The organism is Hymenobacter sp. APR13 (assembly GCF_000737515.1).
Lineage (GTDB): Bacteria > Bacteroidota > Bacteroidia > Cytophagales > Hymenobacteraceae > Hymenobacter.
Window position 1 is genome coordinate 2393138 of record NZ_CP006587.1, and the last position, 57671, is coordinate 2450808.

General features: G+C 61.5%; 45 protein-coding genes and 2 tRNA genes (1 of these 47 cut by a window edge). 25 read left to right on the forward strand and 22 right to left on the reverse strand.

Annotated elements, in window-relative coordinates; translation table 11 throughout:
* On the forward strand, positions 1–284 hold the 3' portion of the coding sequence (locus N008_RS09990) for a type 1 glutamine amidotransferase domain-containing protein (RefSeq protein ID WP_044015682.1). It extends 274 nt beyond the left edge of the window; 284 of the gene's 558 nt are visible here — the last part of the coding sequence; the start codon falls outside the window, past its left edge; it ends in the stop codon at positions 282–284.
* An 89-nt stretch (positions 285–373) separates the two neighbouring features.
* Here the strand turns inward: N008_RS09990 and N008_RS09995 are convergent, their stop codons facing one another.
* Positions 374–889, reverse strand: a complete 516-nt coding sequence (locus N008_RS09995; RefSeq protein ID WP_052381405.1) for a DUF6992 family protein — start codon at positions 887–889, stop codon at positions 374–376.
* An 84-nt stretch (positions 890–973) separates the two neighbouring features.
* Entirely contained in the window at positions 974–1666 is a 693-nt protein-coding gene (locus N008_RS21565; RefSeq protein WP_052381406.1) for a porin family protein, read from the reverse strand.
* A gap of 200 nt (positions 1667–1866) precedes the next feature.
* Between N008_RS21565 and N008_RS10005 the strand changes: the two genes are divergently transcribed.
* Both N008_RS10005 and N008_RS10010 read left to right on the forward strand, forming a co-directional pair.
* A tRNA-Val gene (locus tag N008_RS10005) sits at positions 1867–1941 on the forward strand.
* A gap of 121 nt (positions 1942–2062) precedes the next feature.
* Positions 2063–2971 carry a histone deacetylase gene (locus tag N008_RS10010; RefSeq protein ID WP_044015684.1) on the forward strand — a complete coding sequence of 303 codons (909 nt, stop codon included), beginning with the start codon at positions 2063–2065 and terminating at the stop codon, positions 2969–2971.
* Positions 2972–3190: 219 nt separating this feature from the next.
* Here the strand turns inward: N008_RS10010 and N008_RS10015 are convergent, their stop codons facing one another.
* The 3 genes from N008_RS10015 to N008_RS10025 all read right to left on the reverse strand — a co-directional run bounded on the left by N008_RS10015 (position 3191) and on the right by N008_RS10025 (position 6491).
* On the reverse strand, positions 3191–3967 hold the full coding sequence (locus N008_RS10015; protein ID WP_231569810.1) for a methyltransferase domain-containing protein: 777 nt from the start codon (positions 3965–3967) through the stop codon (positions 3191–3193).
* Positions 3968–4147: 180 nt separating this feature from the next.
* Entirely contained in the window at positions 4148–5257 is a 1110-nt protein-coding gene (locus N008_RS10020; protein ID WP_044015687.1) for a type III polyketide synthase, read from the reverse strand.
* A 115-nt stretch (positions 5258–5372) separates the two neighbouring features.
* Entirely contained in the window at positions 5373–6491 is a 1119-nt protein-coding gene (locus N008_RS10025; RefSeq protein ID WP_044015689.1) for an NAD(P)/FAD-dependent oxidoreductase, read from the reverse strand.
* A 176-nt stretch (positions 6492–6667) separates the two neighbouring features.
* Between N008_RS10025 and N008_RS10030 the strand changes: the two genes are divergently transcribed.
* A complete protein-coding gene (locus tag N008_RS10030; RefSeq protein ID WP_052381407.1) occupies positions 6668–7024 on the forward strand; it encodes a T9SS type A sorting domain-containing protein in 357 nt (118 codons plus the stop codon).
* Between the two features lie 407 nt (positions 7025–7431).
* Here the strand turns inward: N008_RS10030 and N008_RS10035 are convergent, their stop codons facing one another.
* The 3 genes from N008_RS10035 to N008_RS10045 form a co-directional block, all read right to left on the reverse strand.
* Positions 7432–8487, reverse strand: a complete 1056-nt coding sequence (locus N008_RS10035; RefSeq protein ID WP_044015691.1) for a flavin-containing monooxygenase — start codon at positions 8485–8487, stop codon at positions 7432–7434.
* An 87-nt stretch (positions 8488–8574) separates the two neighbouring features.
* Positions 8575–12144: a PAS domain S-box protein gene (locus N008_RS10040; RefSeq protein ID WP_044015694.1), complete on the reverse strand. Its 3570-nt coding sequence runs from the start codon at positions 12142–12144 to the stop codon at positions 8575–8577.
* A 63-nt stretch (positions 12145–12207) separates the two neighbouring features.
* A complete protein-coding gene (locus N008_RS10045) occupies positions 12208–13572 on the reverse strand; it encodes a sigma-54-dependent transcriptional regulator (protein WP_044015696.1) in 1365 nt (454 codons plus the stop codon).
* A 357-nt stretch (positions 13573–13929) separates the two neighbouring features.
* On the opposite strand from N008_RS10045, the gene N008_RS21570 reads away from it, so the two are divergent.
* The 3 genes from N008_RS21570 to N008_RS10060 all read left to right on the forward strand — a co-directional run bounded on the left by N008_RS21570 (position 13930) and on the right by N008_RS10060 (position 19401).
* Entirely contained in the window at positions 13930–16089 is a 2160-nt protein-coding gene (locus tag N008_RS21570; protein WP_081910723.1) for a T9SS type A sorting domain-containing protein, read from the forward strand.
* Between the two features lie 323 nt (positions 16090–16412).
* Positions 16413–17300 carry a DNA/RNA non-specific endonuclease gene (locus N008_RS10055; RefSeq protein ID WP_071884512.1) on the forward strand — a complete coding sequence of 296 codons (888 nt, stop codon included), beginning with the start codon at positions 16413–16415 and terminating at the stop codon, positions 17298–17300.
* A 361-nt stretch (positions 17301–17661) separates the two neighbouring features.
* Positions 17662–19401, forward strand: a complete 1740-nt coding sequence (locus N008_RS10060; protein ID WP_044015698.1) for a lysophospholipid acyltransferase family protein — start codon at positions 17662–17664, stop codon at positions 19399–19401.
* A 227-nt stretch (positions 19402–19628) separates the two neighbouring features.
* On the opposite strand, the gene N008_RS10065 is transcribed toward N008_RS10060, so the two are convergent.
* A complete protein-coding gene (locus N008_RS10065) occupies positions 19629–20171 on the reverse strand; it encodes a DUF4468 domain-containing protein (protein ID WP_081910724.1) in 543 nt (180 codons plus the stop codon).
* 1153 nt (positions 20172–21324) lie between these two features.
* Between N008_RS10065 and N008_RS10070 the strand changes: the two genes are divergently transcribed.
* The 12 genes from N008_RS10070 to N008_RS10120 all read left to right on the forward strand — a co-directional run bounded on the left by N008_RS10070 (position 21325) and on the right by N008_RS10120 (position 34488).
* Positions 21325–22170: a dihydroorotate dehydrogenase gene (locus N008_RS10070; protein WP_197062984.1), complete on the forward strand. Its 846-nt coding sequence runs from the start codon at positions 21325–21327 to the stop codon at positions 22168–22170.
* Between the two features lie 110 nt (positions 22171–22280).
* Entirely contained in the window at positions 22281–23042 is a 762-nt protein-coding gene (gene pyrF, locus N008_RS10075) for an orotidine-5'-phosphate decarboxylase (RefSeq protein ID WP_044015704.1), read from the forward strand.
* Positions 23043–23054: 12 nt separating this feature from the next.
* On the forward strand, positions 23055–23375 hold the full coding sequence (locus N008_RS23125; protein ID WP_156109196.1) for a hypothetical protein: 321 nt from the start codon (positions 23055–23057) through the stop codon (positions 23373–23375).
* Positions 23376–23382: 7 nt separating this feature from the next.
* On the forward strand, positions 23383–24000 hold the full coding sequence (gene pyrE / locus N008_RS10080) for an orotate phosphoribosyltransferase (protein ID WP_044015706.1): 618 nt from the start codon (positions 23383–23385) through the stop codon (positions 23998–24000).
* A 126-nt stretch (positions 24001–24126) separates the two neighbouring features.
* Positions 24127–27153 (forward strand): phosphoribosylformylglycinamidine synthase subunit PurL, encoded by a 3027-nt coding sequence (locus N008_RS10085; protein ID WP_044015714.1) that lies wholly within the window; start codon positions 24127–24129, stop codon positions 27151–27153.
* Positions 27154–27155: 2 nt separating this feature from the next.
* Positions 27156–28214: a phosphoribosylformylglycinamidine synthase subunit PurQ gene (locus N008_RS10090; protein ID WP_081910726.1), complete on the forward strand. Its 1059-nt coding sequence runs from the start codon at positions 27156–27158 to the stop codon at positions 28212–28214.
* A 45-nt stretch (positions 28215–28259) separates the two neighbouring features.
* Positions 28260–29183 carry a phosphoribosylaminoimidazolesuccinocarboxamide synthase gene (locus N008_RS10095; RefSeq protein ID WP_044015716.1) on the forward strand — a complete coding sequence of 308 codons (924 nt, stop codon included), beginning with the start codon at positions 28260–28262 and terminating at the stop codon, positions 29181–29183.
* Between the two features lies 1 nt (position 29184).
* Positions 29185–29568 carry a nuclear transport factor 2 family protein gene (locus tag N008_RS10100; RefSeq protein ID WP_044015718.1) on the forward strand — a complete coding sequence of 128 codons (384 nt, stop codon included), beginning with the start codon at positions 29185–29187 and terminating at the stop codon, positions 29566–29568.
* 66 nt (positions 29569–29634) lie between these two features.
* On the forward strand, positions 29635–30918 hold the full coding sequence (gene purD / locus N008_RS10105) for a phosphoribosylamine--glycine ligase (RefSeq protein ID WP_044015720.1): 1284 nt from the start codon (positions 29635–29637) through the stop codon (positions 30916–30918).
* Positions 30902–31615, forward strand: coding sequence for a phosphoribosylglycinamide formyltransferase (gene purN / locus N008_RS10110; RefSeq protein WP_231569811.1), 714 nt, complete (start codon positions 30902–30904; stop codon positions 31613–31615). Before purD ends, purN begins: the two co-directional genes overlap by 17 nt.
* A gap of 61 nt (positions 31616–31676) precedes the next feature.
* Positions 31677–33182, forward strand: coding sequence for an amidophosphoribosyltransferase (gene purF / locus N008_RS10115; RefSeq protein WP_044015722.1), 1506 nt, complete (start codon positions 31677–31679; stop codon positions 33180–33182).
* Positions 33183–33315: 133 nt separating this feature from the next.
* Positions 33316–34488, forward strand: a complete 1173-nt coding sequence (locus tag N008_RS10120) for an AIR synthase-related protein (protein WP_044015725.1) — start codon at positions 33316–33318, stop codon at positions 34486–34488.
* Positions 34489–34872: 384 nt separating this feature from the next.
* On the opposite strand, the gene N008_RS10130 is transcribed toward N008_RS10120, so the two are convergent.
* Positions 34873–35082, reverse strand: a complete 210-nt coding sequence (locus N008_RS10130) for a heavy-metal-associated domain-containing protein (protein ID WP_044015727.1) — start codon at positions 35080–35082, stop codon at positions 34873–34875.
* Between the two features lie 186 nt (positions 35083–35268).
* On the opposite strand from N008_RS10130, the gene N008_RS10135 reads away from it, so the two are divergent.
* A complete protein-coding gene (locus tag N008_RS10135) occupies positions 35269–35802 on the forward strand; it encodes a DUF4240 domain-containing protein (RefSeq protein WP_052381412.1) in 534 nt (177 codons plus the stop codon).
* Between the two features lie 192 nt (positions 35803–35994).
* Here N008_RS10135 and N008_RS10140 read toward each other — a convergent pair whose 3' ends face one another.
* Positions 35995–37482, reverse strand: coding sequence for a nicotinate phosphoribosyltransferase (locus tag N008_RS10140; protein ID WP_044015729.1), 1488 nt, complete (start codon positions 37480–37482; stop codon positions 35995–35997).
* 56 nt (positions 37483–37538) lie between these two features.
* Between N008_RS10140 and N008_RS10145 the strand changes: the two genes are divergently transcribed.
* Positions 37539–38225 (forward strand): DUF1345 domain-containing protein, encoded by a 687-nt coding sequence (locus N008_RS10145; RefSeq protein WP_052381413.1) that lies wholly within the window; start codon positions 37539–37541, stop codon positions 38223–38225.
* On the opposite strand, the gene N008_RS10150 is transcribed toward N008_RS10145, so the two are convergent.
* Positions 38200–38553: an STAS domain-containing protein gene (locus N008_RS10150; RefSeq protein ID WP_197062985.1), complete on the reverse strand. Its 354-nt coding sequence runs from the start codon at positions 38551–38553 to the stop codon at positions 38200–38202. The genes N008_RS10145 and N008_RS10150 overlap by 26 nt on opposite strands.
* 432 nt (positions 38554–38985) lie before the next feature.
* On the opposite strand from N008_RS10150, the gene N008_RS10155 reads away from it, so the two are divergent.
* Entirely contained in the window at positions 38986–39639 is a 654-nt protein-coding gene (locus tag N008_RS10155) for a response regulator (RefSeq protein WP_044015733.1), read from the forward strand.
* Here the strand turns inward: N008_RS10155 and N008_RS10160 are convergent, their stop codons facing one another.
* The 3 genes from N008_RS10160 to N008_RS10170 all read right to left on the reverse strand — a co-directional run bounded on the left by N008_RS10160 (position 39640) and on the right by N008_RS10170 (position 41631).
* Positions 39640–39993 (reverse strand): hypothetical protein, encoded by a 354-nt coding sequence (locus tag N008_RS10160; RefSeq protein WP_156109198.1) that lies wholly within the window; start codon positions 39991–39993, stop codon positions 39640–39642.
* 210 nt (positions 39994–40203) lie between these two features.
* Positions 40204–40275, reverse strand: a tRNA-Arg gene (locus N008_RS10165).
* Positions 40276–40383: 108 nt separating this feature from the next.
* A complete protein-coding gene (locus N008_RS10170) occupies positions 40384–41631 on the reverse strand; it encodes a Pycsar system effector family protein (protein WP_044015737.1) in 1248 nt (415 codons plus the stop codon).
* 253 nt (positions 41632–41884) lie between these two features.
* On the opposite strand from N008_RS10170, the gene N008_RS10175 reads away from it, so the two are divergent.
* Entirely contained in the window at positions 41885–45778 is a 3894-nt protein-coding gene (locus N008_RS10175; RefSeq protein ID WP_044015739.1) for a metallophosphoesterase, read from the forward strand.
* Positions 45779–45870: 92 nt separating this feature from the next.
* On the forward strand, positions 45871–46983 hold the full coding sequence (locus N008_RS10180) for a DUF6268 family outer membrane beta-barrel protein (RefSeq protein ID WP_044015741.1): 1113 nt from the start codon (positions 45871–45873) through the stop codon (positions 46981–46983).
* Between the two features lie 135 nt (positions 46984–47118).
* Here the strand turns inward: N008_RS10180 and N008_RS10185 are convergent, their stop codons facing one another.
* The gene (locus tag N008_RS10185; RefSeq protein WP_044015742.1) at positions 47119–47541 is read right to left on the reverse strand and encodes a hypothetical protein; all 423 of its coding nucleotides are present in this window, start codon (positions 47539–47541) and stop codon (positions 47119–47121) included.
* A gap of 256 nt (positions 47542–47797) precedes the next feature.
* Between N008_RS10185 and N008_RS10190 the strand changes: the two genes are divergently transcribed.
* Positions 47798–48280, forward strand: a complete 483-nt coding sequence (locus N008_RS10190) for a hypothetical protein (RefSeq protein WP_052381414.1) — start codon at positions 47798–47800, stop codon at positions 48278–48280.
* Between the two features lie 381 nt (positions 48281–48661).
* Here the strand turns inward: N008_RS10190 and N008_RS23130 are convergent, their stop codons facing one another.
* From N008_RS23130 to N008_RS22355, 6 genes are all read right to left on the reverse strand, one after another.
* Entirely contained in the window at positions 48662–49096 is a 435-nt protein-coding gene (locus N008_RS23130; RefSeq protein WP_044015744.1) for a hypothetical protein, read from the reverse strand.
* Positions 49097–49114: 18 nt separating this feature from the next.
* Complete coding sequence (locus N008_RS23785) at positions 49115–51868, reverse strand: class I SAM-dependent DNA methyltransferase (RefSeq protein WP_044015746.1); 2754 nt, start codon at positions 51866–51868, stop codon at positions 49115–49117.
* 301 nt (positions 51869–52169) lie between these two features.
* The gene (locus N008_RS23550; RefSeq protein WP_071884610.1) at positions 52170–52502 is read right to left on the reverse strand and encodes an ASCH/PUA domain-containing protein; all 333 of its coding nucleotides are present in this window, start codon (positions 52500–52502) and stop codon (positions 52170–52172) included.
* A 350-nt stretch (positions 52503–52852) separates the two neighbouring features.
* Positions 52853–54973 (reverse strand): polyphosphate kinase 1, encoded by a 2121-nt coding sequence (gene ppk1 / locus N008_RS10210; protein ID WP_052381416.1) that lies wholly within the window; start codon positions 54971–54973, stop codon positions 52853–52855.
* A 138-nt stretch (positions 54974–55111) separates the two neighbouring features.
* Positions 55112–55609, reverse strand: coding sequence for a SixA phosphatase family protein (locus N008_RS10215; protein ID WP_044015748.1), 498 nt, complete (start codon positions 55607–55609; stop codon positions 55112–55114).
* Positions 55610–55834: 225 nt separating this feature from the next.
* Complete coding sequence (locus tag N008_RS22355; protein ID WP_071884514.1) at positions 55835–57553, reverse strand: GEVED domain-containing protein; 1719 nt, start codon at positions 57551–57553, stop codon at positions 55835–55837.
* Positions 57554–57671 lie beyond the last annotated feature (118 nt).

Sequence of the window (57671 nt, forward strand, 5' to 3'; positions counted from 1 at the left end):
TGCGCACCGAGCCCGCCGTTATCAGCTTCATCGGCGAGTTTGTGCGCTCCGGCAAGCCGGTAGCCGCCATCTGCCACGGCCCGTGGCTGCTTATTGAGGCCGATACCGTACGCGGCAAAAAGCTCACCAGCTGGCCCAGCCTGAAAACCGACATCAAAAATGCCGGCGGTCATTGGGTTGACGAAACCGTAGTAGTCGACGGCAACATCATCACCAGCCGCAACCCGCAGGACATTCCTAACTTCAACGAGAAGATCAAGGAGGCCCTGGTAGGCAAGCAATAAGTCCTCGGCGGCCCCAGGCCGCCACTGGCAAAAACGCCCCGTTGACCTTAGTTGTCAGCGGGCGTTTTTTTGTGCGGAGTACCCGCCCGTTACGAAACCAGCGCCAGCAGCTCGTCGGCGTAGCGGTGGTAGAGCAGGTAGAAGCCCACATCAAACAGCAGCAGAAACCCGCCCTGCAGCCACAGCGAGCGGCCGTAGCCCAGCAGCTTCTCGGGCGGCACCGTTGTGGCGGCCCGGGCGCGCAGCCAGCTGCCGCACACCACGTAGGCCACATCGAGGCCCGCGTTGAAGAGCAGGATCCTCTCCATCGTGAACTGCGCGGCCAGGCTGTCGGCCAGGGGCAGGCCGGCCACGTGGTTGGGGTTGGCGTGGAGCAGGCCCCACACCGCAATTCCGGTATTCACAAAGGCCCAGCCCACGTTCATCAGATGGAAGTAGCGGGCTTCGGCGCGCGGGTCGGAGTGCATCACGCGGTAGCCGCTCACCAGCAGGTTCAGCAGGGCCCACGCGCCGAGCACGCCCATGCCGCGCTCGGCCAGCAGCTCACGGGCGTGGTTGAGAGCATCTAGGCTGCTGGCGGTAGTCAAGAGGCTGGCAGAATTCATAGTGCAGAATGAAAGCGTGGACACGAAAAAAGGAAGCCAGAGGCTTCCTTTTCAAGTTCAGGGCAAATAACCGAAAACGGGTACTTAGTTGTTGATGCCGACTCCTACGTACACCTGGAAGACACCGTTTTTCACGTTGTCGTAAGCGGCGGAGCCGGCGTCTTTAGGATCGTTGTAGATGTCCGACAAACCCAGGTCGTAGCGGGCTCCTACGCGGGCCGGGCCTACGCGGGCCTCCAGGCCACCCACTACGCCGTACTCCAGGCTATTGAGGCCAACGCTGGAAATCTGGCGCTCTTCGCCGGCATACTTGGCTTTCACCAGCAGCGAGGCCTGTGGGCCTACGTGCAGGCTCACGTTGTCGAGGAAGTTATACACGAACAGCACGGGCACCTGCAGGTAGTCGAGGCGGGTTTCGCGCACTTGGCCGTTAGCCTGGCCTACGTTGGAGCCGGAAATAGCGAACTGCTCAGCGTCGAAGCCTTTGCGGGTGAACAGGAATTCCGGCTGAATCGATACTTTATCGTTGAGGCCGAACTGGGCATACACGCCAGCGTGGTACGATTTGAGGCTTTCCAGCTGCTTGTAGGCGCCTTTGTCGCCGCCGCGCAGGTCAGAAAGATTGAAGCCGGCTTTCACGCCAAAACCGTTGTTGCGCGAGTCGCTGGTACCGGGCGAGTAGCTGGTCGACGACATCGAGCCGCCGGGCGTTTGCTGAGCCTGAGCGGCCGTGAACGAAGCGCAGCCAAGTGCGAGGAGTACAGGTAGTTTCTTCATGAGGATAGTTAGAAATCGGAGGACTGGAGGAACAGAATGGCCGGCTGGGGCCGGTGCTTTCTGCTACCATTTTAGCGGCAGCAGCAGGCAAGGATACGCGGCCACCGCACCGAGGTTGTAAATTTTTATAGGATGCAAAGCTGCAAGTGTAAAAACGGCTGCTATCTTTGGCGCTTTCCGGCCGCCGCCAGGAGGATTGCGGGGCGTTAGCTCAGTTGGTTCAGAGCATTACCTCGACAAGGTAGGGGTCACTGGTTCGAGCCCAGTACGCCCCACGCATTCCTTCCCGAATCCGAAATAACCGCCCTACCGGCGGTTATTTTCGTTTTTGGTGGGGGAGAAGAACATCGTGCAGGGGCGTAGCCGAAGCATGACGCTCTGTTATTTCCTGTCTCTATGCTCTCCATTGCCTGGGCCCCGCTGTACGCGCATCCGCTGCCGGAAAACCACCGCTTCCCCATGCTCAAGTATGAGCTGCTGCCGGAGCAGCTGCTGCGCGAGGGCACGGTGCCGGAAAGCGCCTTTTTCGTGCCCCAGCCGCCCCCGGAAGCCGATATTCTGCGCACCCACTCCGCCGACTACTACCAGCGCCTGCGCGACGGCCAGCTCACGCGCCATGAGGAGCGCGCCACCGGCTTTCCGTGGAGTGGGCAGCTGTTTGAGCGCGAAGTGACCATTCTGGGCGGCACGCTGGAGTGCGCGCGCCGGGCCCTGCACGGCGGTGTGGCCCTCAACATTGCGGGCGGCACCCACCACGCCTTCCACGACCGGGGTGAAGGTTTCTGCCTGCTCAACGACCAGGCCGCCGCCGCCGACTACCTGCTGGCCCACCCCGAATTCAACGTACGTAAGGTGCTGATTGTAGACCTCGACGTGCACCAGGGTAACGGCACGGCCGCCATCTTCCGGCACGAGCCGCGGGTGTTCACCTTCAGTATGCACGGCGCCCGCAACTACCCGCACCGCAAGGAGCAGTCGGACCTAGACCTGCCGCTGCCCGACGGCACCGACGACGCCACCTACCTGGCCATGTTACACGATGCGCTGCCGCGCCTGCTGGAAGAGCAGCAGCCCGATTTCGTGTTCTACCTCAGCGGCGTGGATGTGCTGGAAACCGACAAGCTGGGCCACCTGGCCCTGAGCCGCGCCGGCTGCCGCCTCCGCGACGAGTTTGTGCTGGAGTTGTGCCACCGCCACGGCCTGCCGGTGGTGGTGTGCATGGGCGGCGGCTACTCCCCGCGCATCATCGACATTGTGGAAGCCCACGCCAACACCTTCCGCGTGGCGGCGGATTTGTGGGGGTAAGATGGTGGGTTGGTGGATTGGTAGGGTGATGGAACGCGCCACCCAAGCATCTCGCATGAACCTCACCCCCCGGCCCCCTCTCCTGTAGAGAGGGGGAGCCAGACGAGTTTTTCGGGCGAGTTTTTGGGTAAGCCCACTTCTTGGGAATTACTACGCTGGCGAGATTCCTCGCGCTGCTCGGAATGACGTTCTTTCTTTGCCTGTCACCTCATCACCCCATCACCCAAAAATCACCAACTGCCAACGGAAGGCCCAGCGCCAGCGCAGGCGGTAGTGCCGGATGCCGGCGCGCTGCAGCAGGTGCTCCCAGTCGGGGCGGGTGAAGGCGCGGGCCACGGACAGGGGCGCGTCGTTCTGTACGAGGTAGGAGCCGCGGAAGAGGCGCGTGAGCCACTTGATGCTGTAGTAGGCCAGCGGGTGGCGGTGCAGGTCGTTGATGATGACGGCCAGCCCGGCCTGTTTTTGCCAACTCGCCAGCATTTCGGTTAGCGCTTCATCAGAGAAGTGGTGGCAGAACAGGCTGCACGTCAGCACGTCGAAGGGTTGCTGCCGGAACTGCTCGGAGAAGATGTCCTGCTGCTGAAAGCTGATTTCCGGGTAGTCGCGGGCCTTGTCGGCGGCGTAGCGCAGCATAAACGGGTTGGCATCGATGCCGACCAGCTCCACCGGAATCCGGCGGCGGCGGGCCCAGCGGGCAATGTGGCGCAGGGTGTCGCCGCCGCCGCTGCCCAGGTCGGCGAGGCGCAGGGGGCGGCCCGGCGGCAGCTGCGGGCGCAGCTGCTCCAGCGCGTGCAGCACCGGCGCATAGCCCCCCAGCCGGGTGTTGATGGTTTCCAGCTCGTCGAGGTTGCGCCGCAGCGCGTCGGAAGCCAACGACAGGTCGTCCATCAGCTCCTCCTCAGTAGCGCGGCGCGAGAAATCAGGCATGACGGTGGGGTGGAGGATGGGTGGGTTGGTGGATTTGTGGGGTGGGGAGAAACGAAGGAAGAACGTCATTCCGAGCTTGCGAGGAATCTCGCCAGCGTAGTAATTTCCAAGGAGCGGGCTTACCCAAAAAACTCGTCTGGCTCCCCCTCTCCACGGGAGAGGGGGCCGGGGGGTGAGGCGCACGCCAGATGCTTCGGCTGCGCCGCTGCATGACGTTCCAATCCGCCAGCCCACCACCCCATCACTCCACTATACCACCACCCGTAGCAACATGGCTTCCAGCGTGAGGCCGGGGCCGAAGGCGAAGCTCAGGATGGGCGCCCCAGCGTCGGCAGCCGTGAAGCCACCCAGCAGCTCGCGCAGCACAAACAGCACCGTCGCCGACGACATATTGCCGTATTCGCGCAGCACGTGGTAGGCGGGGGCGTTGTCCTGCTTGCTGAGGCCCAGCTCCTGCTCGATGGTTTCGAGGATGCGCCGCCCGCCCGGGTGAATGGCAAAGTGGCGGATGTCGGCCAGCTGCACCGGCAGGTTGCGCAGCAAGTCGTCGGTGAGCTTGCGGATGCCGCGCTGAATGAGCTTGGGTACGTACGACGACAGCGTCATCTCAAACCCGAAGTCGTTGACGTGCCAAGCCATGTCGGCGTGGCCGTCGGGCTCCAAGCCGCAGTGGAAGGCTTCCATGGCCAGATGCGGCCGGCTGCCCGTGGGCGTGCCCACCACCAGCGCCGCCGCCGCGCCGTCGCCGAACAGGGCGTTGGAAATCAGGTGGTCTTCCTCGTGGTGCTTCTGGAAATGAATGGTGCACAGCTCGGTGCACACCACCAGCACGCGGGCCCCGGCATTGGCGCGGCAGATGGCGTCGGCCAGCTTCAGGGCGTTGAAGGCCGCGTAGCAGCCCATGAAGTTCACGCAGGTGCGCTGAATATCGGGCCGCAGGCCCAGCCGGTTCACCAGCTCAATATCGAGACCCGGCGCATACATGCCGGTGCAGCTCACCGAAATCAGGTGCGTGATGGTGTCGGCGGCCACTTCCGGGGCCTGCTGCAGGCAGCTTTCGGCGGCGGCGGCGGCCAGCGGCAGCGCCTCCTGCCGGTATACCCGCATGCGCGCCCCCACCGACGGAAACGGCTCCAGGTCGGGCGTGTTCGGGAAGAAGGTGAAGTCGCCGTTGGCGCGGCCGTAGTCGGGCAGCACGGTGTAGCGGTGCCCGATGCCCGACACCCGGTAGAGGGCCCGGAGCTTGCGGGTGTCAGCATCATCGAACTGCAGGGCGCGGGCCATGAAATCCCCGATCTGGGCTTGTAGAAGACGGTGGGGCGGGTTGGCAGTGCCGATGGCACTCAAATAGCTGATCATTGACTGCAGTATACGAAATTAGGTAGCGTGTGGAAGAGGCAGGGAGCGGAAAGCGGAAATACTACACGGCGCTGCGGCGCCGGCGGAGCCATATACGGGCCGCGGGCCGGAAGGCCTAGAACGGCTGCCCGTGGGTGCGGCGCATGAGGGCGCGCACGGCGGCCGGCAGGTATCGCAGGCCGCCCACCACGGCCTCGCTGAGCACTGGCTGGCCAAACAGTCCCTGCACCAGCCGTCCTACCCGCAGCCGCTGCCCGAAGTGGCGCTGCCAGTCGTGGCGGTAGTGCGTTTCCAGCGTGGCGCGGGTGGTGCGGCCCTGCAGGAAGTCGTGGAGGTGGGTGGCGGCCAGCTGCGCGCCGTGCAGGGCCATAGCCATGCCGTTGCCGCAGAGCGGTGTAATCAGGCCCGCCGCGTCGCCGCACAGCAGCATGTGCTCTTCCACGCACGACTTGGGCGCGAAGGATATTTCGTTGATGACCTCAGGCTGGGCGTACAGGTACTCGGCCTCCGTGAGGATGCGCCGCAGGTGCGGGTTGCAACCCAGCACGTTGGCTTCCAGCTGCGCGATGGTGCCCTGGCTTTTCAGGTTCTGGCGCGTGGTGAGGTAGCAGAAGCACAGCCGGTCGTCCTCTACCGCCGATATGCCCGCGTAGCCGTCGGCGAAGTTGTGCAGCGCAATCAGGTCGGTGGGGTAGCCGGGCAGGCGCAGGTGATGCTTGACGCCGATATAGGGCGAGCGTTGCTGAAAAAACGGCCGCTGTAGCTGCCTATCAAAGGCACTGCGCTTGCCGAAGGCGCCCAGCACCGTGCGCGCCGTCAGCTGCCGCCCATCGGCCAGCATGACAGTGTGGCTGTCGGTGGCCGCCTCGAAGGCCACGGCTGTGACGGTGGCCTGCTGCAGCACCGTGACGCCGCGGGCTTCCGCCAGCCGGCACAGGTGCAGATCGAGCGTGTAGCGGCTCACCCCAAACCCGCCCAGATCCAGCGGCAACGACAGTAGACGGCCGGCCGGCGAACTGAGGGCGAACCGGGTGAGCTGGGCTGGCTGCAGCACCGCCGGGTCGGCCTCAAGGCGCCGCAGATACGGCAGCACCTCGTTGGAAATGTACTCGCCGCACACCCGATGAAACGGATACTGCTGCCGCTCCACCACAGTCACGGCGTAGCCGCGCATACGCAGGTCCAAGGCCGCCACCAGCCCCCCCAATCCACCACCGATAATGAGAACGTCCAACTTGATTTATCCGGTAAGAGGCTGAAAAAGAGGCTGAAAAAGGGCGGTTTGTCGAAGAGGAGTTATATTTTATCGGTCTATTCGGAAATAGCGCAATATCTTTGCAAACCTAATTAAGCGCCGAACGTTTCACCAAGTATTCTGCTCGCGCCCATTCCTCTGCCTTACAGCCCACTATGATGCAACTCCTACGCTATTTTCTACTATTTCTGCTACTTGGCAGCTCTCTGCAGAGCCAAGCCGCAAAGGGCCCAGCTGCTCGCCCTGCGCGGCCCGCCGAAGAACGCACCCTGCTGATTTACCCGAACCCGAGCACGGGTATCGTGCATATTGCCATCAATGGCTTTGAAGGCCGCAAACTGGAGTTGCGGGTACTCAACGTCATCGGCTCGGTTATCTACCGCGAAACCATCACCGAGCTCAACGACCGGTTCACCAAAACCCTTGACCTGAGCAAGTTTGCCAACGGCCTCTACTACGTGAAGCTCGAAGGCGACAATGCTAGTGAAATGCGCAAGCTTGTTATCCGCTGAAGTGTAGCTGGCTAGCTGCCACTGACGCATACATAGAAAAGGCCCCGTCTGCAACCAGACGGGGCCTTTTCATTTATGCGAGCAACCAGCCGTTAGCGGCGGTTTTTGGCGCGTACGGGGATAGGCTTCAGCGAAGCTTTCAGTTGATCGATGGTATTGAGGGAAAACAGGGCCGTGGCAACCGCTACGCCCAGAAAAATCAGAAGTGACATGCTACAGTGCGTTAGAAACAGCGAAAAAAATCCCGGCCCCACCTTCAGCCTAACAGCCTTATTCGTGGCATCGGGAACTGCCTATACAACTACGAAAGCCCCTCAGTAGTTGCAGTATAATTTGGGCATTCGCAGAAATCCCTCTGCTTGCCTGAATGACACCCTATTTCAGGTCTGCGCCGGGCCGGCTGCTCTTCAGGATGTGGCCAGCAGATGCTCTACCACGTGGTGGGCATCGGGGCCCGCGCCACCCATGAGGGCCGAGCTGCGGCTGTTCAGCCAGGGCAGGCCCAAAAAAGCTACGCCCGGTGCATCCGTAAGGCCGTATCGGTGGCGTGGAGAACCGTCGGCCTCGAAAATGGGCAGCTTGATCCAGTCAAAATCGGGGCCGAAGCCGGTGGCCCATACCACGGCTGCCAGAGGCGGTGTGGTGGCGCGGCGGCCCTGCAGTGTGCCCTCGGCGGTGGCCCCGGTAGCCCGGCCCATAAACTGCGCGTTCGGAAACTGGCGCAGGCGCTGCAAGTCGCCGAGCACGACCGGCTCGGGGCGGTGCATCATGGCCCGGCCTGCAAAGTTGTAGCGCGACACGCGCAGCATGCCCGTGGCCTTCAGCAGCACCCAGGTAGCCTGATTGTTGGGGAAGGCTGGCGTCTGGTCGTCGAAGGCGGCAAACACGGGGCGGCCGCTGCTGGCCAGGTCGGCGGCAATCTGCAGGGCGGAGTTGCCGCTGCCTACCACCGCCACGGGGCCGGCGGCGGCTATCTGCGTGGGGTTGCGGTAATGGCTGCTGTGGAGCTGCTGCACGCTGGCCGGCAGCTGCCCGGCAAACGCCGGAATCCGCGGGGCAGAGTAGGCACCGGTGCTCACAATCACGCGCCGGACCTGATAGGTTTGGCCCGTGTGGGTGCCCACCACGTAGCCGCCAGCCGGGTTGGGAGTCAGCGAAACGGCTTTCTGCCCGGTATGCACCCTGAACCCGAAGTGGGCGGCGTAGTTGCGCAGATACGTAGCGGCCTCATCCTTGGACGGATAGTGCAGCGCGGGCCCCGGCCAGGGCCGGCCGGGCAGCCCGCTGGCCCACTGCGGCGAAAATAGCCGCAACGCGTCGAAGCGCGTCGCCCAGATGTCACCCACGGCCTGACGTTCCTCCAGAAGTGCAAAATCTACGCCGCGCTGCTGCAGGTAGTAGGCCGCCGCCAGGCCCGCCTGGCCGGCCCCGATGATGAGCGTATCAAGCGTAATAGGGGTCATGCAGCGGCCGAAAAGGAGTGAAGAAGGAAAGTGGGCGAAGATACAGGCTGGCAGCGTTGCCGTTGGCAGGCGCAGCGGGACAGGTGCCTACAGTCCGGGAAAATCCAGGCGCAGACCGTCCATCACTTGTTCCGTTACTTTGCACACGAGGTCTACCAGCTGTTTGGCTTCCTGCAGATCGAGCGGCTCTTTGCGGCCAGCCTCCAGGCGCCGGATAGGGGCGTGCAGGCTCCGGATTTGCAGGCCGTCGAGGGAGCTTTTGAGCTGATGAGCGGCTGCTCCTAGTAACTCGAAATTTGCTGCGGCCAAGTGCTGCTCCAGCTCCCGCACAGCTGGCGGCGTAGTCTGGATGAAAAGCTGAGCCAGTCGCCGCACAAACTCCTCGTTGCCGTGGGCCAGCCGCCGGATGCCGCTCAGGCTGTAGAGGGCGGCGGCAGCTAACTCGGGCTCAAGGGTTTTGGGGGCAGGCCCCACGGCCGGCCGCTCGCCCAACGCGGTGGCAATCGCCTGAAAAAGATCCTCTTCCTGAAACGGCTTGGACAGGTAGCCTGAGAAGCCCGCCTGCCGGAACCGCTCGGCCTCGTCGCGAAGGGCGTGGGCCGTCAGGGCCAGTACCGGGGTGGCGGCCCGCTCCGGATCGGGGTGCTGGCGGATTTGGCGGGTGGCTTCCACGCCATCCATGCCCGGCATTTGGATATCCATCAGCACCACATCGTAGCGGTGCTGGTTGAAGAGCGTGAGGGCATCGGGGCCAGTGCCGGCGGTGTCCACCGTCCAGCCCCAGCCGCCCAGCAAGGCTTCCACCAGAAACTGGTTGATGGCGTTGTCTTCGGCCAGTAGCACCCGGCGGGCACCCAGGCGCCGGTAGTTGGGGGCAGGGGCGGGCCGGCTGACGGCCGCGTCGGCGGCCTGGGCCACGTAGCGGAAGCTCAGCGTAAAGGAGAACGTGCTGCCCTCGTGCAGGCGGCTTTCGGCCGTGAGCGTGCCGCCCATCAGCTCCACCAAACCCCGCGAAATGCTCAGGCCCAGGCCCGAGCCGCCGTATTCGCGGGCGGTGCTGGACGAGGCCTGGATAAACGGCTCGAACATTTGCTGCAGCTGATGCGCCGGGATGCCTGTGCCCGTGTCCACCACCCGAAACTGCAGCGTGGCCTGTTCGGCCGAGAGGCTAAGCGGCTGGCATGATACCAGCACCCGGCCATAGGCCGTGAATTTGACGGCGTTGGAAATCAGGTTGAGCAGCACCTGGCGCAAACGGTGCGGGTCGCCGAGCACGGTGGTAGGCACCGTGGCCGGCGGCAGGTCCAGTTCCAGCGCAATACCTTTTTCCTGCGCCCGGGGCAGCAGCAGCTCGCGGCTGGCCGTCAGCACGTCGCGCACGTCAAACGCAATGGTTTCGGGCCGGATCTTGCCCGCCCCCAGCTCCGCCATAGCCAGCACATCGTTGATGACGACCAGCAAATGGTCGGCAGAGTAACGGATGTGGCGCAGAAACTGGGTTTGCTGGTCGTCGAGCGGGGTTTTAGCCAGCAGCCCGGCAATACCCAGAATACCGTTCAGCGGCGTCCGTATTTCGTGGCTCATGTTGGCCAGGAAGTCCTGCTTGGCCTGGGCGTTTTGCTCGGCCGCTTCCTTGGCGGCATGCAGGTCAAGCTGGGTGCGCTTGAGCTCGGTGATGTTGGTGTCGATTCCCAGAATCTGCATGCTGCCATCGGCTAGCACAAACGGCCGCTTAATACTGTAGAACCAAAGCGTTTCGCCGTCGGACTTGGTGAAGCTTTCTTCAAGCACGATTTCCTTTCCCGTGCGCAGCAATTCTTCGTCTTGCCGGCGGTACCGCTGGCCTTCTCCCGGGGCGTTGGGCAAGGTTTCCGGCTGGGCACCCACAATCTGTTGCGGGGTCATGCCATACAAGTCGGCAATGGCCTTGTTGGCCAGCAGATAGTTGCCCAGCCGGTCTTTGAGGTAAATGAGGTGGGGAGCCGTATCAATCACCTGCCGAAACAGGCGGTTTTGCTCGGCCAGGCGGCGGTTGGCGGTGCGCCGCTGCTCGTCGGCCACTTTCCAGCGCGTAATATCCTCGCCCACACCCACCAGCTGCAGCACGCGGCCGTTTTCATCACGCTCGAAGGGCGTATCCGTCACGCGCATCCACCGCACCGAGCCGTTGCGGTGGTTGAGGAAATACTCCAGCGTGAGCATCTGGCCGTCGGCCAGCTGGGCAACCTGCGCATAATGGTCTTCCAGCAGCTTCACCTGGGAAGGCGGCATAAGATGCGCCAATACATTGCTGCCCAACGCCTGAATCTCGGCGCCGGTGTAGCCCAGCATGTGCTCAATGGAACGGTTGCAGTAGAGGTTGCGCTTGTCCTGCAGGTCGTAGATGTAAATGAGGTTGGGGGCCGTGTAGGCCACGCGCTCCATCAGCAATTGGCTCTGGCGCAGGGCCTGCTCGGTGATTTTGCGTTCCGAAATGTCCTCGGCACTGCCCAGAACCTGCTGGACTCGGCCCTGCGCATCGCGCAGAAAAACCCGGCTGCGTACCCAGATCCAGCGCCAGCTGCCGTCGCGGTGCCGCACGCGGTATTCGCCGGTACTGAGCTGCTGATCCGTCATACCGGCCACAAACCCCTGTTTACTGGCGGCCGACTGCAGGCTCTGCCGGTCGAAGATGTGCTGCAGCATATCTTGTCCAAAGGCCTTGATTTCCTGTTCCGTATAGCCCAGAATCTGCTCTATCTGTCGGTTTAGGTACACCACTTGGCGCTGCTGCACGTCGTACAGGTACACGATGGCCGGAATAGTGTCGTTGATGCGGGCTGCGAAGCGCTGGCTGTGGCGCAGCTCCGATTCGGCCTGCCGCCGGGCCGTAATGTCGGTCAGGTACACGTTGGCCGCCTGTTCGGCCGGCAGTGGCACGATGGTCCAGTGGTAAAACCGATCATCAAGGGGGCGCTCTATCACCCGCGAAACGCCTTGCTGCAAGGCTTCCGTTATTTGCTGCTGCAGGAAGGTGCGGTCGGACTGCCACTGCGGCTGGTCTAGGGCCTGCAGCACATGGCTGGCCGCCGGGTTGGCATACAGTGCTTCGCCATCCAGACCAAAGCAGATGATGGGGGAGGGGCTCTGCTCGGCCAGGCGCGAAAGCTCGCGCACGCGCGCCAGCACCTGCTGCTGCTGGGTCACATCTTCGAAGCTGAACAGGTAAAGTTGCGTGAGGCCCTGGCTCACTACCGGCAAAGATTCCTGCTGCAGAATGCGGCCGTTTTCCAGTTCCATCAGCATGGTGCTGCGGTCTTTGTTACGTAGCGTGGCGATGGTGTCGGCCACCATGGCTTCGGCGTTGCGCACGAGCGGCCGAACCACTGTCCACAGCTCTTCCATGGAGTAGCCCACGTAGTGCGCGGCTGGCTGCGGCAGCCCCAGCAGGTCGCAGTAGTTCTGGTTGAGTAGTGTGATGCGGCGGTTGCGGTCGGCTACCAGCAGGCCGGTATGCATGGTTTGCAGCAAAGCCGCCACCTGGCTGGCGGCGGCGGCGTTTTGCCGGGCCAGCTCCTCGCGCAATTGCTGCATCTCCTGCTGCCGGGCCTGCAGAGCATTCTGCGTGAACCGCAGCCGCCGTTGCAGCTGGCGAAGAGGGAGGGAACCTGATGTCATGGCTTACAGCTCAAAGGAAAGCGTCGCAGAAGGAAGGGGGCGACTGTTCGGCCGGGCAGGTAACTACCGCAGCCGCACCTCGTTGTTCTGAGCCATACGATAAATGGTGGACTTCCCGATTTGCAGCTTGGCAGCCACCTGCAAAATATTTCCCTGATGAGCATCCAGGTAGCGCTGCACAATGGTGGCCACCTGAGTCCGCAACGACTCATTCGCTGGCATGAGCCCACTGCCGCCGCCACTCTGCGCCCGCAACGACAGGTCTTGCGGCTGAATGACATCGTGCTCGGCTAGCACGGCGGCCAGCTCCACCACCGCTTTCAGCTCGCGCACGTTGCCCGGAAACGGGTAGCGCAGCAGCAGATTTCGGGCCTCCTCCGACAGCCGGCAGGCTGCCATGTTGTTTTGCTGGCAAAACTCGCTGAGGAAGGAGTCGGCCAGCAGCAGCACGTCCTGGCCTCGCTCACGCAGTGGCGGCAGCACTATCGGCAGCCCCAGCAGGCGGTAGTAAAGGTCTTCGCGAAAGTTGCCCTGCTGCACTTCGGCGGCCAGGTCGCGGTGGGTGGCCACCATCAGGCGGGCGTCAAACGGAATGGGGGCGCCGCCGCCCACCCGGGACACTTCGCGCTCCTGTAGCACCCGTAGGAGCTTAGCCTGCATTTCCAGCGGCATTTCAGCAATTTCATCCAGAAACAGCGTGCCGTGGTTGGCTTCCTCGAAGCGTCCGATGCGGCGGCTCACTGCCCCGGTAAAAGCTCCTTTTTCGTGCCCGAACAACTCGCTTTCCAGCAGTTCCCGCGGAATGGCAGCCAGATTCACGGCCACAAAAGCATGCTCGCGCCGCGGCGACAGATAGTGAATGGCCTTGGCAACCAGTTCTTTGCCAGTGCCGGTTTCGCCGCTCACCGAAACCGTAATATTGGTGCGGGCAGCTTTCTCAATCAAAGTATTGAGCTGGTGCATTTGGGAGCTGTTTCCCAAAATGGCACGGGTTGGGTCGTACTTGATGCCGATTTGCTCGCGCAGCCGCTCGTTTTCGCGGCGCAGCTGAATCTGCTTGCGCACGTTGCCCGCCGAGTTCCAGAGTCGGTCGGCGGTTTCCTCGTCTTTCACGAGGTAGTCGTAGGCGCCCTGGCGTAGCAGGCCAATGGCCGTGCGTACATCTTCCTGCCCCGAAATGATAATGACGGCTACTTCCGGCAGCCGCTCCTTTATCTGGCGCAGCACCTCGTCGCCTTTGCCATCGGGCAGGTTGTAGTCTAGGGTAATCAGGTCCGGCTTCTCGCTCAGATGGTCGAGGCAGGCCTGAGCCGTTACGAAACGCTGGATCTGGTAATCGGGGTCCTGGCCCAGTTTGTATTCGAGCAGTTCGCCATACCAGGCATTGTCTTCGACAATGAAAATATGGATGGGGGAGGTAGCAGACATGGATAGCAACAATGCGTAGCCGACTGTAGCGAAGCCAACCAAGCCACAGGCCCCATAAACAGACCCTGTGAAACAGGGTGATTCGGATGGCTGTGCAGGCTGGTTGTTTGGTTTTCGATAGCTGGGGCGGAGATGAAAAGGAGCAGAAAGGTGCGAGTATAACAGGGAAAAATGGGCTTTACCATTTATTCCCTAATTGGGAATATTAATCTATAATTGGGATAATATATGATATTTCTAATGGACATAAGTATTTGATTATCAAAGCTAAGGGGACAGCGGCACAGCGTGGCAGCGGTCTTGTATTGCACAATGCCGAGCATAGTATTTCGCCTTGTTCCGACCTGATCAACTACCATGACACGCCATATCTACTTCCGAACCATTGCGTTAGCCATTGTCTGGCTAATGACGCTTGCCAATAGCTGGGCCGCCGGCCCTGCTTATTATGGTAGTTCTGTGCACGGCACTGCTACTGGTTGTGGCCTTGGAATCCCTGCGCCTTGTGGCAGTGTTATAGATGAAGAAAAAGCAGTAGGCAACAAAACAGAGTTTGCTATCCTGCGGCTACCGCTAATTAGTCTTGGCTTAGGAGAACCATCTGCCTTAATCCGGCTCAACATGAGTGGTACCGTACCAAAGAACTACCGGGCCGGGTTCGTTGTGAGTGCCGCTGGAGTGGCTTCTCTGGGTAATGCACTCACGATAACTACGTATATGGGTAGTACCGTGCAGGAAACAGTTTCAGGTGCGAGGCTGCTTGGTGCCTTGCTTAGCAACTCTTCTCCTCAGCGGGTGGAGTTTGTCACTGAAAAGCAATTCAACAGAATTGAGATTGAAGCTCGTTCGTTGCTCAGTGTTGGCTACGACCTGCGCGTTTACTATGCTTATGGCGTGGATGCCAACATCCAGGAAACTGTCCGTGGCGTGCTTTCACGCTTTCCAACTCCAATAGAAAACACACATTACAGTACGCGGGTGGTGGATAACGGCGTGACGGTGTGCCTCAACTCTAACGTAGACTTTCCCGACCGCGCTGCCGATACCGACCTGACTAATTTTGCCACTTTCAGGACGATAGCAGGTGTGAGCTGCCCTAACACGTTGCGCGTAAAACTGGAGGCTGCCGTACCCCGGGAGTTCTATGCGGGCTTTGTAGTGGGGCTGCAAGGCTTGGCCGATGTGAATGCACTCAAGGGCATGCAGATCAGAACATTTCTGAATGGTGAGCCACGGGAAACCGTAACAGGGGTTGACTTGGTGCAGGTTAATGTGCTTCCCGGCGGCAAGTATCGGGTAAGTTTTCCTGCCAGCAGAGCCTTTGATGAATTGCAACTCACCCGCAGCGGCCTGCTCACTGTTCTTGATAACCTGAATGTTTATTATGGCTTTGGGATCGAGCCATCTGCCTTCCGCGACCAAAATCCAATCCGGTCGGATTTTGCCAGCGGGGCTAATAAGTTCAGCGCTTACCGCGACGGCCTGCTGCAGGTAGACCTAAATGATACCACTGTCGTCGCAAATGGGGAACGGGCAGCGGATACCGACTTAACGAATTTTGCCGTTATGCGCTCTGGCCTATTGAGCGTGCTTTCGCGCACCGCGCTACGCATTGACCTTAATGGCTCCGGGCAAGCTGGCAACGCGGCCGGGGCCGTCATCCGACAGGGTACTGGCTTACTCAACACGGCGTTGCTTGACGCAGTGACTTTACGCACCTACAATGATGCCGGCCAGTTGCTTGAAACAGCTACCGGGAGCAAGCTGCTGACACAGGCACTGTTAACCAACGGTAAAGTGGAAGTGTACTTCAATACCACTCAGGACTTTACCAAGGTGGAATTGGAAGTGAGTGCCCCGGCGTTTCTGCTGGCGCGCACACTGGTATATTATGTGTACGCCGAGGATAAGCCTCAGTCGGACCAAGCAACCATCGTGGCCCCTGGCCCGCTGCCAGTAGAACTGGTGGCTTTCACGGCACAAGCTGCTGGCTCGGCCGTGCAGCTGGCCTGGCGTACGGCTTCTGAGCGCAACAACCAATATTTCGAAATAGAGCGCGCCCAAAACTCTACCACCGGCTTCGTGGCTGTGGGCCGTGTGGAAGGAAGTGGCACCAGCAACGGCCGCAGCTACACCTTCCGCGACGAAACGGCCGCGGCTACGCAGGCTACCACGCTCTACTACCGTCTGCGCCAGGTCGATGTTGATGGTACCCCGGAGTATTCTCCGGTAGTGGCCGTATCCTGGAAAAACACGCAGCAAACGGCGATTACGCTGTATCCGAATCCAGCCACTCAGTCGAGTACCGTTCGGGTAAACCTGACGAATAACAGTGAAGCCACTACCGCCGCTACACTGAGTGTATATGATATGCGCGGCGTACTGCTGCGCCAAGTGCCTGCTGATAAGATGGCCTTACCAAGCCAAGACCTTCCAGCTGGCATCTATCATGTAGTAGTGGCCGGCGCCCAGGGCCAGGTTCTCGGTAGCCAGCGTCTCGTCGTGACGGGGCCCTAATGACAGATGCTCAAATTGAGTAACGATTGGTGTGTAGAATACAGCAGAAAAAGCCGTCGGCCTTGCCGACGGCTTTTCTGTTTGCTAGCAGCCACCCAAACGACAATGCAGAGTGCTGATAATGGAATAAGTAAATGTTGAGGATAATAAGGTGTTTTGAATTTTTTTCAATAAAGAAGGGGCTTAGTGAATAAAATGATAATATTGGCTTAATACTGGCCCGCAGATAAAGCATAATCTTTGTCACATCGTCTGGATTATGCCTGTGCGCCGGCCAGTGATTTCTGCTCCTTTTCTTTCTTTTCTTCCACACACCTCTTTGCATGAAGCGTACTGGTATTCGTTTACTCACCTGGGGCACCCTGCTGACACTGGCTGCCGCTTGTTCGCAAGAAGAGTTGGTGGCGCCGCAGGCGCCATCGGCGGTGCAGGCTTCGGCCGATGCCACAGCCACGCGTGACAGCCACTTGGCGCTGGGCAACCCCAGCGGCGCGGTCACGGATGCTGCCCAATACTGGAATTACCTGTTGGTAAAACCGCAGTTTGTGATGTCGTACCACCGCGACCGGGCCGTGCCCAACTGGGTAAGCTGGCATCTGAGCAGCGCCTGGGTGGGCAGCACCCCGCGCCAGGATAACTTTGCGGCCGACAACAGCCTACCCAGCACATGGTTTAAGGCCACCACCAGCAGCTACACCGGTTCGGGCTTCGACCGGGGCCACAACTGCCCTAGCGCCGACCGCACCGGCTCCGTCGCCGATAATTCGGCCACGTTCCTGATGACCAACATGATGCCCCAGGCCGCCAACAACAACCAGCGCACCTGGGCCGGCCTCGAAAACTACTGCCGTACACTGGTGAATGCCGGCAACGAGCTTTACATCATCTGCGGGAGCTACGGCACCGGCGGCACCGGCGTCAATGGCTACGCCACCACCATTGCCGGCGGCAAAATCACGGTGCCCAACCGTTGCTGGAAAGTAGTTGTAGTGATGCCCAACGGCACCTCCGACGCCAGCCGCGTAACCACTGCCACCCGCGTAATTGCCATCAATACCCCCAACGACCAGTCCGTGGCCACCACCTGGGGCAGCTACCGCACCTCGGTGGATGCCATTGAGCAGGCTACCGGCTACAACCTGCTGTCGGCGGTGAGCAGCACGGTGCAGGCCACCATCGAGGCCCGCGTCGACAACGGCCCGACCAACTAGCGGCCCGGCTTCGTCCGGCTTCCGGTTTTGGATGTTTCGTACCCCGGCTAACACATGTTAGCCGGGGTACTTGCTTTCAGGGCAAATTTTGAACCTCAGGGAGTTAGCTGGCATATTAACATTTCATTATTCTGTGTTTTACCCAAACATCAGCCGCTTCCCTGTCGTACATTTGCAGTGAGTGAAGTAAGTGGAAAATGTGAAGGAGATGGAGAGCCGCGCTGCAACGCGGCTCTCTGCATTTACGGCCACCCCGGACAACCTTAACGGTTTGATAATAGGGGCATAACGAGCGGCTAATCTGTATTTCGGAGGTTTGGGTATTATGCCCGGGCAGTGCCGGGGGTTAGTTGGTTATCGCATGGAATTACAGCCGCATTCCTTCCCGTTCCCGTCGCCATTGCGCCGTTCGCGCGAGTTTCTGCGCCCTGTGTGGGAGCAGGTGGTGCAGCTGCGCAAGCTGCAGGAGCTGTATGCGCAAAGCAGCCACCTCAACGGGCTGGATTTCGTGGAGCAACTGTTGCGGCAGCTGCACATCACGGTGCGCTACGATGCGGCCGAGCTGCACCGGCTCCCGGCCACCGCTTTCGTGGCCATCGCCAATCATCCATGTGGGCTGCTTGATGGGCTGGTAGTGCTGCACGTGCTGGGTAAGGTGCGGCCGCAACTGCGGGCGGTAGCCAGCGAATTGCTGGCCCCACTGCTGCCTCGCCTGGCTGAGCAGCTGGTGCTGGTGAGCCCCGAGCGGCAGGCAGCTGGCCGCAACATTCCCGGCGTGCGCCAGATGCTGCGCCACCTGCACAATGATGTGCCCCTGCTGCTGTTTCCGGCCGGCGAGGTTGCGCACCGCTCGCAGCTGTTTGGGCCACCCCACGACCCCGCCTGGAATCCCACGGCCGGGCGGCTGTTGGCCATGGTGCGGGTGCCCGTGGTGCCGCTGTGGCTGAGTGGGCAGAACAGCACCACCTTCAGCATGTTGGGGCTGCTTCATCCGCTATTGCGCACGGCCCGGCTGCCGGCCGAGCTGCTCAACAAGCGCGGCCAGACCATTCAGGTGCGTATTGGCCGGCCGGTGGCGCCAGCCGAACTGGGCCGGCTGCCGGTTTCCGAGCAGCTTTCTTACCTGCGTGCCCGGGTATATGCCCTCGGCTCGACCCCAGAGCGGCGCTTTGCGGCGCTGCTGCCGCCTCTGCCCGTGCCGGCCGTGATAACCGAAACGCCGGCCGAGCTGCTGGAGGCCGATATAGCCGCGTTGCGCCCCGGCCGCTGCCTGGTGCGCCACGACCGTTGGGAAGTATATATGGCCAAGAAAGCGGAGCTGCCTCATGTACTGCGCGAAATAGGACGCCTACGCGAACTGACCTTCCGCAGTGAGGGCGAAGGCACCCAGCAACCTATCGATTTAGACCGATATGACGATTATTACCGGCACCTGTTTCTGTACGACCGCCAAAATCGGCAGCTGGTAGGGGCCTATCGGCTGGGGATGGGCCGGGCCATCCTGCGGCAGCACGGCCGCCGGGGCTTCTACCTGCACTCGCTGTTTCAGTTGAAAAAGGCGTTTGTGCCGGTGCTACGGCAGTCGCTGGAGCTGGGCCGCTCGTTTGTGCGCGCTGAGTACCAGCGCCAGCCTCTGCCGTTGGCACTGCTCTGGAAGGGCGTGGCCGAATACCTGGCCACGCATCCGGAATACCAATACCTGCTGGGCCCGGTCAGTATCAGCAACCGGTTCTCTATGGCTTCCAAGGCGGTGATGGTGGAATATCTGCAACGGCACTTTTTCGATGCAGGGCTGGCCCAGCACGTGCGGGCCCGCAAGCAGTTCCGCTACCGGCCGCTCGATGCCGCTGCCAGTCCAGCGCTGCTTCAGGCCGGCCTGGATGATTTGCAGCACCTGCAGCAATTGGTAAGTGGGCTGGAGCCGGGCGGCAGTGGCGTACCGGTGCTGCTGCGGCAGTACTTGAAGCAAAATGCCCGACTGTTGGGCTTCAACATAGACCCCCGCTTCAGCAACACCTTGGACGGGTTGCTGCTGCTGGATGCACGGAAACTGCCGGCCCGCACCCATCGGCTGCTGAGCCGCTATAACACGTCTATATAGAAGTATGGCGAGATAGAAGCCAACGCGCCTGTAGCGTAAGATCTATAGTGAATATGCTGAAAGTGCAAAAAAAACATAAGGCCGGATACGGGATGCAGCCACTAGCTGCACTCCGTATCCGGCCTTGAGGATAACCACTTCCGTAGCGTTGCCAGGCGAATGGGCTGTGTATTGCCAGCTGTTAGCAGCAGTTGCATCAGGAAAGGAGCAGGCAGACTTCTGTGATGCTATTCTATGCTCCCTTCGGCAGGCCGGCTATTCATAAACGAGCGGAAAGCCATGGCAATTTCGCTGGCCAAGGAAGTGGCCTGGGCCGTTACGCGGCGGTCGTTGTGAGTGCGGTCGTTGCTACGCTCGGTGGCCAGCTGCGCCACAAACTCGTCGAAGTTTACCGTTTCAGTGGGTTTGCTGGTGTCAGGCACCAACTGAAAACCGCCTACGCTGTAATCGTAGCCGGTTGGCAGCGCATGAAAAATGAATTCAAAGCGTACCGGCCGCTCTTTCATCTGACCGGAAGGAGTGGAGGTTTTCACGCTGGCGGTGCCTTCTACACGCACTTCACCTTTAGCGGCATCGGCGCGGGTTATGCTTTTGGGAGCATACGTAAAGTGGTTTTCCACCCATTCCGTTGCGCGTTTATAAAGGGCAGCTTTATCTGAGCTGTCATCAGGCACCCGTTCACTATAGCCAATCTGGCCATCCTGAGCGTGCACAGCCTGGCTAGCTGCCAGTAATCCGCCTAACAGAAACATGCGTACCAGTTTTTTCACGGAGTAGTTTTAAAGTGAAGTGGCGGATGCCGCAAAAATACAACTTGTCTTTGAGATTGAGTCAGGTAAAAATGATTGTGATTTTGTTAAGAATAGTCGGTGCGCACCATACTGTTGGTGGTTACCGAGAATTTTCTGCCCTACTAACTGACGTATCGGAGGTGATAGTAAGAAACAAGTATTTGGGGAAATATAACTTTTCTAATTCTGACGAATTAGGTGAGTTGTTGTGCGACTGACCGGTGAAAAGCTTATGGGTTGCACGTGTTCAGATTGAAGCAGACAGCTATGGTAACATGATAGATTAGAATGTATTGACAGTCAGGTGTATGATAAAAAATATAGAATATCGATTCTTGAAAGCAGGGAGCAGTACGCCGAGAATAGCAGGATATGTAATGGAAGAATATTTCTGATTCTATTTGGCGGCAATACGATGCGTTAGTACTTTTGCGACGTGCTTCAACTCAATCAAAATCATTTGATGAAGCGCGGGACTGAGCGAAACGCCGTCCTGCGAGATGACCGCAAGGTCGTTTCCCCTGTCGACTTTTTCGCTTTTAGTGGCTTTGCTGCTTTCACCGCTTCGGTTTTCGAGGCGGTTTTTTTGTGCCCAGCCGGTTCGGCTTGGTTGGCAAAACATAGCCAGGCACCTTCCCATTTTCTAATTCCTCACCTCGTACTGTCAACTACCACTTGAACGACACCACTACTCTCGCCCGGCAGATAGTAGCTGCCGCTCATGCTACCCCCTACAAAAGCTTCTGCAAGGAGATGAAAGCTGACGGCCACCCCTTGGTTTGGTTCATCCTTAGCCAGACTGACATCCGCCCCAATGCTCCTAGCCAGCCATGACAGCATCATCTAGTTGCCTTGTATCAGAGTGCCGGGCCTTACACCGGGCGCTTGGGTAGAAAGAATGCCGCGGCTGACCCGGCCGTACAACACCAGCGCAAACCCGAAAAACCCGGCTCCGGAGGCCGGGTAGGGGTGGCTCAACCAGCGGGGTGATGGAAGATCAGAGGGGATTCTGGCGTCAGTCAGTCCGTGGTTGACCACCCCGTTTCGGGTGGTATGTTTTTTTGAAGCCAGTCCTGACGAACAGCAGGGGAATTGCCCCCGCCGACCGATGGATTTTTCTATTTCTGAACCTATGCAACTCGGACAACTCACATTGCGCAACCCGGTATGTCTGTCGGCCGCTGCCTGGCAGCTGGAAGGCACCGGCTACGAGCGGCTGGGGGCCATCTTCACCCGCACCGTGACCATGGAGCCCAAGCCCGGGCTCTATGAGGAAGGCATCTGGCAGGTAAACGAGCAGACGCTGCTCAACGCCACCCACATGCGCACCGAAAGCGCCGAGATTCTGGTGCAGGAGCACTTGCCCGCGCTGTGCCGCTTCGGGGTGCCGGTTTTTGTGAGCATCACGGCCCCGGGTATTCCCGGCTTCCGCAAAATTGCCCGCTTCCTGGCCCGCGAAGTGGGCCACCTGATTGCCGGCGTGGAAGTCTACATTGCCCAGCCCGACACCGAGAAAGGCGAGGAGCTGACCGCCCGCTTCGTGCGCGAGGCCACCCAGGCCGTGCGCAACGAGCTGCCGCCGCAGGCTGCCGTGGTGGTGAAGCTGCCGCCCTGGCCCGAGCACATCCGCAGTCTGGCCCTGGGGGCCCAGGAGGGCGGGGCCACTGCCCTGGCTGCTACCAACCTGCTCAAGGCCCTGCACCTGCCCGACGACGCTACCGCCGCGCCCGTGGTGGGCGGCCTCTCGGGCGAGGCCCTGCGCCCCGTGGCCCTGCGCTGCGTGTGGGAGCTGGCCCACGATTCCAGAATTACGCTGCCCATCTTCGGGACGGGCGGCATATTTACGGCCAGCCACGTGACGGACTACCTGCGCTGCGGGGCCTCGGCCGTGCAGATTGCCAGCGGCGAGTGGCTGGAGCCCGGCCTCTCGGCCCGCCTGGCTGCCGAGTGCGGGCACTTAGTTCCGGCCAGCCTATAATACGAAGTTTTACTTCGCAAATCGTCCGCGCCGCTGGGCTGAAATAGTTGCTTTCCACTCTCGTTTAACGTTCCGCGAAGTGAAATTTCGCGCTACATCCCACCCCGCCCATGCAAACCCTCCTGAACCGAGTACAAGCCGCCCACACGCTGCTCTGCGTGGGGCTCGACCCCGTGGGCGACGATGCCCAGGTAGCCCGCCGCCTGGCTGAGGTGATTGACCAGACCAGCGAGTACGCCGCCGCCTTCAAGCCCAACCTGGCCTTCTTCCTGAGCCGGGAAAACGGGGTGCAGCTGCTGCGCGAAACCGTGCAGCGCGTACCGGAGGGTATTCCGGTAATCCTGGACGGGAAGTTCGGCGACATTGCCAACACCGCCGACCACTACGCCCGCTTCGCCTACGACATCATCGGGGCCGACGGCGTGACGGTGAACCCCTACATGGGCGACGACGCCATAGTGCCCTTCGCCCGGCCCGGCAAGCTGGTGTTTGCGCTGGCCAAAACCTCCAACAAACCCGCCCACTCCTTGCAGGACGTGGCCCTCACCCGCGGCGGCTCCCTGGCCGACTGCGCCGCCCGCGTAGCCCGGCAGCTCGATGAGCAGCACGGCGGTATTGGGCTAGTGGTAGGCGCTACCAACCCCGAGGCCGTAGCCCGCCTGCGTGCCCTCTGCCCCAACCAGTGGTTCCTGGTGCCCGGCGTAGGCGCCCAGGGCGGCGACTTGGCCGCCACGCTACGCGCCGGCCTGCGCCCCGATGGCACCGGCCTGCTCATCAACACCTCCCGCGCCCTCTGGCAGGCCACGGATGCCGCCGCTGCCGCCCGAGAACTGGTGGAGCAAATGAATCATTTGCGGCCGGTGACGGTGTAATCTACATCAGGCATGGTGCCAGCAGCTAGCTCTGAGTCATTCCGAGGGAGATTCAACGTAATAGACAGCTTTGCTATTCCGCGACGCAATGAGTTCTATCTGATAGGGCAGATTGCAGAAGGAACACTGCAGGAAGGATGGTATGCTCGTATTCCGCTGAATGGCGCGCTGGCATTAGCAATGAAGATCGAACGGATTGAGTATGCTTTGATGAAAGCACGGGAAGAATATCCAGTGCTGGTCATTGCCGCCGACGCTGAGGAAGTGGACTTACTACTGTCACTTTCAATTGGCTCTGAGTCAATCATTATTTCCACTGAAGGACCCGAATAAACAGTTAATGACTTCCCCCCACACCACCAATTTCACCCCCGAAACCCTGGAGCAGCAGCTGTTGCAGGAAGATGCGCTGCTGCGCGGGCACTTCCGGCTGTCGTCGGGCCTGCATTCTGATACCTACGTGCAGTGCGCCCGGTTCCTGCGCCGCCCCGACTTGGCCGCGCCGGCCGCGGCCGAGCTGGCCCGTCGGATTCAGGAGGCCGGGTTGCAGCCCGACGTGGTGGTGGGCCCGGCCATGGGCGGCGTAGTGATTGGCTACGAGCTGGCCCGGCAGCTGGGCGTGCCCGGCATCTTCACGGAGCGCGACGACGCGGGGCAGATGACCCTGCGGCGCGGCTTCACCATCGAGCCCGGCCAGAAAATTATCATTGCCGAGGACGTGGTGACTACCGGCAAGAGCACCAACGAGGTAGCGCGGGTACTGACGAGCCTGGGGGCAAAAGTTTTGGCCGTGGCCAGTTTAATTGACCGCACCAGTGGGAAAGCTGACCTTTCTTTTCCGAACTTTGCCCTGCTGCCGGTAACGGCGGCTACCTACGCACCCGATGAGTGCCCGTTGTGCCGGGCAAACATTCCGGTGGTGAAACCGGGCAGTCGGCCCGATAAAGCGTTTTCTTAAACCTACCGACGGCGGCAACCGGCTCCGCGGCAAGGCATTTTCGGCGTACCCCGGGCGGGTATGCTTCCTCACGATGGCAATTTCGCCAGGCGTGGGAAACCCGAAAAATAGACAAACCTCCCTCTTTTGGAATCTCCCCAAAGAACCATACAGCTGCTGCTTAAGCCCGGCCAACACGACGGCGAGGGCCAGCGCGTAGCCGAAGCGGCCCACCGCCACCTCGGCCTGCACACCGGCCGCGTGCAAAGCACCGCCCTCTACACGGTGCGCTACCCCCTCACCGACCAGCAGTTGCGCGACTTCGCCACCCACTGCCTCCAAGATCCGGTGCTGCACGAGGTAGCCCTCGACGAGTTCCGCCACGGCGCCCACTACCAGAGCTACATCCTCGTAGCCAAGCTGCCCGGCGTCACCGACGACGAAGGCATTTCGGCCCAGAACGCCCTCGGCGACTTCCTCAACGAGCCGCTCGATACCCATACTCAGCACATCTTCTCGAAACGGCTTTACTTCCTTGAGGAAGCCCTGCCCGAAAGTAGTCTGCGCCAGCTTGCGCAGGAGCTGCTGGGCAACAAGCTCATCAACCGCTTCGAAGTCGGCCCCATTGCCCAGATCCGCGACTACACGCCGCGGCCGGGCGGTGGGGCCGAATCTGTTACGGAGACGGTGCGCCTGGTGGACCTCTCGGACGAGGAGCTGTTGAAGCTCTCCAAAGACAACCTCTACGCCCTGAACCTGGAGGAAATGCGCGCCGTGCGCGACCATTACACCAGCATCCGGGAAGAGCGCCAAGCCGCCGGCCTGCCCCAGGACCCGACGGATTGCGAGCTGGAAATCATTGCCCAGACGTGGTCGGAGCACTGCAAGCACAAGGAGTTTTCGGCCCTGATCAAGTACAAGGACGTTGATACGGGTGAGGAGTTTGAAGTAGACTCGCTGTTCAAAACCTATATCAAAGACGCCACCGCCGAGGTGGACCGCCAGCTGCGCGCCAACGGCAACGACTGGCTGATTAAGGTGTTCTCGGACAACGCCGGGGCCGTGCGCATCAACCCCGAGTCGTTGTTTGTGTGGAAGGTGGAAACCCACAACTCACCCTCGGCCATCGACCCCTACGGCGGGGCTATTACCGGCATTCTGGGCAACAACCGCGACCCGCTGGCTACCGGCATCGGGGGCGCGCGGCTCCTGTTCAACACCAACGTACTGTGCTTCGGCAACCCCGAGTTCAACGGCACCCTGCTGAGCAACCAGCTGCACCCGCGCCGCATTTTTGAGGGCGTGCGCAAGGGCATCGAGGACGGCGGCAACAAGTCGGGCGTGCCCACCGTGAACGGCAGCATCGTGTTCGACGACCGGTACGCTGGCAAGCCGCTGGTGTACTGCGGCACCGGCGCCGTGATGCCCATGCAGCTGGCCGGGCTCGATTCGTGGGAGAAGAACATCGATGCCCAGGACCGCATCATCATGGCCGGCGGCCGGGTGGGCAAAGACGGCATCCACGGCGCTACCTTCAGCAGCATTGAGCTGGACGAAACCTCGCCCGCCACGGCCGTGCAAATTGGCTCGCCCATCACCCAGAAGCTGGCCATGGATTTCCTGCTGCTGGCCACGCGCCGCGGCCTTATCAAGTGCAGCACCGACAACGGCGCGGGTGGCCTCTCTTCGAGCATCGGCGAGCTGGCAACCATCAGCGGCGGGGCCGTGGTGGAGCTGGAGCGCGTGCCGCTGAAGTACCCCGGTCTGCGGCCCTGGGAAATCTTCGTTTCGGAGTCGCAGGAGCGGTTTTCGCTGGCCGTGGAGCCCGCTAAGCTGGACGAGCTGCTGGCCCTGGGCCGGGAAATGGAAGTGGAACTGACCGACATCGGCTACTTCACCGCCGACGGCTACCTCGATGTACGCTTCGCCGGCGAGCCGGTGGCCCACCTGGATATGCACTTCCTGCACGATGGCGTGCCGCGTAAAGTGCTGGAAGCGGAGTGGAGCAAGCCCACGGCGCAGGAGCCCGCGCTGGCCCCTGCCTCCGACTACACCGACGCCCTGACCCGCCTGCTGGGCAGCCTCAACATCTGCTCCCGCGAGTCGGTGATTCGGCAGTACGACCACGAGGTGAAGGGCCGCACCATCATCAAGCCCCTGATGGGCGCTACCGGCCAGGCTCCGCAGGATGCGGCCGTGGTGCGCTTCAACTTCGAGAGCTGGGAAGGCGTGGCCGTGAGCAACGGCATTCTGCCCCGCTTCGGTGATTTGGACGCCTACCACATGTCGGCCGGCGCGTTTGATGAGGCCGTGCGCCAGATCGTGGCCGTGGGCGGCAAGCTGCCCAACCTGAGCTATGGCGACGGCAACTTCTGGTCCGTCAACGACAACTTCTGCGTGCCCGACTCGGTGTACGACGCCGTGGGCAACCCCGATGGCAAGCACAAGCTGGCCAAGCTGGTGCGCATGTGCCAGGCACTGCGCGACGCCACGGCGGCCTACTGCATCCCGCTGACTTCGGGCAAGGATTCGATGAAAAACGACTTCAAGGCCGACGGCGTGAAGATTTCGGTGCCGCCCACGGTGCTGTACTCCATGACCGCCAAGCTGGACGACGTGCGCCGCACCATCACCTCCGACTTCAAGCAGGCCGACGACATGGTGTACCTGCTGGGCGAGACCTACGACGAACTGGGCGGCTCGGAGTTCTACCAGCTCTTCGGCGAGTTGGGTGCTAACGTGCCCCAAGTGCGTTTCGAGCAGGCCAAAGCGCTCTATGTCCTGATGGGCGAAGCCAACGACCAGGGCCTGATCCAGAGCTGCCACGACCTGTCGGACGGCGGGCTGGCGGTGGCGCTGGCCGAGGCCACGTTTGGCCACGGCTTCGGGGCCGAGGTGGAGCTGCCGGAGGGCCTGCCGGTGCACGTGCAGCTGTTTTCGGAGTCGCACTCCCGCTTTGTGGCCACGGTGGCCCCCGAGGATGTGGTAGCCTTCGAGCAGCACTTCGGCGGGCGCGCCACGCGCCTGGGCCGGGTAACGCCGAACGGGCAGCTGACGGTGCGCCACGGCGGCCAGACAGTCGTTTCGGCCAGCACGGCGGCGTTGCGCCACAAGTGGACCAACGGTCCGGTAAACCGCATTATCGGCTTCGGCCACCCCGAAACCGCGCATTAATCATGGAACAGACTCCCCAACTGCCGGACCAGCACACGCCCCCGCGCCCCCAGCACGACGACCCCGGCCACGAAGTGGTAACCCGGGAAGGCGAAATCGTGCTGCCAGGCTTCAAAAGCGTAGACCCCGGCCACGAATCCGCCGAGCCCCTGAAAAGCAAAACCGAACAGTCCGAAAAACAAGCCACGAACAACGAAAAACGAGTTCGGGCGCTTATCCTGACCGGTTTTGGTATCAACTGCGAGGAAGAATTTGCTGCCGCCTACCGGCTGGTAGGGGCCGAGGCCACCATCGTGCATCTGAACCAGGTGCTGCACGGCCACGTGAGCATCCACGACTTCGACATCCTGAACTTCCCCGGCGGCTTCAGCTTCGGCGACGACCTGGGCTCGGGCGTGGTGCTGGCTAACAAGCTGCGCTACCGCCGCAACGCCGAGGGCCGCACGCTGCTCGACGATATCAAGGAGTTTGTGGCCGGCGGCAAGCACGTGCTGGGCATCTGCAACGGCTTCCAAGTGCTGGTGAAGCTGGGCCTGCTGCCCGACCTGAGCGGCACCGTAAAGCCTGAAGTAACCCTCACGCACAACGCCTCGGGCCGCTACGAGGACCGTTGGGTGAAGCTCACCGTCAACCCCCGCGCTACCACGCCCTTCCTGAAGGGCCTGACGACGCTGGAAGTGCCCGTGCGCCACGGCGAAGGCCGCCTTATCATCCAGGACGAGGCCACCCGCGCCGCCATTGAGGCCCGCGGCCTGAACTGCCTCACCTACGCCGACTTCGACGGGGCCCCCACCGACGTGTACCCTTTCAACCCCAACGGCGCCGACCTCAACTGCGCCGGCCTGACCGATACCACCGGCCGCGTATTCGGCCTGATGCCCCACCCCGAGGCTTTCCTCTCGCTCTACAACCACCCCGACTGGGCCCGGCGCAAGCGCGCAACTCTCGGCCTGAGTGAGGAGGGCGACGGGGTGTGGCTGTTCCGCAATATTGTGGAGCATGTGCAGGCCCAGGCCACGGCCGCCGCGGCTCCGTCGGTGTCGCACGAGTTTTCATCCTAACGCACCCATCAGCTGCCGGCCTGGCCGGTGGATATTGACTTCAGAATGAATACCCTCAACCACTTCGAAACGCCTCAGCTCGAACTCCTGCACCGGGGGAAAGTCCGTGACTCGTTCCGCGCCCCGTCGGGTGAGCGGCTGATTGTGGTTACCGACCGCCTGTCGGCCTTCGACTCGGTGCTGGAAACGCCCGTAGCGCACAAAGGGGCCGTGCTCAACGGGCTGGCGGCGTTCTGGTTCGAAAAAACCCGACACATCATCCCCAACCACGTCATCAGCCTGCCCGACCCCAACGTGACGCTGGCCCAGGAGGCTGAGCCCATCCGGGTGGAGATGGTGGTGCGCCACTACCTCACCGGCTCCATGTGGCGCGGCTACCAGCAGGGGCAGCGCAGCTTCTCAGGCGTAACCGTTCCCGACGGCCTGACCAAGCATCAGCAGTTCCCCGAGCCCATCGTAACGCCCACCACCAAGGAGGAATCGGACCGGGAGATTACGCCCGAGAATCTGGTGGCCGAAGGCTGGGTGACGGCCGAGCTCTACGAGCAGATGCGAGTGAAGGCCCTGGAGCTGTTCAACTTTGCCTCCCAATGGATGGCCGAGCGCGGCATCATTCTGGTCGATACCAAGTATGAGTTCGGGCTACGGAACGGGGAGCTGCTGCTGATTGACGAAATCCACACGCCCGACTCGTCGCGCTTCTGGAGCGCCGACGACTACGCCCGCAACCCCGAGGCCGCCGAGCAGATGGACAAGGAGTACGTGCGCCAGTGGCTGATTGCCCACAAGCAGGACGGCCAGTACCCCCGCGCCCTCACGCCCGAAGTTTCGGCCGAGGCCACCCGCCGCTACCTCGATATCTACGAGCGTATCACCGGCGCGCCGCTGCCCACCACCTCCGACGACGATATGCAGACCCGCATGGTGAGCAACCTAGTGCGCGCCGGTATCATCCAAGAAGCTATTTAGCATGGAAGCCTCGCAGGCAAGACAGTTGATAGATTCTTACCTCGATGCCTACAATTGCTTCGAGGTGGAAGGTATGCTTGCTTGTCTACATCCAGAGGTCATTTTTGAGAATATAGAGGAAGGCGTCGTAACACTTCGTATTGAGGGAAAGGATGCTTTTGAATCCAGAGCTGCTGAGACACTAGAGTGGTTTATGGAGCGAATTCAGCACGTCACTGCTTTTCAGTTCCAAGATGACCGGGCAGTAGCGGACATATGGTATTCCGCCATGACGGCTATTGAACTGCCAAATGGTGTAAAACCTGGCACCACATTCCAGCTTGTCGGCCAATCCATATTTACGTTTCGCGACGGACTCATAGCTTCCATCACCGACATCAGTTAGAACAACTCTGCGCACCTCTGCGAAACCTTCTGCGCCCTCTGCGGGAACCAACACTAGAACGACACCGTGACAAATTCAAAATCCATAGTACTCCTCGGCGGCGGGGCCCGTGAACACGCCATGGCGTGGAAACTGACCCGCGACGGCGCCACCGTGCACGTGCTGCCCGGCAACGCCGGCATTCCGAACAGCCACCCCCACATCAGCGCCACCGATTTCCCGGCCATCCAGGCTTTCTGCCAGAAGCACGGCGTGAAGCTGGTGGTAGTAGGCCCCGAAGCCCCGCTGGCGGCGGGCGTCACCGACTTCTTCCAGGGCTCCGACATTCGGGTGTTCGGGCCAGGCCGGGCGGGCGCTACGCTGGAAAGCTCCAAGGTGTGGAGCAAGGATTTCATGCGCCGCCACGGCGTGGCCACGGCTATGTCGTGGCAGTTCCGCAGTGATAAAATGGACGCTGCCCGCGCCAAAGCCACCGAGCTGAACGGCGACGTGGTGGTGAAGTTTGATGGGCTGGCCGCTGGCAAAGGCGTGTACGTGTGCTCCTCGGTAGAAGAAGCCCACGCCGCCCTCGACGACCTGGCCCGCCTGCACAGCGGCTGGTTCAGCTTCCTGCTCGAAGAAAAGCTCACCGGCCCCGAAATCAGCATCATCGGCATCACCGACGGCAACCGCATCCGGCTGCTCAGCCCTTCCCAGGACCACAAGCAGCTGCTGGCCGGCGACCAGGGCCCCAACACCGGCGGCATGGGCGCCTACTGCCCCGTGCCCTTCTGTGACGACAACGTGCTGGCCGCCATCCGCACCGACATTGTAGACCCCACCCTGCGTGGCCTGCAAAACGAGCAGTTCGATTTCAACGGCTTTCTGTACTTCGGTATCATGCTCACGCCTCAGGGCCCCAAGCTGCTCGAGTACAACACTCGCCTCGGCGACCCCGAAGCCGAAGTGCTGCTGCCTGCCCTGGAAAGCAGCCTGCTGGAGCTTATTGAGGCCACCCTCGACGGTACGCTGCAGCAAACAGTAGTGCGCCAGCGGCGCGGCCACTACGTGGGCGTGGTGCTGGCCTCGGGCGGCTACCCCACCGCCAGCTTCCCCACCGGTTTCCCCATCACCGGCCTCGACCAGCTGCACCCCAGCATCCTGGCTTTCCACGGCGCCACCAAGCGCACGGAAAACGGTGAGCTGGTGACCAACGGCGGCCGGGTGCTGGTGCTGGTGGGCCACGGCGAGGAGCTGGAGGACGCCGTGCAGCACGTGTACCGCGAAGCAGAAAAAGTGAACTTCCAGGATGTATACATCCGCACCGACATCGGCCAGCGGCCGGAACCGACCCTTGCAGGAAACTGGTAACCATAGCACCCACAAAGCGCGCCTGGCCATTCTGCTGTCGGGCCGGGGCTCCAACATGGTGGCCTTGGTAAACGCCGTGCAACACGGCGTGCTGCAGGACCTGGCCGAAGTAGCCGTGGTGTTCAGCAACGTGCCCGACGCGCCCGGGCTGGCCACGGCCGCCGCCCTGGGCTGCCCCACCGCCAGCCGCAGCAGCCAGGGCCGCAAGCGGGCCGAGTTCGACGCGGAGGTGGTGGAGGTACTGCGCCAGTACCAGCCCGATTACGTGGTGCTGGCCGGCTACATGCGGATTCTGTCGCCCACGTTCATCCGGGCGTTTGCGGGCCGCATCCTCAACATTCACCCCGCCGACACCCACCAGCATCAGGGCCTGCACGCCTACGAATGGGCCTTCGACAACCGCCTGCCCGAAACTAAAATCACGGTGCACCTGGTGGACGAAGGCCTCGACACCGGACCTATTCTGGCCCAGCACCCGGTTGACCTGCGCGGGGCCGATACCCTGGCCGAGGTAGAGCGCCGCGGCCTGGCCGTGGAGCACCGCGTATATGCCGAAACCCTGGCGCAGCTGATCAAGAATCAACTGCCAGAAATGTCAGTTCCTCAAGCGGCTGCTTCAACCGTTCATTCAACGCCATTGCCGTCTGGCTCCCCCTCTCTGCCGGAGAGGGGGCCGGGGGGTGAGGCGTCACAGTAAACCACCCCACCCACCACCCCCAGCGGCCTGCCAACGGGCAACTGACAACTGACAACTCAACATGTGCGGAATAGTAGGTTTTTACGGTCCTGATGACGTTGCGCACGATATCGTGTTCGGCCTCACCGCGCTCCAGCACCGCGGCCAGGATGCCGCCGGCATTGCCACCTTCGACGACAACTTCCACCTCTGCAAGGGCAACGGGCTCATCTCCGACGTGTTCCGCCCCAAGCAGCTCAAGAAGCTGAAGGGCAACATCGGCATCGGGCACGCCCGCTACACCACCCAGGGCTCCGGCGACGCCGAACTGGCCCAGCCGTTTACCACCAGCTACCCGTTTGGGCTGTCGATGGTGCACAACGGCAACGTCATCAACTTCCGCTCGGCCGCCAAGCGCCTGCATGAGAAGTACCACGTGCTGCCCAAAACCAGCAACGACCTGGAGCTCATCATGTACACCTTCGCCTCGGAGCTGCGCCTGAAAAACCTCGACAACCTCTCGGTTATCGATATTTTCGACGCCGTGGAGACGACGCAGGAGCTGGTGAAAGGGGCCTACGCGACCATCACCATCATTGCCGGCCACGGTCTGCTGGCCTTCAACGACCCGCTGGGCATCCGGCCGCTGGTGCTGGGCCGCCGCGAAACCGAGCGCGGCCCCGTCTTCGCCTTCGCCTCCGAAAGCACCTGCTTTGATTACCTGGGGTTTGAATTCGTGGAAAACGTAGGCCCGGGCCAGGCCATCTTCATCGACCAGAACTTTCAGGTGCACTACAAAAACCCGCAGCAGCAGCCCAAGGCCTTCTGCGTGTTCGAGCACATCTACTTCGCCCGCGAAGATTCCACCATCCACGGCCGCCTGGTGGCCCGCGAGCGGGTGCGCCTGGGCAAGATGCTGGCCAAAAAGGTTATCGAGTCGGGTATTCAGCCGGATATGGTGATTGACGTGCCGTCGTCGGGGTACTTCTCGGCGTCGGGGCTGGCCGAGGCCATTGGCGTGCCCTACCGCCGGGCCTTGGTGAAGAACAACCACATGGGCCGCTCCTTCATCGTGAGCAGTCAGGCCGGCCGCGAGGATATCGTGAAGAAAAAGCTGAATCCCATCCGCGAGTTCGTGGAAGGCAAAAAGGTGGCCGTGGTCGACGACAGCATCGTGCGCGGCACCACCTCGCGGCGCATCGTGCGCATCCTGCGCGAGGCCGGAGCCGCCGAGGTGTACTTCATCAGCAGCGCCCCGCCTATTATTGCGCCCTGCATCTACGGCATCGATATGGCCATGAGCACCGAGCTGATTGCGGCCAACTACACGGAGGAGGAAATCTGCCGCTACATTGAGGCCGACAAGGTGATTTACCAGTCGGTGGAGGACTTGCAGGCGCTGTTTTCGGAGGAGAAAGGCCACGGCGGCAGCTGCTTCGCCTGCTTCACCGGCCAGTATCCCACCGGCGACGTGACCAAGTACCTGCGCCACATCCAGGAAGAACGCCAGAGCCACCGCTCCGACAAAAAAGGCTCCGACGTCATTCCGTCTGTCAGCGCCAAAGCCCCCGAGCCGACTGAGCATTAACAGCCCACAGACTCGATTGCACGGTGTAGAGACGCAATATTTTGCGTCTCATCGTTGAACGACCAGTACCGCGCAGTCCAAACAACATCAGCAATGCCGAGACGCAAAATATTGCGTCTCTACTCCCTCTGCCATGAGCCAGACTTCCGCCGATACCAATTTCAAAGCCACCGCCGGCTACTCCATCGAAGAAGGCAACGCCGCTTCCAAGAACGCCTACCACTGGGCCCAGAAAACCTTCAGCACCCGCGCGGGCAAGCCCGGCGAGCCGGCTCAGAACCTGGCCGGCGGCTTCTCCAACGAAATCCGCTTCGGGGCGGAGCGGCTGGGTATCGGCTCCGACGGCATCGGGACCAAAATTGAGGTGGCCGAGCGCCTGGACCGCTACGACACGCTGGGCTACGACCTGATTGCCATGGTGGCCGACGACCTCATCGTGGCCGGCTTCGTGCCCACCAACCTTTCCAACATCATCGACGTGAACACGCTCAACTACGAGGTAGTAGATGAGCTCATGCGCGGCCTGCACGATGCGGCTCAGTTCAGCCAGATTGCGGTAACGGGCGGCGAAATTGCCGAGCTGGGTAACCGCATCGGCGGCTACCCCGGCGCCAAGATGAACTTCAACTGGTGCTCCACGGCCGTAGGCGTGCTACACCCGAGCCTGGAGCGCCCCCTGAGCGGGGCAAACGTGCGCGCCGGCCAGGCCGTGGTGGCCCTGCACTCGCCCTCCTTCCGATCCAACGGCTACTCCCTGGCCCGCCGCGCCCTCACCAAAGCCTTCGGCGACAAATGGCACGAAGCTCCTTTCGGGGAATTAGTACTTAGTAATGAAGAATTAGGAATTGGTGGTTCGGAGGGGAACAACGACCAACTAACAACGGCCAACGCCAAAACCTGGGGTGAGGTGATGCTGGCGCCCTCGCTCATCTTCTCGCCGGGCGTAGCGGCGGTACTCGATGCAGGTCTGCCCTTGCACGCGGCGGCGCACATCACCGGCGGCGGCATTGCCGATAACTTCAAGCGGGTGCTCAAGAACGGAGTAGGGGCCGAGCTACACAACCTGTTCGAGCCCCTGCCCGCCATGCAGCAGCTGGCCGAGCTGGCCGGCATCACGCCCCAGGAAGCCTACCTCTACTGGAACATGGGCAACGGCATGCTGCTCGTAACTGAGCCTGAGCAGGCCGAGGCCGTAGCCGAAACTCTGCGCACCCAGGGCTACCAGGCCCAGGTAGCCGGCCGCATTACCCCCGAGCCCGGCGTGACGCTGCGCGTGGAAGCCGGCGAGCTGCGCTACGATGGGTAGAACTGATGTGTCCTCTCGAATGGCAGGAGCCTTGGCAGGAACTGACTGAAACAGACCAGACCAGATTTGAAGCTGAGTTGCGGAAGGAGTTGGGTCCGACTCATCCATTGTTTGGCATCGAAGCAAACGCTGTCGGCAAGAGTAGCGCCAGTGACGACGTACTTTTTCAACTTCAGGGCACTGAGGCAAGCTATGTGCTGGTTCGCCTGACCTGGACCGGGGGCTGTGACGCCAATGGTGTATGGCCCACCCACGAGTTCTACCATAGTTGGCAGGACTTTGTAACTCACCGAATGCAGCACGATGCTTTTGGCTACGCTGAATAAGCAGAGCGGCCCTTCGATCATATCGAAGGGCCGCTCTGCTTATGGATTCGTGGTGTGGCTACGCTGGCTCGATATCGAACCCGGCTTGCGACACGGCTTTCATCACCTGTTCGGCAATGGGGTTGGCGCCTTCCACGGTCAGGATTTTGGCGGGGTTGTCGGTGTCCACGCGCCATGTTTCCACGGTGGGTTCGGCGTCGAGGAAGGGCGTGACGGCGCGCAGGCAGTTGGCGCAGTTGATGCTGGTTTTGAACTGAAGAGTAGGCATACGGGAAGGGGAGTTTTGGCTGTTGCCGCTGCTACGCAAAAGCAGCCGGCAACGAGGAATGTGCTGCTACAACAACGTAGCGGGAGTAAAAGTAGCCGCCACCTGCGGTTGGGCAAGTATAGGCTTAGGCGTGCGGTGTGCAGCATTTTGCCGTATTTCGTGGCGCAGGCTACACATTTCGGCACTATGGATAAGAAAGAATTCTGGCAAATCATTGAGGCCGCCAAAACGGCCGCCCACGGCGACCAGCAGCGGCAGGAAGCCGCCCTCATTAGGCACCTAGCTCAGCTGGAGCCGGAGCAGATTGTTGGGTTTGAATGCCGCCTGCGCGAGTATCTGCTGGAAGCCGACCACTTCCACATCATGGCCGCCCAGAAAATCATCGACGGCTACGTTTCCGACGACCCCTATCTGTACTTCCGGTGCTGGCTGATCGGGCAGGGCGAAACCGTCTTCACCAACGCCCTGCAGAACGCCGACTCCCTGGCCAGCGTGATGGATGAAGGCTACCAGAACTTCGAGGAACTGCTATACGTGGCTACCAAGGCCTTCGAGCAGCGCACCGGCAAAACCGAGGAAGACGACACCTTCCCGCGCAACGTAGCAAGCACCCAGGGGCTAGACTATGACCTTGGTTCCGAAACCAAAGGCGAAGACTGGACCGAAAGCCAGCTACCTAAGCTTCTGCCGAAGCTGTGGAAGAAGTTTGGCGTGGCGTAGAGACGTGACACTTCGCGTCTTTCTGTTGAACGGTTCGGAGTCGCGCAGCAAACCGTGGAAATGGCTGAAAAGCAATAGCACGTCATGCTTCGCTGCGCTCTGCATGATGTTCAGCTCGTTTTCGAAACGCATCCAAACAGTCTCAACAACGAGGAGACGCGAAGTGTCGCGTCTCTACAGCAGCCGTGGCGGTTACCCCAGCCGCACCGGGCGCTTATCCAGAATCAGCTTGGTGCGGAACGTGTTCAGCGACTCTTCCAGGCCCACGGGGTAGGTGTGGGGGTTGAGGAAGCGGCGGATGCTGGGGTCGAGGCTCAGGACCTGGCGCTGGGCGTGGGCGCGGCTTTCCTGCAGGGTGGGCAGCGTGTGCACCAACTCGCCCCGGCGGAAAATGGGCTCCAGCAGCTCGCGGTACGGGGCCTCGGGGCGCACGGCGCGGCGGCGGGTGGCGTCCAGCGGGTCTACTAGCGTGAGCTGCTCGGGCAACGGCTCGGCCACATTGTAGAGCATATCGGCGCGGGGCTGGCCTTTGTCGGTTTCGTAGCGGCGCACCTGCAGAATGCCGGGAATGCTGGTTTTGGCCAGCTGCTCCGAGAGCTTGATGGTGAAGTCCCAGCCCGAATCGTCGGGTTTGCGCAGGGCGGCCAGCTTGTACACGCCTCCCAGCGCCGGCTGGTCGTAGGCCGTGACCAGCTGCGTGCCGATGCCCCAGGTGTCGATTTTAGCGCCCTGCTGCTTGAGGCTGGTGATGAGGTTTTCCTCCAGGTCGTTGCTGGCTACGATGCGCACGTTGTTGAACCCAGCCTCGTTGAGCAGGGCGCGGGCTTCGCGGCTGAGGTAGGCCAGGTCGCCGGAATCCAGCCGGATGCCGCCCAGCTCGTGGCCGTTGGCGCGCATCTCGCGGGCCACCTTGATGGCGTGGCGCACGCCTTCCAGTGTGTCGTAAGTGTCTACCAGAAACACCGAGTCATCGGGGAAGGCCTTGGCGTAGGCGGTGAAGGCAGTTTCCTCGTCCTCGAAGGCCATGACCCAGCTGTGAGCGTGGGTGCCCTTCACTGGAATACCGAAGCGCTGCCCGGCCAGCACGTTGCTGGTGGCATCGGCCCCGCCCAGGTAGGCGGCACGGCTGGCGCTCAGGCCGCCGTCTACGCCCTGGGCGCGGCGCAGGCCAAATTCCAGCACCGTATCGGAGCCGGCGGCCTCGCGGATGCGGGCGGCCTTGGTGGCAATCAGCGTCTGGAAGTTTACCAGCGTGAGCAGGGCCGTTTCCACCAGCTGGGCCTGTAGCAGCGGCCCCTGCACCCGAATTAGCGGCTCGTTGCCGAACACCACCGTTCCCTCCGCAATAGCGTCCACGTCGCAGGTAAACTTCAGTTCGCGCAGGTACTGCAGAAACTCGGCCGGGAACATGGACCCGCCCTTGCTGCTGCGGAGGCTGCCCAGGTACACGAGGTCGTCCTCCGAAAACTGCAGGTTCTGCAGATAATCGACGGCGTAGGCGAGGCCGGCGGCCACGGCGTAGCCGCCCTGGAAGGGGGCCTTGCGGAAATACAGGTGAAACACGGCCTCGCGGTCCTGTAAGCCCTGCTGCCAGTAGCCGTAGGCCATGGTAACCTGGTAGAGGTCGGTGAGGAGGCTGAGGGAGGGCGCGTACAGGCCGGAAAGCGGGGCTGAGTTCATGCGGGCAACGGTTGAGATGCCGTAGCTTACGCAGAATATTTCAATCCGTCGATGCTATGCCCTCTTCTGCCCCCCGTTCCGGCCGGCCTCTGTTTCAGCGCCTGGAGCTGCTGGCGGCCTGGAAACGCCTGTCTGTCGGGCTGTTGCCGGCCGGACTGCTCTACGCGGGTGCCCCGGCAGCGTGGCTGCCCATGATGCGCCTGTTTCTGGCCTGGGACGGGTTTGCGCTTTGTACCGTGCTGCTCACCTGGGGCATTATGGTGTCAGCAGATGTGGCCCATATCCGCCGGGTGGCTACGCGCGAAGACCCGGGGCGGGCGGCCTCGTTCGGGATAGTGCTGGTGGCGTGCAGTGCCAGCCTGCTGGCCGTGGTAGGGCTGCTGGCTTCGGTGCGGCAGGGCCCCGGGCCGCTACAACTGGCCCAGGCCGTGGTGGGGGCAGTGGGGGTGCTCACGGCGTGGCTGCTGGTGCATACGCTTTTCACCCTGCGCTACGCGCACTTATTCTACGACAACGACGGCCGGCCGGAAGGAGGGCTGGCCTTCCCCGGCAGCGAACAGGAGCCCGATTACCTGGATTTCGCCTACTTCTCGTTTGTGGTGGGCATGACGGCCCAAACCGCCGATGTGAGCATCACAGACCGCAGCATTCGGCGGCTGGCGCTGTTGCATGGTGTCCTCTCGTTTGGGCTCAACACGGCCGTGGTTGCCCTCACCATCAATGGGCTGGCCGGCGTGGTATAGCCAGCCGGGGCTGCGAGCGGCAATAGGTGGCGGCTTCCAGCAGTGTAGCCACCACCGGCGGGCGTAGCGCCCACGGCAGCAGCTGCAGGGTAGCGGCGGCGGCATCCGTCAGGTGGCACAATACCAAGGACAGCCGCCGGCGCTGAAACCGCAGGTGATAGTCGCTTAGCAGGCCTATGGCTGCCGCCGGCATACTGGCCAGGGCGCTGCAGTCGAGCCAGATACTGGCCTTGCCACTGGCGCCCGCCCGGTTCAGCGCCTGTTGCAGATGCGGCAGGTCGTCGGCCGACACTGGCCCGCTAAGGATTAGCAGGTAACTGTCGGGCAAAATCTCCCGGTACACATTCATCATACCTCCAGCACATTAACAAGCTCCGCAGTGCGCGAAGCTTTCGGCCCTCATGCAGTTCATTGGCAACGGCCCATAATCGGGTTGGCTCCAATGAATTGCCATAATTACACTTTATAGTGTAAAAGTATAAAGAAAGAGTCGCTTTATAAAAGCGGGAAATACGTATTTAACGGCTGCTGCCGGGTACGTGTTTGTGCGTAGATACCCCGGCCGGATCATCATTTTTCATCCGTAAAATCCGTAAAACATCCCCCTGTTCTGCCTGGCCTGCGTAAGCGGCATGGATAAATCCTGCCATCTGGGCGGCGGCCTACGGGCCCTGTGCATGAAACGCCCCGGATCGGGTTCTGTAGGAAGAGGCCAGACACGTAGCTTTGTACTGGCGCAACTACTTAACTTTCTGCTACAATGATCCGAGTTCTGCTCACCGACGACCATACAATCCTACGCGACGGTATCAGAGCGCTGCTTACGTTGCAGCCTGACCTGGAGGTGGTAGGAGAGGCCAGCAACGGCCAGGAGCTACTCAGCCTGCTGGAGCATACGTCGGCTGACGTAGTGCTCATGGATTGCAATATGCCCGTTATGGATGGGTTCACGACGATGGGGCACCTGCGCGAGCAGTACCCTGATCTGCGCGTGCTGGTGCTTTCTATGCTCGACCACGAAAACTACGTGCACCGGATGCTGGAAGCCGGCGCCCACGGCTATGTGCTCAAAAATGCCGACATCACCGAAATTTCCCACGGCATCCGGACGGTAGCAGCCGGCCGGCCGTTCCTGTGCACCGAATTGGGCCTGGACATGCTCAACAAGCTCGTCCGTGCCACTGTGGTGGTTTCGGAGGGCAGCCGGCTTAAAACCGGGGACTTGTCGAAGCGGGAGCTGGAGGTGCTGCACCTCATTGCCGAAGGCCTTACCAATGCTGAAATTGCTGATAAGCTATTCACCAGCAAGCGTACCATCGAGACGCACCGGCAGAATATCATCGAGAAAACGCAGACCAAAAACACCGCCGCACTCATCAAATTTGCGGTATCCAACGGCCTGCTGAACCAGTAGCTAGCCCGCAATTTCGCCAATCAGCACTTCGTGCGGCGCGGTGCCATTGGCATACTCCAGTATCTGGCCTATATACCCTACCGCCGACCGGAACGACTCCAGGGCCGTTGGTAGGCAGGGGCCACCAGCGGCTGGGGCGTAGTTGATGTACTGGTCGGGGGCAGGCTTACAGCGCGTCACCCACTGCGAGGCTTCCTGCTCCGTAACGCTGTCGGGCCCTCCCCACCACAGCAGGCGGTAGCCATCGGTCTGGAGAAGTTCGTTGTGCTTGAAAAACAACGGTACGCCATCGGACACGGCATACAGAAACACCTGCCGGTTGGGGCCGCAGGTCGACAAAAGCAATGATTCCATTATGCGGAACTACTAAAAGGTACTAGGCAACAGGTGTATAAGCAGGGTACTCAGAGCGGAGAACAGTACGTATATATCCTGCACAATGGTTCTTTTGTTGCAATCTTTTCAGAAATACCGGCCGTATTTTTTTTATGAAGCCATGGTGAAGTATAGGCTTGTGATAAAAAAAGTCCTTCCCGCACCGAGGTGAGAAAAGGACTTTAGTTGTAGCCGCGACGGGAATCGAACCCATATCAAGCGTTTAGGAAACGCCTATTCTATCCGTTGAACTACGCAGCCGTAGCGCAAAGATAGGAGGAGACGGGCTGGTTTTGATGAGGTGATGGGCTGGCCGGGGCATCAGAGCCTTAGCGGCCAGCCCATCACCTCATCAAAACCTGCCCGCCACTACATTTTATACAGCAAGGCAATGCCAAACGACAGGGCCGTGAGGATCAGACCGACCATGAAGATGGTGTAGCTGATGCGCAACAGGCGGTATTTGCGGGTCAGTACGTCGCCGAGGTAATAGATGTCGGTTACCATGTTGGTGTACAGCGCGTCCTTTTTGCCCATCAGCTCGGTCATGCCGCTCTGGAAATCGTCGAGGCTGAGCTTGCTGAAGTTGCCGAAGAACAGCAGGTTTACGCGGCGGTTAGTGGCAATCTGCGGGCTTTTCTTCAGCCACTTGAAGCTCGTAACGTCAGGCTGCGCGCACAGGATGGCCGATACCACTGAGCCCAGTGCCGTAGCCAGCAGCAGCCCGATAGGTATGGTGAGCACCGGGTTATTCATGATGGTGGGGCTCAGCACCCCCGATTTGGTGCCAGCCTTGGCCCCCAGGTAGGTGATGATGACCGACAGCAGCACCGCGTTGAGGCTGATCATCATGTTGGCCTTTTTATCGGCCATGTCCGAGAGCTTCATGTGGTTGCTGTACATGGTCCGGAACATCGTTTCGATGCCCCGCTTAGGCTCGGCGAAGGTGCCGTTTTCCTCTTCGTCTTTCTTCTTCTTCTTTTTCTCGGTTTTCTTGAGCAGGTCACGCTGTTCCTTCAGGTTGGCCTTGAACTGCTCGCCGTAGCGGCTTTTGGCCGCGTCGGTGTGGAACTTGGCTGAATGCAGAAAGTCCAGCTGCGACTCGGCCCACTCGGTGCTGGAGTAAGTTTTGCCCAGCGTGGTTTCCCACTCGGCCCGCAGCAGCTCGGCGTTGGCGAAAAAGTCTTCGCGGCCCATGCCACTCATGTCGGCATCCATCAGCAGCTGGTGCAGCTCGGTTTCGCCAGCCTCGTTGCGGTGGGTGGCCCGGATGAGGTCCTGCACCAGGGCCGTACGCTCGGGGTCGTAGCCTTGCTGAGTCAGCCAGACTTTGGCCAGCTCCATGCTGCGATACTCGTGGCCGTCGTACACTTCGGTATAGCCAGTATCGTGAAACCAGGCGGCCAGCAGCAGGGTTTCCTGGTCGGGCGCGCCCAGGCCGCTATCTTCGCCGAGCTTGCGAGCTTCCTTCACCACGGCCACCGTGTGGTCCAGCGAATGGTATACCAGTTGTTTGGGCAGTTTTTCTTCGAAAAGCTGCGTGACATAGGCCTTGGCCTGTTTCAGAAGTTCTGACTTTTCAGCCTTGGCAGGCCGGAGCGTTTCCGTGGGTTCCATGGAAGAGAAAAGGGGGTGCAACAGGGACGGATTCCGCCTCCCAACCGCCTTTCAACGCGAATCGGCCGGTGGGGTTTTTCAAAGGAGGCTCAACCGTACACCAAGAGTTTTCGTACGGCAGGCACCCGGCCATTTAACCGACCGGACTGCGGCAGCCGTTTGGGTAAGTTACTCGTATTTCTGCTAACTACCAGCGGCGCGCCGCAGCTCTTGGCCGCCCTCTGCACCTGCTCTTTCTCTCTACTGGCTCTTTATGAAGCATTTTTTAATTTCCTGCGGCTTGTTGCTGGTAGCGTGCAGTGCCCCGGCCTGGGCACAGAAGCCCGTCCAGACACCGCACCCCACCCGGCCCAACTACAACCACGGCGGCGAAAAGTGGGAGGCCAGCACGCCACCTGACAGTGCCAACATCCGCTACTCGGTGTTCCTGATTGGCGACGTGGGCAAGCCGATTGCGGCTGACAAAGGCGGCGAACCGTCTTTGAACTACCTGCGCAAGCAGATCATGGCGGCCGGCCCGAAGAGCACGGCCATCTACCTCGGCGACAATATCTACGAGTACGGCATGCCCGAGGAAGGCGCCTACGACCGTAAGGAGTCGGAGCGCCGCATCATCGACCAGCTGAACGTGCTGCGCGGCTACCAGGGCGAGAAGTACATGATTCCCGGCAACCACGACTGGAAGCAGGGCCGTGTAGGAGCCGTAGACCAGGTGAACCGCCAGCAGCGGTTTGTGGAGAATTTCATGACCAACGACTCGGCGGCGTTTTCCTACACCGGCGACTTTTTCATTCCGCGCGATGCCTGCCCGGGCCCGTTTGAGGTGCGCCTGCAGGACAACGTGGTGCTGATTGCCATTAACTCGCAGTGGTTTCTGCAGGGCGAGGGCGAGCGGCCCTATGGCTCTAACAGCGGCTGCGGCGTGGCCAACGAAACCGACTTCTTCACGCAGCTCGAAGACATCATCAACCAGAACAAGGGCAAGAACATCATGGTGGTGGGCCACCACCCGATTCTGTCCGATGGTATCCATGGCGGCTTCTTCACGCTCGGCGACCATTTGTTTCCGCTGAGCATTGTCTATAAGTACGCGTTTCTGCCGCTGCCCATCATCGGCTCGGTGTATCCGTTTGCGCGCAAGTACGGCGGAATCTCGCAGGACATTCCGCATCCGCTCTACCAGGCCTATAAGAAGGGCTTGGAAGACATCTTCGCCAAGCACCCCAACATCGTGTACGCCGCCGGGCACGAGCACAACCTGCAGTACTTCAAGGCGCCCACCTACCACCAGATTGTGAGCGGCTCGGGCTGCAAAACCCAGCACGTACGCGCCGGCCGCGACGCCGACGCCAACTTTTCGGACAAGGAAAAGGGTTTTGCCCGCGTCAACTACTACAACGACGGCCAGGCCTGGGTGGAGTTCTGGATTCCGGAAGGTGCCGGAGAAACCGGCCGCCTGGTGTTCCGCACCCCGCTCTACGCACAGCCTGTGGTGGCTGAAAACGGCCCGTCGGCAGCTCCGGCCGCCCCGCGCCCCGACTTCCGCGACTCTACCGTGACGGTGGCCGTGAACCCGCGCTACGTCGACCGCAGCAGCTTCCATAAGTTTCTATTTGGGGAGCACTACCGGCAGGAGTGGGCTACGCCCGTGACCTTCCCGGTGCTGGACCTCGCCACCGAGAGAGGTGGCCTGACGCCCTACAAAATTGGGGGCGGCAAGCAAACGGCCTCGCTGAAAGTTCGCAACGAAGAAGGCCGCCTGTTCACGATTCGCAGCCTCAACAAAGACCCCTCGGCAGTGCTGCCCGAGGCCCTGCGCTCCGGCGCTGCCGCCGACATTCTGCAGGACCAGATTTCGGCCCAGCACCCGTTCTCGTCGCTTCCAGTGCCGCCGCTGGCGACGGCAGCCGGCATTCTGCACACCAATCCTGAGCTGCGCTTTATTCCGCAAGACCCGCTGCTGGGCCAGTACCTGGAGCAATTTGCCAACAAGCCCGGCGCCATTGAGGAAGACGCCAACGAAAACCAGGACAACGTGGCCTCGCTCGGCAACGCCAAAAACCTGGTGGGCACCGACAAGGTGTTTGAGCGCATCACCGACGACAACGACAACCGCGTCAACGAAAAGGCTTTTGCCCGCTCGCGCCTCTTCGATATGTGGATTGGCGACTGGGACCGGCACGAAGACCAGTGGCGCTGGGCCGAGAAAAAGGACAAGGACGGCGACCGGAAGTTCACGGCCGTGCCCGAAGATCGGGACGTGGCTTTCTTCAAGGGCGACGGTTTGTTTCCGTACCTGGCTTCGCGCAAGTGGGCCATCCGCAACTTCCAGAACTTCGGCAAAGACTACGCCGACTGGAAGGGCCTCAACCTGACCGCCCTCAGCAACGACCGGGTGTACCTGGCGTCCGTGAGCCGCGAGCAGTGGGTGAAGGAAGCCGAGGAGATGAAGGCGGCCCTCACCGACGAGGTGATTGAAAAGGCCTTCCTGGAGCGGTGGCCCAAGCAGATCTACGACCTGCACGGCCCCGAAATCATTGCCAAGCTGAAAAACCGCCGCGACCTGCTGCCCGAAGTGGCCGCCGACTACTACACCATGCTGAATAAGGTGGCCGAAGTGAAAGGCTCCAAAAAGCGGGAGAAATTTGTGGTGGAGCGTCTCCAGGACGACAAAACCCGCGTGACAGTCCAGAAGATCAACAAGGAAGGCGAGCTGACCAAGGTGCTGTTCGACCGCACCTTCGAGAACAGCGTGACCAAGGAGTTGCGCCTTTACGGATTTGAAGGCGAGGATATCTACGACGTGAAGGGCGACGTGAAAAGCGGCCCGCGCCTGCGCATCATTGCCGGCACCGACAAGGACTCCATTACGGACCGCTCGAACGTGGCCGGCTTCCGCCACTACACCCACGTCTACGACGCCGATACCGGCAACGTGATTACGCCCGGCCGCGACACGCGCCTGCGCACCGAGCCTGGCATCGACGTGAGCCGCTACGACGTGCACAACCGCTCCAACCGCAAAGACTACACCCTCAACTACTTCGGCCCGACGCTGTATTTCGGCTACAACGTAGACGACCGGCTGTTTCTGGGCGGCGGGGCTGTGTACCGCACCTACGGCTTCCGCAAAGAGCCCTACTCCACCGAGCAGAGCCTGGCGGCCAACTATTCGCCGTCGCAGCAGGCATATAACGTGCGCTATTTGGGCCACTTCGTGGACGTGATTGGTAAGTACGACCTGCGCGTGAATGCCCAGCTTTACGGCCCGCAGCTGCTGTATAACTACTTCGGCGAAGGCAACGACTCGCGCAACATTCTGGACAAAGACGATGGGCGGGTGCGTAACCGCGACATCAACGAAACGTACCGGGTGCGCTTCTCGCGCCTCTACGTAAGCCCTGTGCTGGAGCGCGACGTGTTCAGCTTCCTGAAGCTGGGCTTCGGCCCGCAGTACGACCAGTTCCGGGTGAGCCGCCTGCCCATCGGCAGCGAAATTGCCCGCGGCCTCGACGACAACAACAACGGCGTGTCGGGCGCCGGCCTCGGTATCCGTAGCTCCGACTTCCAGATGAACCGCTACCTCGGCGGCCGCGCCTACCTCAACATCGACGCGGCCTCGTCGCCGAAAAACCCCCGCATCGGGCTGCGCTGGTACAACGCCATCGAGTACAACTACCAGCTCAATGCTGAGAAACTCAAGTATGGCCGCGCCAGCTCGGAGTTCCGCTTCTACCTGTCGCCGAACTTCCCGTTCCAGCTGACCTGGGCCGGCCGCATCGGCGGCACCCGCAACTTCGGCGACTACCGCTTCTACCAGGCCAACACGCTGGGCGGCACCACCAACCTGCGCGGCTACCGCCGCACCCGCTACGCCGGCCGTAGCTCCGTATTCGCCAACGCCGAGGTGCGCGTGCAGCTCTTCGAGTTCAACGCCTACCTCGTACCCGGCAAGTTCGGCATCCTGGGCCTCACCGATGCCGCCCGCGTGTATTCTGACTACGATGTTAAGACTGGTGTGAAAGCCTTCCACACGGCTGTGGGCGGTGGTGTTTGGGTGGATGTGCTCAAGCAGGCCGTCATCAATGCCACCTATTCCGTAGGGGAAGAAAACCTGGTGTTTGTCGGCTTCGACTTTCTGTTCTAGGGTGAGTGCCGGGCAGTAGCGCGCCGCATTGGCCGCCCGCTACTGCCCGGCCTTTTCCAGCCGCCCCCACTTCCCACACGCAACTATTCCACATGATGCTTTTATCTATCCGCCGTACGCTGCCGCTGCTGGCTTTGCTGGGAAGCGTCCCGGTGCTGGCCCAGCAGACGCCGCCCGTGTCGCCCACGCCGGTGTTTCCGCGCCCGGCCGCTACGCCCGGCGACACCACGGCCTCCGGCGCCGTCGACCGGCAGGAGTTTGCCACGCCGTCGGTGGTGGGCATGGGCCCCAGCAAGGGCCTGATTTTCCACTATGAGCGGATGCCCACGTTCGGTGTCACGTCCAATGCGCAGGTGGTAGGCCTGAGCGACTTTTCGGCTGATGCCAAGAAGAATGCCCGGCTGGTGATTAAGGGCTACATCCCGATGCTCAACCACCCCCACCTCAAGCTGATTATGGGCGTGAACTACGAGCGGGAGGAGTTCCAGTTCCGCAGCACGCCTACCCGCTACGAGCTCTACGACAACATCGAAAACAAAGCCCTCAAGACCCTGGGCGCCCAGCTGGCCGTTATCCGGCCCGTGAACGAGGTGAACTGGTACATCTTCCGGGTGAAGGGCGAGCTGAGCGGCGACTACACCTCATCGGCGCTGAGCGTGAGCGACTACCTGCGTATGTCGTCGGAGTTTCTGTACGGCTGGAAGCGCAGCCCCAATTTCTCGTGGGGCGTGGGCTTGCAGTTGGGCTACACCTTCGGGCGCCAGAGCATCTACCCGGCTATCCTGTACAACCGCACCTTCAATAGCCGCTGGGGCGTGGAGGCCCTGTTTCCGGCCCGCATTACGGCCCGCTACAATGCCTCGCCCAAGTCGCTGTTCTTTGCCGGCTATTCCGTCGATGGCTTCAACTACATCGTGAAGCTGAACAACCCGCTGGTGCGCCAGAGCCAGCCCGACAAGCAGCCGCTGCGCACGCTGGAGCTGCGCGAAACGGAAGTGAAGTTCCGGGGCCGCTGGGAACGGGAAATCTACGACTTCCTCTGGTTTGGGGCTGAAGCCGGCTACCGCTACAACTACGCTTTCGACGCCTTCGACCGCACCAACGCTGACCGCGAGAAAATCATCGACAGCAAGTTTGCCGGCGCGCCCTACGCCTCGCTGGAGCTGTTTATCGTGCCGCCGCGCAAGTTTCTGAAAAAGCAGTAGGCACCGGGCGCCTCTGCCCCACACAACCGGGCCGCCGTCGGCCACCAGCGCTTCATACAGGAGCAACGGTGGCCAACGGCGGCCCGGCTATTTGGGGGCGGAAACGGCTGCCGGAACGGCCGGTGGCACGCGGCGCTAGGTAGCGGTGTCGGCCAGTAGCCAGCGCACGGCTTCGCCCTCGTCGTAGAACATAGCCAGCGCGTGCGACTGGGCTTCGGAGGCGGCCCGCTCCAGGTTGGTAGCGGCGGCCGCATCGGCCCGAAGCTGTGCGGCCCGAAACGGGGAAATGAGGTAGGCCAGCCGCAGCTTGGCCGGGGCCATGGCCTGCTTGAGGGCCGGCAGCCATACCTGGCTGAACCATTGTGTGGCAGCGGCACTAGGTGTGTCGCGGCGCCGGAGGTCGAGCAGCAGACGGCAGGTGCCGTGCGCCACCGCCTGCTCCTGCACAGCGCCATATTCCTGCTGCAGCTGCGCCAGCTCCGACTCGCCCAGCCAGCGGGCTGTAAGCATGGCTAGGTCGGGGCGGTAGTGCAGCTGAAGGTTGGCGGAAGGCAACATAGGCCCCCTATACGACAGGCCGTTGGGCGGGTTTCCTGTAGGAGGCAGCGCCAGCCAGCCGGGGGCGTGGCAGAAAGGGCGTACTCCGGCGCCTACCGCCGTCCGACCGGAATGGGGTTGCAAACCTTACCGGAATCCTGCATCTTTCTCAGGCAACATTGCTACTCCGCTCTATCCGCCTGGCCACGGCTCCCCGCACCTATCCGCCCTGGCCGCCTGTTCTTTTTTTCCATCCCTTCCCCCCACTATCTGCCCCATGGCAAACGCATTTCAGGCCGACATTCCGGCCAACACCCTCCAGGAAGTGCAGCAGCACCTCACCGCTATTAAGGCCGCGCTGGCTCCCTACCTGGTGTCCCTGACCCCGGAGGAGCGCAAAACCATGCTCCGCATGGCCGACAAGACCGTGGCCTTCGTGCAGAAAACCGCCGATTACGCCACCAACACGCCCGCTTTCGTGCCGCCGTTCGTGGATTTCGCCGAGGTGCAGCAGGATGTGGCCGCCCTTACGGCCCTCACGCCGCTGCACCAGCAGCTGGAACAGCTGGCCCTGGATGTGGACAGCACCATGATGACGGCCGGCTCCGAGGCCTACGGCCACTCGCTCACCATCTACAACAACATCAAGTTCTTGGCCAAGAACAAGCAGCCCGGCGCCCAAACCGCCTACGACGACCTGCGCCAGCGCTTCCCCGGCAGCCCCAACGCCGGCCGCAAGCCCGCCGCCGCCAAAAGCTAGTCGTCGGACCGGGGAGGCGTTCCGGTCTGGCGGCGGCAGCCGTCCGGCCGGTTGCCGCCTGCTGACGTTGTGGCGGCGGCGTTCGGTGGCCGCGTGCCGACGTGCGGGCTGCTCACCTGCCTAATCGACCTGAAAAAGCCCGATTTCGAGGGGATGACCCCCGAAATCGGGCTTTTTTGGGTCCTAATCGGGCCAGAGTGGCTCGATTTCGGGCGGCGGAAGGCTGAAATCAAGCTAAAGTGGCTCGAAATCGGGCCTCGTTGGCGCCCAATGGGGGCGCTGACCCTCGAAATCCAGCCAAATTGGGTGCTAATCGGGGGGCGGACCCCCGATTTCCGGGGTCGGACCCTCGAAATCGGGGGGCCGACCCCCGATTTCGGGCTAGGCGGGCTGGGTGGCGAGCCAGGCCAGGGCCTCGGCTTCGTTGAGGAAGACGGCCGTGTGGTAGGGCTGCTCGGGGGCCAGGGCGCGGTGCGCCACCGGGGCCACCGAGGTATCGTCGGCCAGCTGCTGGAGGCGGGCCGGCGAACTGAGCACGGCCATGCACAGCGGGTGCGGGGCCAGGTCGCGCACGGCTTCGGGGAAGAAGTGCTGGGTGAGCCAGTGGATGGTGTACACGTCCAGGGGGCCATCGCGGCGGCCATCCAGCAGCCAGTGGGCGCAGGTGTGCTGCCTGGCCAACAAAAGCAGCTGCTGGTACGACTCCTGGGTTTCGTACAGGGATTGGGGCCGCAGCCAGCGCAGCACCAGCAGGCCCAGGTCGGGGCGGTGCTGGATGAGGTAGGCGTCGGGGCTGAGGGTAGAGGCTGTTGGCATGTTGGGGAAACGCAGCGCCTAGCGTTTTGTTCGGCGGGCTTTGGCGGGCGGGGGCAGCAGGGGCGCTTGCAGCTGCCGGTACTGCTCGAAGAGGAACTCCAGGCGGCTGAGCTCGGTGGGGAAGGCGGCCGGGCGGTAGCAGAGGTCCACGGCCCTATCGAGGGTTTGGTGGGCCTTCACGAGGGCGGGGGGCATGGTGAGCGGGTCGTAGAGGGTGGCCAGGCTTTCCTCGGGGAACTGGGCCCGCGCCGCCAGCACCTGCTGCGCCGCCGCTTCCACCGCCGCCACCTGCTTCGCGCTGGGCGTGGCCGGGAAGGGGAAGTTGTTGTAGACGAGTAGGCCGGAATACCGAAAATCACTCTTTAACCTTCCGCAAACAGCCCGCATCCAAGCCATGTGCATCTGCGAAGTCAAGACGCCAAAATGATAAACAGACGCACTCGGCACTGTGCGACATAAATCAGAGGCAATTACTTCTGGAGGCATGAATCCCATAGGAATGTATCGTCTGTTCTCCGACGAAACACCAGGAATCAAAATATACTCAGAGGTAGGTTGGCGCTGCTCACCAAATAGAGTTGGAAAGTCAGCAAGTTTTGCTGTGGCGGCTCGTTTGCTTGCTTGACGATAAAGCCTTACTGCTTCTATCCGCTTAGCCACCTCTGGTAAGTTTTTTAGTTGACTTGGAGAAGCTTCAACGAGCCAAAGGCACCATCGTGGAATCTTGTTAATGAATTCCTGAGAGCCCATAAAACGCCTGATGAATTGCGCTGCCTCAGGTTCCTTCTGTAATAATTCATTCTTCTCTTCATCTGACAGTAGCAGATTGCCCCCATCATTTGCCATGCTGCCATAACTTATTTCGGGTACGTTACTCAGCGGTTTGCTCCGCTTCCCGACAATAACATTCTCCGCATCGACTAAATACGGGTTGATGTTCTTCACCTTCAACTCCTGCGGCTCACTGCGGGGAGTGGCATAATCGAAGAGGCGGCGCACAGGTAAGGCATCCTGCCCAAAGCCCACAATCACGCAGAACACCTGCGCGTTGCCGCGCGCCTCGTTGCTCCATTTGAAGGTGCGATGCGCGAATTGGATATGTACGCCCAGCCGCAGCATCTCGCCCCACAAGATGCTCACCTGCTCGCCCTGCGTGATGCTGTTGGTGCTCACCAGCGCCACCCGAATAGCGGTGTTCTGCACGTATTGGGCGGCTTTCAGGTACCACGCGGCCACGTAATCGAGCACGCCCGCGCCTTGCAGCTTCGGCCCGGCCACGGCCAGCAGCTCTTTGCGCTGGCTTTCGGTCATGAGCTTGGAGCCGATGAACGGCGGGTTGCCGAGGATGTAGCTGAGCTGGTCTTTGGGGGCGACGGTTTCCCAGTCGGTGGTGAGGGCGTTGCCGTGCACGATGCGGGCGGTGCGGGTGAGGGGCAGGCGCAGGTAGAGGTTGCCGAAGGCTTCGGAGAGGCGCAGGTTGAGCTGGTGGTCCATGAGCCACATGGCCACCTCGGCAATGCGGGCCGGAAATTCCTCCACTTCAATGCCGTAGGCCTGGTCGACCTGCACGCGGGCGTAGAGGGCCAAATCCACGGTCTGGCCGGTGGCGCGGCGGTCGGCAAAGAGGCGCTCCAGAATTTCCTGCTCCAGCAGGCGCAGCTCCCGGTACGTGACCACCAGAAAGTTGCCGCAGCCGCAGCTGGGGTCCAGAAACCGCAGCTGCTCCAGGCGCAGGTGCAGGGCGTTGAGGCGGGGCCGGTTCTGGCCGGCCTGGGTGAGCTCCTGGCGCAGCTCATCCAGAAACAGCCCCTGAATCACCTTCAGAATGTTGGCCTCGGAGGTGTAGTGCGCCCCCAGGTTGCGCCGCTTCACCGGGTCCGTAACCGACTGAAACAGCGACCCAAAGATGGCCGGCGAAATCCGCGACCAGTCGAAGTACGTGCACCGCACCAGCTGCTCGCGCAGGGCCGCATCGAAGGCCGGAAACGGGAAGAACTCCGTGAACAAAGAGCCATTGACGTAGGGCAGCTGCTGCAAATGCGGGGGCAGCTGGCGCTGACGCTCGGCGTGGGGCTGGTCCAGCACGGAAAAGAACTGGGCCAGCTGGGCGCCCACGTCGGAGCCATCGGGGCGGGTGTGGGCTTCCAGAAACTCACGGAAAGCATCCTTCTCGAAGATGGCCGTATCCTCGGCAAAGAGGCAGAACAGGATACGCACGAGCAGCACTTCCAGCTTGTGGCCGTGGTAGCCGCCGCGCAGCAGGGCGTCGTGCAACTCACCCATCAACTCGGCCGCCCGAATGTTGGCGGGGTCCTCGGCCTGGTACTGGCGCTTCTGGTAGCCGGTCAGAAACGAGAACAAGTGCAGGTGCTGGTGCAGCTCCTCCAGCTGGAAATCGAAGCTGGTGCCCTCGTCGAGGTCATAGAGGCGGAAGCGGGCGAAATCGGAGACAAGGATGTACTTGGGCAGCTCGTGGTCTTTGAGGCCGGGGAAGTAGTCTTTGGCCTGCTGCATGGCCTTATCCAGGTCTTTGCCCCGGCTTTTGTGCTCCACCAGCAGGGTGCCCTTCCAGAGCAGGTCGATAAAGCCCTGCTGGCCGGAGAGCTTCTTCACGGGCTCCTCGAAGGTGGCCACCCGGCGGCGGTTCACGCCGAACACGTTGAAAAAATCACCCCAGAAGGCCTTGGCTTCGGCGTGCTCCCGGGTTTCGCCCTGCCACTCCTGGGCAAAGCGGATGGCACGGTCTTTTACTTCGGATAAGGAAAGCGGCATACGGATAGAGAAAGTAGGGGCGGAAGATAGGCAGGCGGGGCCTCATGTGCGCCTCACCTCCTAGCCCCTCTCCGGGGGCCTCACCCCCTAGCCCCGTCTCCCGGCGCCTCACCCCCTAGCCCCCTCTCCCGTGGAGAGGGGGAACTAGCTTTAGAAAAACCCGCACTAGAAAACTAAAAACTAGTCCCCCTCTCCACGGGAGAGGGGGCTAGGGGGTGAGGTTGACGTAGGCTGGCACACAAAAATGCCCCGGCCAGCACGGCCAGGGCATTGAGGAGAGAAGGGCGGAAGCCGGTAGCCGCTACCAGAGGCGGGTGTCGCTGACGCCGGCCGGCAGGGGCGGGTGCTCGGCCAAACCCAGCACGCACCAGCCGTTTTCCAGGCCAAAGGCGCCACCCTGCAGCAGGTAGCTGATCCAGCGCTCGGTGCTGCGGCCGCTGTACTGTTCGCTCTCGGGCTCATACTCGCGCAGCAGCACCGCGTCGCCGATCTGGTAGTCCCGGTCGTTGAAGCGCACGTCGAAGGCTTTGCGGCCGTCGAGTACGGCGGCAAAGCAGGCGGGCCAGACCTTCAGCTCGTGGTAGGTAGGGGTGAGGACCGAAGCAGTGCGCGTGGAAGACGAAGTATATAGCATGGTGTGGAAGTGCAAAAGGTGGAACGGAAACTCGCCGGCCACGCCCCTGGTGGGCTGACCGGCAAGGGTATTTACTGACTGGCAGCGGCGTTGGTTGCCGCCGATCGTACTGCAAAGGTACTGTTCCTGTGTTACTTCCGTGTGAAGGTTGCGTTTCGGGCAGGTGCTACGATACAGCAAAAAGAACGTCATGCTGAGCTTGCCGAAGCATCTCGCGTGCTGACGTTGCCAAATCGTTGACCGGCAACCGCTCCGTAGCCCAGGGGGTAAACCCGTGGGCTAGTGAAGCAACATCAGCACGCGAGATGCTTCGGCAAGCTCAGCATGACGTTCTTTTAATCAAATGCCCGCTACGCGGTTTTGCGGCGGCGGCTGTTCTTTTTCAGCCAGGCGTAGGTGTCGAACTGGGCACGCACGGCGGCAGCATTGGCGGCCACCTCGGTGGTGGGGCCTACAAAGTTATTCTGCCAGTCTCTGGACTTCACGCTGTCCTGGCGCTGCAGATCCAGCATGTGGCGCACCTCGGTCCGCAGCTTAGGATCCAGAATCGGGAAGGCCACTTCCACGCGGCGGTCGAGGTTGCGGGCCATCCAGTCGGAAGAGGCCACGTACAGCTTTTCGTCGCCGCCGTTGCCGAACACGTAGAGGCGGGCGTGCTCGAGGTAGCGGTCCACGATGCCGCGCTGGGTGATGTTCTCGCTCTGGCCCGCCCGGCCCGGAATCAGGCACGAAATACCCCGGATCAGCAGCTCCACCCGCACGCCGGCCGTGCTGGCTTCGTAGAGCTTCAGAATCATGCGCTCGTCCTGCAGGGCATTCAGCTTCAGGATGATGTAGGCGTCCTCGCCCTTGCGGGCCCGTGCTATTTCGGCGTCGATGAGGGCGTTGAGCTTCTCGCGCAGCTCGAAGGGGGCCACAAGCAGGTGCTCAAACTGCCCGGTTTTGTCGAGGCGGTCGTTGAAGTAGCGGAACACCTCGCCTACCTCGCTGGTCAGGCGCGGGTCGGCCGTGAACAGGCCGTGGTCGGCGTAGATGTTGCTGGTTACTTCGTTGAAGTTGCCGGTGCTCAGGTAGGCGTAGAGGCGGTTGTGGCCTTCCTCGGCGCGGGTGATAAGCAGCAGCTTGCTGTGCACTTTCAGGTCCGGAATGCCATAGATGACGTTGGCGCCGGCTTTCTGCAGCTTCTCAGCCCAGTACATATTGCTTTCCTCGTCGAAGCGGGCTTTCAGCTCCACCACCACCGTCACCTGCTTACCGTTTTTCACAGCCTTCAGCAGGGCCTTGGCCACCTCGCTCTTGCTGGACACGCGGTAGAGCGTGATGCTGATGCCACTGACCTGCGGATCCTGGGCGGCCTCCGTAATCAGGCGCGTCACGTAGTCGAACGACTGGTAGGGCAGGTTGAGTAGGTGGTCGCGCTCGGCAATGGCGGGCAGCATCTTGCCGGTGCGTGGCAGCGTGGGGTGCGGCAGCGGCGGGTGCGGCTCGTACACGAGGTGCGAGAGGCCCAGGTCGGGGAATCCGAAGAAGTCGCGGAAGTTGTGGTAGCGGCTGCCTTCCACCAGCTCGTCCTTGCCGATGCCGGTTTTCTGCATCAGGGCTTTGAGCACGGGTTTGGGCATGGCCGGGTCGTAGAGCAGGCGGGCCGGGTAGCCGGTTTCGCGCTTCTGCAGGCTGCTCTTGATCTTGAGCATCAGGTTGCCCGACACCTCCTCCTGAATGTCGAGCTCCGCGTCGCGGGAGAGTTTGACGGCGTGCACCTGCACCTTCCCGAACTTGGGAAACAGCGTGTGCGCGCAGCACCGAATCACGTCGTCGAGGAACATCACGTACCGCTCGTCGCCGATGATGGGCAGCTGCACAAAACGGCCGCCGTGGCGCTTAGTGGGCAGCTCCATCACCATCACCCGCTCGTCTTCGGTGTGTTTTTTCTTCTTGCCGCTGGCCTCAGGCTCCGTGAGGTGGAAGGTGAGGTACACGGTCTGGTCTTTCAGGAACAGGTGGTGCAGGTTCTCGTCCAGAATCACGGGCGAAAGCAAGTCCTGCACGTTCTGCTCGAAGTACTGCTGCACCCACTGCTGTTGCTCCTCGCTCAGGTCGTGCTCCGACACTAGGTGAATGTGCTGCTCCCGCAGAGCGGGCAGCAGCCCGTTGCGGAAGGTTTCCCCGAACTCCTGCTGCTGGCGGCCTACCTCTTCGAGCAGGTCTTTGAGCTGCCCGGCCGGGTCTTCGCCCAGCTTGGCGCGGGTTTTTTTCTTGAGCTTCACCAGGCGCCGCAGCGTGGCCACCCGCACCTTGAAATACTCGTCGAGGTTGGAGCTGAAAATGGCCATGAACTTGAGGCGCTCCAGCAGGGGCACCTGCGGGTTTTGGGCTTCCTGCAGCACGCGGCGGTTGAAGGCCAGCCAGCTCAGCTCCCGGTTCAGCAGTTCAGGTTTCGCCGTTGCTGGCTTCTTTTCGGTCTTTTCCATGAGGAGGAGGGGGAAGAAATAGAGGCTGCTATGCAGAGGCGCCGCCGAAGCATCTCGTGAGCTGGCGTTGTATGGCTAATCATACTACAGCCCGTAAGATGCTCCGGCAAGCTCCGCATGATGGCCCTGCGTCAGTTTTTAATTGGAATCCCGCGGGCAGTCGAAGAAGTAGAACTCGGCATTCTGCGTGTCAGCCTCGGCCCAGCGCTCCACCTGAAAGTGCAGGCACACAATGGCCGCGGTAGGCATCTCCTCGCTCAGCGGGCTGGGCGAAAGTAGGTTGGCCAGCTCCGTAATGCCGGGGTTGTGGCCCACCAGCAGCACGCTTTGCGCCTCGTCCGGCGACTCGCGCACCACCCGCAGTAGCGTCATCGGGTCGGCGTGGTAGATGTCGGGCCGCACCACAATTTTGTCGTGCTGATACTCAAGCTCCTTGGCCACCAGCGCGGCGGTAGTCAGGGAGCGTACGGCCGTGGAAGCCAGCAGCAGATCCAGCTTGATGTTGCGCTCGGCCAGCGCCTGGCCCATGCGCGGAGCATCGGTGCGGCCTCGTTCGTTGAGGGGGCGCTGCTCATCGGAAAGGTCGTCGAAGCTCCAGCTGGATTTAGCGTGGCGCATCAGGTATAGGGTCTTCATAAGGCAAAGGGAGCGGAATGGGAGAGTCGCAGACCAGAAGCAGGCCTCTTTACTGAGGTGTCCGAAAAAAGTTTTTGCGCCGCCGGATACGGCGGTCGGCCATCCCTGCAAGATAGCACGAGCAGGCCGGCTCCCGGTCAAAAAAGGAAAGCCCGCCAATTCGGCGGGCTTTCTTTGGGGAGTGAGGGTAAAGCATCGGGGTATCCGATGAAACTTACGCCTGCATTACTCTTTCACGAAGCGCTGATGCGACACCTGCTGGCCATCGGTGATGGTAAGCATGTATACGCCTTTGCTCAAGCCCGAAATGTCGAGCTGGCCTTCGGTGCTGTAGGTAGCCTGGCGCTGCTCGGCGCCGCGTACGTCGTACACTTTCACGCTTACGGCGCTCGGGTCACGGTCAGCGGGCAGGGCAATGCTCAGCACGCTGGTAGCAGGGTTCGGGTACACGCTGTAGTCGGTGGAAGCCAGACGTGCCGAGGTACGGGCCGTGCCGCCCGAGATGGTGACGGTGTAGTCTTCGGTTTCGCCGTAGCCGTAGCTGTTGCAGCTGGTGGTGGCCGAGGCGTCGCTCATCACCACGCGCATGCGGGTGCTGCCGGATTTAGCGGTGGCAGGTACCGTGAACGTGCTGGAGCGCGTGGTAGCCACGTTGCTGCCGGCGGCATTCACCACCAGCTCACCGGCGTCCGTGAACAGGCCGTTCTGGTTGTAGTCAATGTACACCTTGAAGTACTCGGTGTAGGCCGTGCCCGCGAAGCCGGCGCTGTAGCTGATGGTCTGCGAGGAGCCGGCGGCCAGCGTGGTGCTCAGAGCAGTGCCGTTGTAGTAGCCGGCATCTTTGCTGGAAGTGCGGGCAATGGTGCCCAGCTTCACGTAGTCGATCCACTCATACGCCACGCTGTTGCCCTTGCTGGCGCAGTACGTAACGGTGGTAGGGGGAGGCGTGGTGCCGCCGCCGGTGCCGGGGGCCGTGCCGCCCAGCGAGGTGAGCAGCGAAGCCCGGCTGCCGCCACTGCCGAACAGGGCGTTCATGCGGGTGCTCTGGCCGGTGGAGAACATGTACATGCAGGCGTCGTTGGTGTAGTCCATGTAGTTCATGAACATGTCGCCGTTGGTGGTATTGCCGCAGGTGCGGCGCGGGAACACCGGGCAGCCGGAGTTGTCGGCCTGCTGGGTGGGCGTATCGCTCACTAGGTCGCTGCCGCAGTTGGCATCTCCCCAGATATGGCGCAGGTTCAGATAGTGGCCTACTTCGTGCGTGGCCGTGCGGCCCAGGTTGAATGGGGCCGACAGATAGCCGGTGCGGCCAAAGTAGTTCGGGCCGATAACTACGCCGTCGGTGCTGGCTGCGCCGCCCGGAAACTGCGCGTAGCCTAGAATGCCGCCGCCGATGTTGCACACCCAGATGTTCATGTACTGGCTGGCAGGCCAAGCGTTGAGGCCGCCGGTAGCGGTGTTCTTCATGGCATCGGCGGTGCCCCAGGTAGTTTTCGTGCTCGATTTGCGCTCGATGCCGGTGGTAGCGTTGCCGTTAGGGTCGCGCTTGGCCAGCACAAACTGCAGGCCGGCGTCGGCGGCGAGGCCGGCAAAGGCCGCCGGCGTCTTGCTCACGTCGGAGTTAAGCTTGCGGAAGTCTTCGTTGAGCACCGCAATCTGCGAGGCAATCTGGGCGTCGGATATGTTCTCGTTGGCGTTGCTGTAGAGCACGTGCACCACTACCGGAATAGTACCGAGCAGGGCCGTGCCCCGCTGTGCAACCGGGTTAGCCTCCAGCTGGCGCGTTACGTTCTCAATATTTTGCATGCGCTGGGCCATGCCGGGGTCGGAGGCCATCTGGCGCTCCAGCACCTCCATGGAGGCACACTGGCGCTGGGCTACTGCTTCCGTGCTGAGGCTCATCCCCAGGGCGGCCAGTAGAACTGCGTAAAAGGTTTTTTTCATGTGAAAATGAGTTTGGTTGTGGAAAAGGGAACGGTTCGGCTAACTTATTGAAAATATGTCAAAATAATAAGCGTTTCACCTGTAGTATTTCAAATAATGCCTGAAATTGCCCCCGGAG

Bases quoted from the DNA above. Each gene is read 5' to 3' on its own strand.
- N008_RS10140 (WP_044015729.1), bottom strand. From the start codon at position 37,482: ATGAACTCAGCCCCGCTTTCCGGCCTGTACGCGCCCTCCCTCAGCCTC.
- pyrE (WP_044015706.1), top strand. From the start codon at position 23,383: ATGACTTCCCCCCACACCACCAATTTCACCCCCGAAACCCTGGAGCAG.
- N008_RS10045 (WP_044015696.1), bottom strand. From the start codon at position 13,572: ATGTCTGCTACCTCCCCCATCCATATTTTCATTGTCGAAGACAATGCC.
- N008_RS10100 (WP_044015718.1), top strand. From the start codon at position 29,185: ATGGAAGCCTCGCAGGCAAGACAGTTGATAGATTCTTACCTCGATGCC.
- N008_RS10015 (WP_231569810.1), bottom strand. From the start codon at position 3,967: ATGACGTTCTTCCTTCGTTTCTCCCCACCCCACAAATCCACCAACCCA.
- N008_RS10175 (WP_044015739.1), top strand. From the start codon at position 41,885: ATGAAGCATTTTTTAATTTCCTGCGGCTTGTTGCTGGTAGCGTGCAGT.
- N008_RS10215 (WP_044015748.1), bottom strand. From the start codon at position 55,609: ATGAAGACCCTATACCTGATGCGCCACGCTAAATCCAGCTGGAGCTTC.
- N008_RS10180 (WP_044015741.1), top strand. From the start codon at position 45,871: ATGATGCTTTTATCTATCCGCCGTACGCTGCCGCTGCTGGCTTTGCTG.
- N008_RS23550 (WP_071884610.1), bottom strand. From the start codon at position 52,502: ATGCTATATACTTCGTCTTCCACGCGCACTGCTTCGGTCCTCACCCCT.
- pyrF (WP_044015704.1), top strand. From the start codon at position 22,281: ATGCAAACCCTCCTGAACCGAGTACAAGCCGCCCACACGCTGCTCTGC.
- N008_RS22355 (WP_071884514.1), bottom strand. From the start codon at position 57,553: ATGAAAAAAACCTTTTACGCAGTTCTACTGGCCGCCCTGGGGATGAGC.
- N008_RS10185 (WP_044015742.1), bottom strand. From the start codon at position 47,541: ATGTTGCCTTCCGCCAACCTTCAGCTGCACTACCGCCCCGACCTAGCC.
- N008_RS10035 (WP_044015691.1), bottom strand. From the start codon at position 8,487: ATGACCCCTATTACGCTTGATACGCTCATCATCGGGGCCGGCCAGGCG.
- N008_RS10190 (WP_052381414.1), top strand. From the start codon at position 47,798: ATGGCAAACGCATTTCAGGCCGACATTCCGGCCAACACCCTCCAGGAA.
- N008_RS10060 (WP_044015698.1), top strand. From the start codon at position 17,662: ATGGAATTACAGCCGCATTCCTTCCCGTTCCCGTCGCCATTGCGCCGT.
- ppk1 (WP_052381416.1), bottom strand. From the start codon at position 54,973: ATGGAAAAGACCGAAAAGAAGCCAGCAACGGCGAAACCTGAACTGCTG.
- N008_RS10135 (WP_052381412.1), top strand. From the start codon at position 35,269: ATGGATAAGAAAGAATTCTGGCAAATCATTGAGGCCGCCAAAACGGCC.
- N008_RS10020 (WP_044015687.1), bottom strand. From the start codon at position 5,257: ATGATCAGCTATTTGAGTGCCATCGGCACTGCCAACCCGCCCCACCGT.
- N008_RS10095 (WP_044015716.1), top strand. From the start codon at position 28,260: ATGAATACCCTCAACCACTTCGAAACGCCTCAGCTCGAACTCCTGCAC.
- N008_RS23130 (WP_044015744.1), bottom strand. From the start codon at position 49,096: ATGCCAACAGCCTCTACCCTCAGCCCCGACGCCTACCTCATCCAGCAC.
- N008_RS10155 (WP_044015733.1), top strand. From the start codon at position 38,986: ATGATCCGAGTTCTGCTCACCGACGACCATACAATCCTACGCGACGGT.
- N008_RS09995 (WP_052381405.1), bottom strand. From the start codon at position 889: ATGAATTCTGCCAGCCTCTTGACTACCGCCAGCAGCCTAGATGCTCTC.
- N008_RS10070 (WP_197062984.1), top strand. From the start codon at position 21,325: ATGCAACTCGGACAACTCACATTGCGCAACCCGGTATGTCTGTCGGCC.
- N008_RS10055 (WP_071884512.1), top strand. From the start codon at position 16,413: ATGAAGCGTACTGGTATTCGTTTACTCACCTGGGGCACCCTGCTGACA.
- N008_RS10030 (WP_052381407.1), top strand. From the start codon at position 6,668: ATGATGCAACTCCTACGCTATTTTCTACTATTTCTGCTACTTGGCAGC.
- N008_RS10160 (WP_156109198.1), bottom strand. From the start codon at position 39,993: ATGGAATCATTGCTTTTGTCGACCTGCGGCCCCAACCGGCAGGTGTTT.
- N008_RS10120 (WP_044015725.1), top strand. From the start codon at position 33,316: ATGAGCCAGACTTCCGCCGATACCAATTTCAAAGCCACCGCCGGCTAC.
- N008_RS10090 (WP_081910726.1), top strand. From the start codon at position 27,156: ATGGAACAGACTCCCCAACTGCCGGACCAGCACACGCCCCCGCGCCCC.
- N008_RS10145 (WP_052381413.1), top strand. From the start codon at position 37,539: ATGCCCTCTTCTGCCCCCCGTTCCGGCCGGCCTCTGTTTCAGCGCCTG.
- N008_RS23125 (WP_156109196.1), top strand. From the start codon at position 23,055: ATGGTGCCAGCAGCTAGCTCTGAGTCATTCCGAGGGAGATTCAACGTA.
- N008_RS21570 (WP_081910723.1), top strand. From the start codon at position 13,930: ATGACACGCCATATCTACTTCCGAACCATTGCGTTAGCCATTGTCTGG.
- N008_RS23785 (WP_044015746.1), bottom strand. From the start codon at position 51,868: ATGCCGCTTTCCTTATCCGAAGTAAAAGACCGTGCCATCCGCTTTGCC.
- N008_RS10130 (WP_044015727.1), bottom strand. From the start codon at position 35,082: ATGCCTACTCTTCAGTTCAAAACCAGCATCAACTGCGCCAACTGCCTG.
- N008_RS21565 (WP_052381406.1), bottom strand. From the start codon at position 1,666: ATGAAGAAACTACCTGTACTCCTCGCACTTGGCTGCGCTTCGTTCACG.
- N008_RS10010 (WP_044015684.1), top strand. From the start codon at position 2,063: ATGCTCTCCATTGCCTGGGCCCCGCTGTACGCGCATCCGCTGCCGGAA.
- purF (WP_044015722.1), top strand. From the start codon at position 31,677: ATGTGCGGAATAGTAGGTTTTTACGGTCCTGATGACGTTGCGCACGAT.
- N008_RS10170 (WP_044015737.1), bottom strand. From the start codon at position 41,631: ATGGAACCCACGGAAACGCTCCGGCCTGCCAAGGCTGAAAAGTCAGAA.
- N008_RS10040 (WP_044015694.1), bottom strand. From the start codon at position 12,144: ATGACATCAGGTTCCCTCCCTCTTCGCCAGCTGCAACGGCGGCTGCGG.